The sequence below is a fragment of the Arthrobacter sp. NQ4 genome, assembly GCF_029077345.1.
In the GTDB taxonomy this organism is placed as follows: domain Bacteria; phylum Actinomycetota; class Actinomycetes; order Actinomycetales; family Micrococcaceae; genus Arthrobacter.
Window position 1 is genome coordinate 113,147 of sequence record NZ_JARETC010000004.1, and the last position, 57,092, is coordinate 170,238.

General features: G+C 67.1%; 50 protein-coding genes and 1 pseudogene (1 of these 51 cut by a window edge). 30 read left to right on the top strand and 21 right to left on the bottom strand.

Going from position 1 to position 57,092, the window contains the following annotated elements:
- The 8 genes from PUN51_RS09060 to PUN51_RS09095 form a co-directional block, all read right to left on the bottom strand.
- Nucleotides 1-169, bottom strand: partial view of an aldehyde dehydrogenase family protein gene (locus PUN51_RS09060; protein ID WP_275180644.1) — the beginning only. The gene continues 1,241 nt to the left of window position 1, outside the view; only the first 169 of its 1,410 coding nucleotides appear in the window; it begins with the start codon at nt 167-169; its stop codon lies beyond the left edge, outside the window.
- 228 nt (nt 170-397) lie between these two features.
- Complete coding sequence (locus PUN51_RS09065) at nt 398-1,906, bottom strand: NAD-dependent succinate-semialdehyde dehydrogenase (protein WP_275180646.1); 1,509 nt, start codon at nt 1,904-1,906, stop codon at nt 398-400.
- Between the two features lie 23 nt (nt 1,907-1,929).
- On the bottom strand, nt 1,930-2,733 hold the full coding sequence (locus PUN51_RS09070; RefSeq protein ID WP_275180648.1) for an HpcH/HpaI aldolase family protein: 804 nt from the start codon (nt 2,731-2,733) through the stop codon (nt 1,930-1,932).
- Nucleotides 2,718-3,503, bottom strand: coding sequence for a 2-oxo-hept-4-ene-1,7-dioate hydratase (hpaH, locus tag PUN51_RS09075; protein WP_275180650.1), 786 nt, complete (start codon nt 3,501-3,503; stop codon nt 2,718-2,720). The genes PUN51_RS09070 and hpaH overlap by 16 nt, the downstream gene beginning before the upstream one ends.
- Before the next feature lie 2 nt (nt 3,504-3,505).
- Entirely contained in the window at nt 3,506-4,585 is a 1,080-nt protein-coding gene (hpaD, locus tag PUN51_RS09080; RefSeq protein WP_275180651.1) for a 3,4-dihydroxyphenylacetate 2,3-dioxygenase, read from the bottom strand.
- Nucleotides 4,586-4,640: 55 nt separating this feature from the next.
- The gene (gene hpaE, locus PUN51_RS09085; RefSeq protein ID WP_224023423.1) at nt 4,641-6,152 is read right to left on the bottom strand and encodes a 5-carboxymethyl-2-hydroxymuconate semialdehyde dehydrogenase; all 1,512 of its coding nucleotides are present in this window, start codon (nt 6,150-6,152) and stop codon (nt 4,641-4,643) included.
- Between the two features lie 11 nt (nt 6,153-6,163).
- The gene (locus PUN51_RS09090) at nt 6,164-6,829 is read right to left on the bottom strand and encodes a GntR family transcriptional regulator (protein ID WP_275180652.1); all 666 of its coding nucleotides are present in this window, start codon (nt 6,827-6,829) and stop codon (nt 6,164-6,166) included.
- Entirely contained in the window at nt 6,822-8,288 is a 1,467-nt protein-coding gene (locus tag PUN51_RS09095) for a fumarylacetoacetate hydrolase family protein (RefSeq protein WP_275180817.1), read from the bottom strand. Before PUN51_RS09095 ends, PUN51_RS09090 begins: the two co-directional genes overlap by 8 nt.
- A 234-nt stretch (nt 8,289-8,522) precedes the next feature.
- On the opposite strand from PUN51_RS09095, the gene PUN51_RS09100 reads away from it, so the two are divergent.
- Nucleotides 8,523-10,445, top strand: a complete 1,923-nt coding sequence (locus PUN51_RS09100) for an FAD-binding monooxygenase (protein ID WP_275180653.1) — start codon at nt 8,523-8,525, stop codon at nt 10,443-10,445.
- Here PUN51_RS09100 and PUN51_RS09105 read toward each other — a convergent pair.
- The gene (locus tag PUN51_RS09105) at nt 10,418-11,272 is read right to left on the bottom strand and encodes a prephenate dehydratase (protein ID WP_275180654.1); all 855 of its coding nucleotides are present in this window, start codon (nt 11,270-11,272) and stop codon (nt 10,418-10,420) included. The genes PUN51_RS09100 and PUN51_RS09105 overlap by 28 nt on opposite strands.
- Before the next feature lie 100 nt (nt 11,273-11,372).
- Nucleotides 11,373-13,286 carry an amylosucrase gene (locus PUN51_RS09110; protein WP_275180818.1) on the bottom strand — a complete coding sequence of 638 codons (1,914 nt, stop codon included), beginning with the start codon at nt 13,284-13,286 and terminating at the stop codon, nt 11,373-11,375.
- Between the two features lie 135 nt (nt 13,287-13,421).
- On the opposite strand from PUN51_RS09110, the gene PUN51_RS09115 reads away from it, so the two are divergent.
- Nucleotides 13,422-14,474: a tartrate dehydrogenase gene (locus PUN51_RS09115; RefSeq protein WP_275180655.1), complete on the top strand. Its 1,053-nt coding sequence runs from the start codon at nt 13,422-13,424 to the stop codon at nt 14,472-14,474.
- A gap of 19 nt (nt 14,475-14,493) precedes the next feature.
- Here PUN51_RS09115 and PUN51_RS09120 read toward each other — a convergent pair whose 3' ends face one another.
- Entirely contained in the window at nt 14,494-15,162 is a 669-nt protein-coding gene (locus PUN51_RS09120; RefSeq protein ID WP_159630237.1) for a GntR family transcriptional regulator, read from the bottom strand.
- A gap of 125 nt (nt 15,163-15,287) precedes the next feature.
- Between PUN51_RS09120 and glyA the strand changes: the two genes are divergently transcribed.
- The 7 genes from glyA to purU are packed head-to-tail and all read left to right on the top strand — an operon-like array spanning nt 15,288 to nt 24,176.
- Nucleotides 15,288-16,628 carry a serine hydroxymethyltransferase gene (gene glyA, locus PUN51_RS09125; RefSeq protein WP_275180656.1) on the top strand — a complete coding sequence of 447 codons (1,341 nt, stop codon included), beginning with the start codon at nt 15,288-15,290 and terminating at the stop codon, nt 16,626-16,628.
- A complete protein-coding gene (locus PUN51_RS09130) occupies nt 16,625-17,845 on the top strand; it encodes a sarcosine oxidase subunit beta family protein (protein WP_159630241.1) in 1,221 nt (406 codons plus the stop codon). Before glyA ends, PUN51_RS09130 begins: the two co-directional genes overlap by 4 nt.
- 29 nt (nt 17,846-17,874) lie before the next feature.
- Complete coding sequence (locus PUN51_RS09135) at nt 17,875-18,279, top strand: sarcosine oxidase subunit delta (protein ID WP_224023396.1); 405 nt, start codon at nt 17,875-17,877, stop codon at nt 18,277-18,279.
- The gene (locus tag PUN51_RS09140; RefSeq protein WP_275180657.1) at nt 18,276-21,218 is read left to right on the top strand and encodes a 2Fe-2S iron-sulfur cluster-binding protein; all 2,943 of its coding nucleotides are present in this window, start codon (nt 18,276-18,278) and stop codon (nt 21,216-21,218) included. The genes PUN51_RS09135 and PUN51_RS09140 overlap by 4 nt, the downstream gene beginning before the upstream one ends.
- On the top strand, nt 21,211-21,861 hold the full coding sequence (locus tag PUN51_RS09145; RefSeq protein WP_275180658.1) for a sarcosine oxidase subunit gamma: 651 nt from the start codon (nt 21,211-21,213) through the stop codon (nt 21,859-21,861). Before PUN51_RS09140 ends, PUN51_RS09145 begins: the two co-directional genes overlap by 8 nt.
- A complete protein-coding gene (locus PUN51_RS09150) occupies nt 21,861-23,276 on the top strand; it encodes an L-serine ammonia-lyase (protein ID WP_275180659.1) in 1,416 nt (471 codons plus the stop codon). The genes PUN51_RS09145 and PUN51_RS09150 overlap by 1 nt, the downstream gene beginning before the upstream one ends.
- A gap of 3 nt (nt 23,277-23,279) precedes the next feature.
- Complete coding sequence (gene purU / locus PUN51_RS09155; RefSeq protein ID WP_275180660.1) at nt 23,280-24,176, top strand: formyltetrahydrofolate deformylase; 897 nt, start codon at nt 23,280-23,282, stop codon at nt 24,174-24,176.
- A 100-nt stretch (nt 24,177-24,276) separates the two neighbouring features.
- On the opposite strand, the gene PUN51_RS09160 is transcribed toward purU, so the two are convergent.
- Nucleotides 24,277-24,957, bottom strand: coding sequence for a GntR family transcriptional regulator (locus PUN51_RS09160; RefSeq protein WP_275180661.1), 681 nt, complete (start codon nt 24,955-24,957; stop codon nt 24,277-24,279).
- Between the two features lie 278 nt (nt 24,958-25,235).
- On the opposite strand from PUN51_RS09160, the gene PUN51_RS09165 reads away from it, so the two are divergent.
- The 5 genes from PUN51_RS09165 to PUN51_RS09185 all read left to right on the top strand — a co-directional run bounded on the left by PUN51_RS09165 (nt 25,236) and on the right by PUN51_RS09185 (nt 32,034).
- Nucleotides 25,236-26,594 (top strand): MFS transporter, encoded by a 1,359-nt coding sequence (locus PUN51_RS09165; RefSeq protein WP_275180662.1) that lies wholly within the window; start codon nt 25,236-25,238, stop codon nt 26,592-26,594.
- An 81-nt stretch (nt 26,595-26,675) separates the two neighbouring features.
- Nucleotides 26,676-28,061: a protoporphyrinogen/coproporphyrinogen oxidase gene (locus PUN51_RS09170; RefSeq protein WP_275180663.1), complete on the top strand. Its 1,386-nt coding sequence runs from the start codon at nt 26,676-26,678 to the stop codon at nt 28,059-28,061.
- A gap of 56 nt (nt 28,062-28,117) precedes the next feature.
- Nucleotides 28,118-29,011 carry a 4-hydroxy-tetrahydrodipicolinate synthase gene (gene dapA / locus PUN51_RS09175; RefSeq protein ID WP_275180664.1) on the top strand — a complete coding sequence of 298 codons (894 nt, stop codon included), beginning with the start codon at nt 28,118-28,120 and terminating at the stop codon, nt 29,009-29,011.
- 3 nt (nt 29,012-29,014) lie between these two features.
- Nucleotides 29,015-30,544 carry an alanine/glycine:cation symporter family protein gene (locus tag PUN51_RS09180; protein WP_275180665.1) on the top strand — a complete coding sequence of 510 codons (1,530 nt, stop codon included), beginning with the start codon at nt 29,015-29,017 and terminating at the stop codon, nt 30,542-30,544.
- The gene (locus tag PUN51_RS09185; RefSeq protein ID WP_275180666.1) at nt 30,541-32,034 is read left to right on the top strand and encodes an aldehyde dehydrogenase family protein; all 1,494 of its coding nucleotides are present in this window, start codon (nt 30,541-30,543) and stop codon (nt 32,032-32,034) included. The genes PUN51_RS09180 and PUN51_RS09185 overlap by 4 nt, the downstream gene beginning before the upstream one ends.
- Before the next feature lie 85 nt (nt 32,035-32,119).
- On the opposite strand, the gene PUN51_RS09190 is transcribed toward PUN51_RS09185, so the two are convergent.
- Complete coding sequence (locus PUN51_RS09190) at nt 32,120-32,713, bottom strand: TetR/AcrR family transcriptional regulator (protein WP_275180667.1); 594 nt, start codon at nt 32,711-32,713, stop codon at nt 32,120-32,122.
- A gap of 167 nt (nt 32,714-32,880) precedes the next feature.
- Between PUN51_RS09190 and PUN51_RS09195 the strand changes: the two genes are divergently transcribed.
- The 3 genes from PUN51_RS09195 (at nt 32,881) to PUN51_RS09205 (ending at nt 36,188) form a co-directional block, all read left to right on the top strand.
- Nucleotides 32,881-33,225, top strand: coding sequence for a cupin domain-containing protein (locus PUN51_RS09195; protein WP_159630254.1), 345 nt, complete (start codon nt 32,881-32,883; stop codon nt 33,223-33,225).
- Nucleotides 33,226-33,235: 10 nt separating this feature from the next.
- Nucleotides 33,236-34,609 carry a flavin monoamine oxidase family protein gene (locus PUN51_RS09200; RefSeq protein WP_275180668.1) on the top strand — a complete coding sequence of 458 codons (1,374 nt, stop codon included), beginning with the start codon at nt 33,236-33,238 and terminating at the stop codon, nt 34,607-34,609.
- Nucleotides 34,610-34,712: 103 nt separating this feature from the next.
- Nucleotides 34,713-36,188, top strand: coding sequence for an APC family permease (locus PUN51_RS09205; protein WP_275180669.1), 1,476 nt, complete (start codon nt 34,713-34,715; stop codon nt 36,186-36,188).
- Here PUN51_RS09205 and PUN51_RS09210 read toward each other — a convergent pair.
- A complete protein-coding gene (locus PUN51_RS09210) occupies nt 36,181-36,810 on the bottom strand; it encodes an AmiS/UreI family transporter (protein ID WP_275180670.1) in 630 nt (209 codons plus the stop codon). The two genes, PUN51_RS09205 and PUN51_RS09210, sit on opposite strands and share 8 nt — an antisense overlap.
- Nucleotides 36,811-37,011: 201 nt before the next feature.
- On the opposite strand from PUN51_RS09210, the gene gdhA reads away from it, so the two are divergent.
- Nucleotides 37,012-38,349 carry an NADP-specific glutamate dehydrogenase gene (gene gdhA / locus PUN51_RS09215; RefSeq protein WP_275180671.1) on the top strand — a complete coding sequence of 446 codons (1,338 nt, stop codon included), beginning with the start codon at nt 37,012-37,014 and terminating at the stop codon, nt 38,347-38,349.
- A 15-nt stretch (nt 38,350-38,364) separates the two neighbouring features.
- Here the strand turns inward: gdhA and PUN51_RS09220 are convergent, their stop codons facing one another.
- Complete coding sequence (locus PUN51_RS09220) at nt 38,365-39,333, bottom strand: helix-turn-helix domain-containing protein (RefSeq protein WP_224023365.1); 969 nt, start codon at nt 39,331-39,333, stop codon at nt 38,365-38,367.
- Nucleotides 39,334-39,495: 162 nt separating this feature from the next.
- On the opposite strand from PUN51_RS09220, the gene PUN51_RS09225 reads away from it, so the two are divergent.
- Together PUN51_RS09225 and PUN51_RS09230 are read left to right on the top strand one after the other, a co-directional pair.
- Nucleotides 39,496-40,170: a DUF1345 domain-containing protein gene (locus tag PUN51_RS09225; RefSeq protein ID WP_275180672.1), complete on the top strand. Its 675-nt coding sequence runs from the start codon at nt 39,496-39,498 to the stop codon at nt 40,168-40,170.
- A 19-nt stretch (nt 40,171-40,189) separates the two neighbouring features.
- Nucleotides 40,190-40,597: a DUF1003 domain-containing protein gene (locus PUN51_RS09230; RefSeq protein ID WP_275180673.1), complete on the top strand. Its 408-nt coding sequence runs from the start codon at nt 40,190-40,192 to the stop codon at nt 40,595-40,597.
- Nucleotides 40,598-40,651: 54 nt separating this feature from the next.
- Here the strand turns inward: PUN51_RS09230 and PUN51_RS09235 are convergent, their stop codons facing one another.
- Nucleotides 40,652-40,828, bottom strand: a complete 177-nt coding sequence (locus PUN51_RS09235; RefSeq protein ID WP_018770044.1) for a CsbD family protein — start codon at nt 40,826-40,828, stop codon at nt 40,652-40,654.
- Between the two features lie 85 nt (nt 40,829-40,913).
- The gene (locus tag PUN51_RS09240) at nt 40,914-41,519 is read right to left on the bottom strand and encodes a TetR/AcrR family transcriptional regulator (RefSeq protein WP_275180674.1); all 606 of its coding nucleotides are present in this window, start codon (nt 41,517-41,519) and stop codon (nt 40,914-40,916) included.
- 121 nt (nt 41,520-41,640) lie between these two features.
- On the opposite strand from PUN51_RS09240, the gene PUN51_RS09245 reads away from it, so the two are divergent.
- Nucleotides 41,641-43,581: a primary-amine oxidase gene (locus PUN51_RS09245; RefSeq protein WP_275180675.1), complete on the top strand. Its 1,941-nt coding sequence runs from the start codon at nt 41,641-41,643 to the stop codon at nt 43,579-43,581.
- A gap of 43 nt (nt 43,582-43,624) precedes the next feature.
- A pseudogene (locus PUN51_RS09250) lies at nt 43,625-44,020 on the top strand (hypothetical protein); the annotation flags it as partial.
- Nucleotides 44,021-44,043: 23 nt separating this feature from the next.
- Here PUN51_RS09250 and PUN51_RS09255 read toward each other — a convergent pair.
- The 4 genes from PUN51_RS09255 to PUN51_RS09270 all read right to left on the bottom strand — a co-directional run bounded on the left by PUN51_RS09255 (nt 44,044) and on the right by PUN51_RS09270 (nt 47,500).
- On the bottom strand, nt 44,044-45,030 hold the full coding sequence (locus tag PUN51_RS09255; protein WP_275180676.1) for an NAD-dependent epimerase/dehydratase family protein: 987 nt from the start codon (nt 45,028-45,030) through the stop codon (nt 44,044-44,046).
- Nucleotides 45,031-45,133: 103 nt separating this feature from the next.
- Entirely contained in the window at nt 45,134-45,508 is a 375-nt protein-coding gene (locus PUN51_RS09260; RefSeq protein WP_159630278.1) for a cupin domain-containing protein, read from the bottom strand.
- A 148-nt stretch (nt 45,509-45,656) separates the two neighbouring features.
- Entirely contained in the window at nt 45,657-46,415 is a 759-nt protein-coding gene (locus PUN51_RS09265; protein WP_201302381.1) for a ThuA domain-containing protein, read from the bottom strand.
- The gene (locus PUN51_RS09270; protein WP_275180819.1) at nt 46,415-47,500 is read right to left on the bottom strand and encodes a Gfo/Idh/MocA family protein; all 1,086 of its coding nucleotides are present in this window, start codon (nt 47,498-47,500) and stop codon (nt 46,415-46,417) included. The genes PUN51_RS09265 and PUN51_RS09270 overlap by 1 nt, the downstream gene beginning before the upstream one ends.
- Nucleotides 47,501-47,878: 378 nt before the next feature.
- Here PUN51_RS09270 and glnT point away from each other — a divergent pair, with 378 nt between their 5' ends.
- From glnT to PUN51_RS09310, 8 genes are all read left to right on the top strand, one after another.
- Nucleotides 47,879-49,282: a type III glutamate--ammonia ligase gene (gene glnT, locus PUN51_RS09275; RefSeq protein WP_275180677.1), complete on the top strand. Its 1,404-nt coding sequence runs from the start codon at nt 47,879-47,881 to the stop codon at nt 49,280-49,282.
- A gap of 26 nt (nt 49,283-49,308) precedes the next feature.
- Entirely contained in the window at nt 49,309-50,217 is a 909-nt protein-coding gene (locus PUN51_RS09280) for a glutamine amidotransferase (protein WP_275180678.1), read from the top strand.
- A complete protein-coding gene (locus PUN51_RS09285) occupies nt 50,205-50,933 on the top strand; it encodes a protein glxC (protein ID WP_275180679.1) in 729 nt (242 codons plus the stop codon). Before PUN51_RS09280 ends, PUN51_RS09285 begins: the two co-directional genes overlap by 13 nt.
- Nucleotides 50,934-50,942: 9 nt before the next feature.
- Complete coding sequence (locus PUN51_RS09290) at nt 50,943-52,319, top strand: FMN-binding glutamate synthase family protein (protein ID WP_275180680.1); 1,377 nt, start codon at nt 50,943-50,945, stop codon at nt 52,317-52,319.
- Nucleotides 52,319-53,482 carry an FAD-dependent oxidoreductase gene (locus PUN51_RS09295; RefSeq protein WP_275180681.1) on the top strand — a complete coding sequence of 388 codons (1,164 nt, stop codon included), beginning with the start codon at nt 52,319-52,321 and terminating at the stop codon, nt 53,480-53,482. Before PUN51_RS09290 ends, PUN51_RS09295 begins: the two co-directional genes overlap by 1 nt.
- 11 nt (nt 53,483-53,493) lie before the next feature.
- Nucleotides 53,494-54,780: an allantoate amidohydrolase gene (locus PUN51_RS09300; protein WP_275180682.1), complete on the top strand. Its 1,287-nt coding sequence runs from the start codon at nt 53,494-53,496 to the stop codon at nt 54,778-54,780.
- 49 nt (nt 54,781-54,829) lie between these two features.
- Nucleotides 54,830-55,441, top strand: a complete 612-nt coding sequence (locus PUN51_RS09305; RefSeq protein WP_159630290.1) for a helix-turn-helix domain-containing protein — start codon at nt 54,830-54,832, stop codon at nt 55,439-55,441.
- Nucleotides 55,442-55,669: 228 nt separating this feature from the next.
- A complete protein-coding gene (locus tag PUN51_RS09310) occupies nt 55,670-56,962 on the top strand; it encodes an ammonium transporter (RefSeq protein ID WP_275180683.1) in 1,293 nt (430 codons plus the stop codon).
- Nucleotides 56,963-57,092: the final 130 nt, after the last annotated feature.

Below are 57,092 nucleotides of genomic sequence, written 5' to 3' on the forward strand. Positions count from 1 at the left end.
CAGCCCAGGCGGGCTGGGCTGCGACGGCGGCGGACACGGCGCCTTCGAGGTAGTCGAGATCGTGGATGGGGGCTTCGCCCACGGCTGCACCGGTGGCAGGGTCAAAGATGGTCCGGCCGGTGCCGGCGGCGGGGGCAATGGACGCGAGAAGCGCATCATAGGTTTCCAAGGGATACTCCACTTCGAGTAGGCATGGACGCCAGCCGGTCGGCGTAGCGGGTTACTCCCAGTGTGGGCTGGACCCTGCTCCAGGCTCTTGTCTTTGTGCGCAGGACTGTTGTGCTGGAGCGAACGCCGGCGGGTGTGTGTCACGCTGGCCCACTTTTGAACGGTTAATGACTGCGGGACCCCGGGTTTCCGGGGTCCCGCAGTGATAACTGGGCCAGTTTGGGCGGTCTTATTGGGCCGCGTAGGGGTGGGCGATGCCGATGTATTGGGTGGTGGTGTATTCGGCGATGCCTTCGGAGCCGCCTTCGCGGCCGAGGCCTGATTGTTTGACGCCGCCGAAGGGTGCTGCGGCGTTGGAGATGACGCCGGCGTTGAACCCGACCATGCCGAACTCGATCTGTTCGGCGACGCGGAGGAGCCGGTTGAAGTCCTTGCTGTAGAGGTAGGAAGCCAGGCCGTACTCGGTGTTGTTGGCCAGTTCGATGGCTTCTTGCTCGGTTTTAAATGTGGTGATGGGGGCGACGGGGCCGAAGATTTCCTGGCCGAGGATCGCGGCGTCGTTGGGCACGTTGGCCAGGACGGTGGGCTGGTAGAAGTAGCCGGGCCCGTCCACGGGGGCGCCGCCGGTCACGGCCACGGCCCCGGCCTCCACGGCCGCTGATACCAGGGTGTGGACGTCGTCGCGGGCGCCGGCGTCGATCAGCGGCCCGACTTTACTGTCCGGGTCGGTGCCGCGGCCGGTGGTCAGGGCGCCCATGGCGGCGGCGAACTTGCGGGTGAACTCCTGCGCCACGGTTTCGTGGACCAGGAAGCGGTTCGCTGCGGTGCAGGCCTCGCCCATGTTCCGCATCTTCGCGGCCATGGCGCCGTCGACCGCGGCGTCGAGGTCGGCGTCCTCGAACACGATGAACGGGGCGTTCCCGCCGAGCTCCATCGAGGTCCGGAGCACGTTCTGGGCGGCGTCGGCCATGAGGCGTTTGCCGACCGGGGTGGAGCCGGTGAAGGAGACCTTCCGCAGCCGCGGGTCGGTCAACAGCGGCCCGGAGATCCCGGACGCAGAGGAGGACGAAACCACATTTAGCACTCCGGCGGGGAGGCCGGCGTCGAGCATGGTCTGGGCGAAGTACTGCGCCGTGAGCGGGGTGAGTTTGGCGGGTTTGAGGACCATGGTGCAGCCGGCGGCGACGGCGGGGGCGACCTTGCGGGTGGCCATCGCGAGCGGGAAGTTCCAGGGGGTGATGAGCAGGCAGGGTCCGACGGGTTTGCGTTGGACCAGGATTTTGTTCTTGCCTTCGGGGGTGGTGAGGTAGCGGCCGTAGTCGCGGACGGTTTCCTCGGCGAACCAGCGCAGGAACTCCGCCCCGTAGGTCACTTCGCCGCGGGCCTCGGCCAGGGGTTTGCCCATCTCCAGGGTCATCAGTAGCGCGAAGTCATCCGCCCGTTCGGTGACCAGGTCGAAGGCGCGGCGCAGGATCTCCGACCGCACCCGCGGCGCAGTCCGTGCCCACGACGCCTGGGCCGCGTCGGCCGCGTCCAAAGCCGCGACTGCATCGGCGCTGGTGGCGGAGGCGAGGGTGGCGAGCACCTCCCCGGTGGCCGGATCGTGCACGTCGAACGTGCCGCCGTCGGACGCCTCCACCCAATCACCATCGATCAAAAGACCAGTGGGCACGGAAGCCAGCAGGGCCGTTTCGCGCTCCGGCGTGAGGGCAGGGGGCAGCTCGGAAGTAACTGTCATGGGAAGTCCTTAGGAAGGGGAGGTCAGTAGCTGGCGGGGGTGCCGCCGCCAGCGGGTTTGATGTACTTTGCGGCGAGGGCTTCGGAGCCGCGGGCCAGGATGGCGACGTCGGCGCCCACCAGGATGAAGCCGGCGCCATGGTCGAGGTAGTGCTGGGCGGTGTCGGGGTTGAAGGCGTTCACGCCAGCGGGCTTCCCGGCCGCTGCGGCAGCCGACAGGCAGTGGTCGACGGCGGCGCGCACCTCGGGGTGTTCCTGCTGTCCCAGCAGGCCCATGGAGGCGGCGAGGTCTGACGGGCCGACGAAGACAGCGTCCACGCCGTCCACCTTGAGGATGTCCTCCACCGCCGCCACGGCGGCGGTGGATTCGATCTGGACGGTGACGCTGATGGTCTCGTTGGCCCGGGCCAGGTAGTCCGGGACCCGGTTCCAGCGTGCGGCGCGGGCCAGCGCGGACCCCACTCCGCGGACGCCGTGGGGCGGGTAGCGGGTGGCGGCCACCGCGGCTTCAGCCTCGGCCACCGAGTTGACCATGGGTATCAGCAGGTTCTGCACACCCAGGTCCAGGTATTGCTTGATCACCACGGTGTCGTTGACCGGGGGCCGGACCAGGGTGTGGACCGGGTAGCCGTGGACGGCCTGGAGCTGGGCCAGGATGGATTCGAGCCCGTTGGGGCTGTGCTCGGCGTCCACCAGGAGCCAGTCCAGGCCCGATCCCGCGCACAGTTCGGCGACCAGCGGGCTGCCGGAGCAGACCCACATCCCGGCCAGTGGGCGGTCCGCCTGGGCCAAAGCGGACCGGAAGGTGTCCTCTATTCGAAACGGCATGTCACGCTCCCCAGTGGGCCGTAGTCGGCGTGAACGGTATCGCCCTTGTAGACCCACAGGGGACGGGTGAAGGACCCGGCCAGGATGATGTCCCCGGCCTTCAGGGCGTCGCCGTGGGCGGCGATCTTGTTGGCCAGCCAGTGGACGCCGTTGGCAGGGTGGTCCAGGACCCCGGCGGCCACGCCGGTTTCCTCCACGGTCTGGTTCTTGTAGAGGATGGCGGAGACCCAGCGGAGGTCCACGGCGTCCGGCTTGACGGGGTTGCCGCCGATCACCATGGCACCCATCGCGGCGTTGTCCGAGATGGTGTCCACGATGGTCCGGCCCTCCATCTCGATCCTGGAGTCCAGGATTTCGAGGGCCGGAACCACGTAGTCGGTGGCCTTCAGGACATCGAAGATGGTGACGCCGGGGCCCTTCAGCCCGTCCTTCAGGACGAACGCCAGCTCCACCTCCACCCGCGGATGCGTGTACCGGTCCCACGCCACGGAACAGCCGGTGTCCAGCACCATGTCGTCGAAGATGGCGCCGTAGTCCGGCTCGGTGATGCCCGTGGCGGCCTGCATGGCCTTGGACGTGAGGCCGATCTTGCGCCCCACCAGGGTCCGGCCGGCGTCCTCGTTGCGGCGGCGCCACAGCTGCTGCACGGCGTAGGAGTCCTCTACCGTCATTTCCGGGTAGCGGGCCGTCAGGCGGGGAACAGGGGTGCGGGTCCGGCCGGCTTCCACCAGCTCGTCCGCGATGGCCTCAATCGTCTTTGGCTCCAGCATGGTTAGACCTGGACTCCCAGCTTGAAGCCCTCAGCGGCTTCACCCTCCGGCTTGCGGGTGTAGGAGAAGCCGTCGGCGCCCACGGTCACGGCCATCTCGGACTTCTCCTCGCGGACAATGACCGGCTGCGGGTTGCCGTCGAGGTCCAGGACCAGGGAGGCTTCGGTGTACCAGGACGGGACCACGGGGTTGCCCCACCAGTCGCGGCGCTGGTTGTCGTGGACGTCCCAGGTGATGGTGGGGTTGTCCGGGTCGCCGGTGTAGTAGTCCTGGGTGTAGATCTCGATGCGGTGTCCGTCCGGGTCCAGGATGTAGAGGTAGAAGGCGTTGGAGACGCCGTGTCGGCCGGGGCCGCGTTCGATCCGGTCGCTGATGCGCAGGGCACCCATCTTGTCGCAGATCTGGATGATGTTGTGCTTCTCGTGCGTGGCGAACGCGACGTGGTGCATGCGCGGGCCGTTGCCGCCGGTGAGGGCGGTGTCGTGGACGGTCTGCTTGCGGTGCATCCACGCGGCGTAGGTGACGCCGTCGGAATCCTTGATGTCCTCGGAGACGCGGAAGCCCAGGTCCTCCAGGTATTTGCGGCCCTTGGGGACGTCCGGGGTGACCTGGTTGAAGTGGTCAAGGCGGACCAGTTCGCCGGCGGAGTAGAGGTCGTAGCGCTGGGTGAGGCGTTCCACGTGCTCCACCTCGTAGAAGAACTCGTAGGGGAAGCCCAGCGGGTCCTCCACGCGGACGGAGTCGCCGATGCCCTTGGTGAAGCCTTCCTTGCGGCGCTCCACCCGGCAGCCGAGTTCCTTGTAGTAGGCCTCTGCGGCGTCCACCTCGGCGGGGGACTTCACCCGGTAGGCGAAAGCGGCGACGGCGGCCACCGGTCCCTTGCGCAGCACCAGGTTGTGGTGGATGAACTCCTCCAGGGAGCGCAGGTAGATGTTGTTTTCGTCTTCTTCGGTGACGTGCAGGCCCAGGACGTCCACGTAGAACTCGCGGGACTTGGCGAGGTCCGTGACCACGATTTCCATGTAGGCGCAGCGGACGATGTCCGGTGCCGGGACGGTGGGGGTGGGGACGAAGTTGGTCATTGGATTCTCTCTTCTTTGAAAGGGGGCGTGGAAAGTACGACGGCGGCCGGCTGGCTTAGGCGCCGAATTTGGGGGTGTGGACGGTGCCGAGCGTGATGTGCACGGCCTGCTGGTCGGTGTAGAAGTCGATGGAGCGGTAGCCGCCCTCGTGGCCCAGGCCCGAGGCCTTGACGCCGCCGAACGGGGTGCGCAGGTCGCGGACGTTGTGGCTGTTCAGCCACACCATGCCGGCCTCGACGTTCTGGGAGAAGTTGTGGGCCCGGGTGAGGTTCTGGGTCCAGATGTAGGCGGCCAGGCCGTACTTGGTGTTGTTCGCCAGGGCGAGGGCCTCGTCGTCGTTCTCGAACGGGGTGATGGCCACGACCGGTCCGAAGATCTCCTCCTGGAAGATCCGGGCGTCGGGTGCGACGTCGGCAAACACCGTGGGGGCGATGTAGTTGCCTTCGGGCAGGTGGCCGGGGCGGCCGCCGCCGGCCAGGAGCCGGCCTTCGGACTTGCCGATCTCCACGTAGGAGGCCACCTTCTCGTAGTGCTCGGGGTGGACCAGGGCGCCCACCTGGGTCTTGGGGTCGTGGGGATCGCCGACCACGATGTTCTTGGCCCGGGCGGCGTACTTTTCGCAGAATTCGTCGTAGATGGCGCGCTCCACCAGGATGCGGGAGCCGGCGGTGCAGCGCTCGCCGTTGAGGGAGAAGACGCCGAACAGGGCGGAATCGATGGCGGCGTCCAGGTCGGCGTCCGCGAACACGACGCAGGGGGACTTGCCGCCGAGTTCCATGGAGAGGCCCTTGAGGTTGGCGGCCGCGTTCCGGAAGATCGTCTGGCCGGTGGTGGTCTCGCCGGTGAAGGAGATCAACGGGACGTCCGGGTGCTTGACCAGGGCGTCGCCTGCTTCCTCGCCCAGGCCGTTGACCAGGTTGAAGACGCCATCGGGCAGGCCGGCGTCCTTGAAGATGGTGGCCCACAGCGACGCGGAAAGCGGCGTAAACTCGGCCGGCTTGAGGACCACGGTGTTGCCGGTGGCCAGCGCAGGGGCCAGCTTCCAGGACTCGAGCATGAAGGGGGTGTTCCACGGGGTGATCAGTCCGGCCACGCCGATCGGCTTGCGATTCACGTAGTTGATCTGCGAGCCCGGGACCTTCATGGCGTCATCAAACTGGGCCACGATCAGGTCAGCGAAGAAGCGGAAGTTCTCGGCGGCGCGGAGGGCCTGGCCCTTGGCCTGGGTGATCGGCAGTCCGGTATCGAACGTTTCCAGTTCGGCGAGGCGGGCTTCCTGGGCCTCGACGGCGTCGGCGATCCTGTTCAGGATGCGGGCGCGCTCGCGGGGCTTCATCTTCGGCCAGGGGCCGTTCACGAACGCGTCGCGGGCGGCGGCGACGGCGAGGTCAATGTCTTCCTTTTGGCCGGCCGCGGCGGTGGCGTAGTTCCGGTTGGACACCGGGTCCAGGACGTCGAAGGTCTTGCCGCCCACGGAATCGACGAACTGGCCGTTGATGTAGTGCTGGATGTGGGTGGGCAGGTCCTCAGGGACGTAGTGCTTGGCGGTTTCTACTGAGGTCGTCATCGTTGAAGTCCTTACTGGTGCTTTGCTTGGGCGAGATATGCGTCAAGGGTTGCCGAGCGGTGGAGCCGGGCGGCTTTTTCGATCTGCTCTGCGTCGGCTCCGGTTTCAATGAGCTTCAGCAGGTTTTCGTGTTCATCCACGGAATCGCGGGCGCGGCCCGGGACGAAGCGGAACGTGGAGGACCGGATGGCTGCGAGCCGGTTCCAGCCGCGGTGCACCAGGTCCAGGATGTGCGGGTTGGGGCAGTGCTCGAACAGGACGCTGTGGAAGTCCTGGTTGAGCTGCGTGAACCGGACGGGGTCGAAGTGGTCCAGACATTCGCGCATCTCTTCGTTCACGGCGCGGGCCCTGGCCACGGCTGCGGGATCGATCAGCGGGGCGGACAGCGCGGTGGCGGCACCTTCCACGATGCTGAGGGTCTGCATGGTGTAGAGGTATTCGGTGGGGTCGATGCCGGCCACGGTGGCGCCCACGTTGCGTTCGAACGTCACCAGGCCTTCGGCTTCCAGCCGGCGGATGGCTTCGCGGACGGGGACCACACTGAACCCCAGGTCCTTGGCGATGGAGCCCAGGACCAGCCGGTAGCCGGGGGTATAGGTGCCTTCGACAATCCGGGCCTTGACGGACTGGTATGCCTGCTCGGACTTGCTGCCGGCAACCATGGTGGCCTCAGTCATTGTGGTTTCCTGCTTCCCACTCCTGGTACCGGGCCTGCCATTCGGCGTTCATGGGGTAGAGGCCGTCCACGCTGTTGCCCTGCTTGACCATCTCGAAGATGAAGGTTTCTTCCTTCTCCTGCTGGATGCAGTCCGCCACCAGTTCTTCGGCGATGGCCGGCGGGATCACCAGGATGCCGTCGGAATCGGCCACGATGATGTCGCCGGGCTGCACGGTGGCGCCCCCGCAGGCGATGGTGATGTCCGTGTCCCACGGGATGTGGCGGCGGCCCAGCACAGCCGGATGCGGATTGGCGAAGTAGGTGGGCATCTCCAGGTCCGCCACGGCGGAGTAGTCCCGGACGCCACCGTCGGTGATGATGGCAGCGGCGCCGCGGACCTGGGCGCGGAGGGCCAGGATGTCGCCCACGGTGCCGGTTCCCTTTTCGCCGCGGGCTTCCATGACCAGGATTTCACCTTCGTTCACGGAGTCGATGGCCTTCTTTTGGGCGTTGAAGCCGCCGCCGTGGGTCTTGAACAGGTCCTCGCGGTTGGGGACGTAGCGCAGGGTGCGGGCCAGTCCCACCACGCGGCGGTCCGGGCGGGTGGCCTGCAGTCCGTCGATGCTGACGTTGTTAAGGCCCCGCTTGCGCAGCTGGGAGGACAGGGTGGCGGTGGCGACGGACTCCAGCTTGGCTTTCAGCTCCGGAGTGAGGACAGGCGCGACGGCGGCAAGCCCCGCGGCTTCACGGGAACCGTAGGCTTCCTCCCGCTGCAGGTCATCGACCTTGGGCCGGGCACCAAAGTCCGCGAACGCCGTCGTGCCTTCCTCGACGGTGGTGACGAGGCGCCCAGTGGAGAACGCACCGTCCGCGGTGTCCACCTCCACTTCCAGGACGTCGCCCGGCTTGGCGACCGAGGCGCCGGCCGGCGTGCCGGTGAGGATGATGTCACCTTCCTCGAGCGTGAGGAGCTGGGAGAGGTCCGCCACCAGCCGGGCGAACGGGAAGAGCAGGTCCCCGGTGGTGTCGTCCTGGACCAGGTCCCCGTTGTGCCAGGTGCGGATCCGCAGTTTGGCGGGGTCGACGGCGTCTGCCGGGATCAGTGCCGGTCCCACGGGGGTGAACCCGTCGCCGCCCTTGGACCGGAGGTTGGAGCCCTTGTCCGCGTAGCGGAGGTCGTACACGCCGAGGTCGTTGCTGGCGGTAACGGCCGCGACGTGGTTCCAGGCGTCCTCGATGGAAACACGGCGGGCGGCCTTGCCGATCACCAGGGCGATCTCGCCCTCGTAGCCGAGCAGTTCGCAGCCGGCGGGCCGCTCAACGGGGCTTCCGCCCAGGGCCAGCGAGCTGGAAGGCTTGAGGAAGTAGGACGGCTGGGCCGGGGTGCGGCCGCGCTGGGCGGCCCGGCTGGGGTAGTTAATGTGCACTGCGATCACCTTGCGTGCTGCCGCCAGGGTGTCGCCGTTGACCTGCTCCAAAGCCTTCTCCTCATCAGGTACGAAATCGTATACGATCACTATCACCCATCAGGCGCCGCCGGTCAACCCCCCGATTTTCCAGGCTTTTGACAAGCTGACCGATGGCACTTGTAGCCCGGATCACATGGGGCGTACAGTGGAAGCCGGATTTATAGTTTCGATTATCGAATTACGTGTTCCGATATAGAACACACTCAATCCCGATAGTCATCCACAACGAAGTGAGGAAAGCCCGTGCAGTTCCACCACCACGGATACGTATCCGGTGACCCGCGAATCCAGCCGGCGGCCGGCGTCGGCCTTAACCGCTCCGAGGAACTTCCCGACGAAGTGGACGTCCTCATCGTGGGCACCGGACCTGCCGGCATGCTCGCCGCGGCCCAGCTGTCCATGTTCCCCAACGTGACCACCCGGATCATCGAACGCCGCCCCGGCAGGCTCGCCATCGGGCAGGCCGACGGCATCCAGGCGCGCAGCGTGGAGACGTTCCAGGCCTTCGGTTTCGCGGAGCGGATCATCGCCGAGGCGTACCGCATCACCGAGATGGCGTTCTGGAAGCCGGATCCCGCCAACCACGCGAACATCATCCGGACTGCCCGGGCCGTGGATGACGAGATGGGCATCAGCGAGTTCCCCCACCTGATCGTCAACCAGGCCCGCGTGCTGGACTACTTCGCGGAATTTGCCGCGAACTCGCCCACACGCCTCAAGCCTGACTACGGCTACGACTTCGAGGGCCTGACGGTGGCCGGCGAGGGCGACTACCCCGTCACCGTGACCCTCCGCCACACCGCCGGACCCAACGAAGGCCAGGAGCGGATTGTCCGCGCCAAGTATGTGGTGGGCGCGGATGGTGCGCGCAGCAAGGTGCGCCAGGCCATCGGCTGCACCCTTGCCGGCGAACAGGCCAACCACGCCTGGGGCGTCATGGACACGCTGGCCGTCACCGACTTCCCGGACATCCGGACCAAGTGCGCCATCCAGGGTGCCGAGGGCAGCATCCTGCTGATCCCGCGCGAGGGCGGCCACCTGTTCCGCATGTACGTGGACCTGGGCGAAGTGGATCCGAACAGCCAGCACTCGGTCCGCAACACCACCATCGAGGAGATCATCGCCAAGGCCAACGCGATCCTGCACCCCTACACGCTGGACGTCCGGAACGTCGCGTGGCACAGCGTCTACGAGGTGGGCCACCGGCTCACGGACAGGTTCGACGACGTCCTGCCGGCCGAGCGCGGCACCCGCACCCCGCGGGTGTTCATCACCGGGGACGCCTGCCACACCCACAGCGCCAAGGCCGGCCAGGGGATGAACGTGTCCATGCAGGACGGCTTCAACATCGCCTGGAAGCTGGGGCATGTCCTGGAGGGCCGCAGCCCGGAGAGCCTGCTGAGCACCTACTCCGAGGAACGCCAGGTGGTGGCGAAGAATCTGATCGACTTCGACAAGGAATGGTCCACCATGATGGCCAAGAAGCCGGAGGAGTTCGAACACCCTTCCGACCTTGAGGACTTCTACGTGCAGACCGCGGAATTCCCTGCCGGCTTCATGACGCAGTACACGCCGTCCCTGATCATTGGGAGCACCGACCACCAGGACCTGGCCGCCGGATTCCCCGTTGGCAAGCGCTTCAAGTCTGCACCCGTGGTCCGGGTGGGGGACACCAACCCCCTCCATCTGGGCCACCACGCCACCGCCGACGGCCGCTGGCGGATCTACGTCTTCGCGGACCCAGCCCTGCCGGGCACCAACTCGGCAACGGACATGCTCGCCGAGTGGTTCGCGAACTCGCCGGAGTCCCCGCTGGCTGCCACCCCTGCCAGCGCCGACCCGGACGCGTGGTTCGACCTGAAGGTCATCTACCAGCAGCCGCACACCGCCGTCGACATCAATGCCGTGCCCGCCGTCTTCAAGCCGCTGGTAGGCCCGTTCAAGCTGACCGACTACGAGAAGGTGTACGCCACGGATCCCAAGGCGGACATTTTCGACCTCCGCGGCCTGGACCGCAGCGGCGTTGTGGTGGTGGTCCGCCCGGACCAGTACGTGGCCAATGTCCTGCCGCTGACGGCAACCGCGGAGCTGGGCGCGTTTTTCACGCCGCTGCTGAAGGCCGCCCCCGCGGCACCGCGTCAGGCGGTTGCGGCCGCGGCCCGGTAGTCGGCCGCGGCGTACACGCCGAGGATCCGCACCTCGGTGGTGAAGAAGTCCAGTTCCTCGAGGGCCAGCTTCAGCGGCAGGTCCTCGGGGTGGCCTTCGACGTCAGCCATGAACATGGTGGCCGCGAACTCGTTGCCCACCATGTAGCTTTCCAGCCGGGTCATGTTCACGCCGTTGGTGGCGAAGCCGCCCAGTGCCTTGTACAGGGCGGACGGGACGTTGCGCACCCGGAACACAAAGCTGGTGACTGCCGGTCCGGGAAGTTCGTCCCGGGCCGGCAGTGCCTTTTCGCGCGCCAGGACCACGAAGCGGGTGGTGTTGGAGGGGTCGTCCTCCACCCGGGAGGCCAGGACCTTCAGGCCGTAGATGTCGGCGGCCAGCGGGGGAGCGAGGGAGAGCTTGCGGGGATCGTTCCATTCCGCCACCTCCCTGGCCGAACCGGCAGTGTCGCCGGCGATGACGGGCTTGAGGCCGTGCTCGCGGATCAGCTTCCGGCACTGGCCCAGCGCGTGGATGTGGCTGTGGACCTCCGTGGCGCCTTCAATGGTGCTGCCCGGGATGCCCAGCAGGTCGAAATGGATGGGCAGGAAGTACTCGCCCACGATCTGCAGGTTGGACTGCGGCAGCAGGATGTGGATGTCCGCCACCCGGCCGGCGATCGAGTTCTCGATGGGGATCATGGCCAGCTCCGCCTCGCCGCTGGTCACCAGCTCAAAGGCATCCTCAAAACTGGCGCACGGCACGCTTTCCATGTCCGGGAACATCTGCTGACACGCGATATTGGAGTTGGCGCCGGGCTCACCCTGGTACGCAATCTTGGAGGCCATGATCCGTATGGTTTCACGCCCCGCCCCCGCCCGCCCAACTGAGTAGCGCCAAGTGTCGCTTTGGGGCGCGAAAACGACACTTCGCGCTACCCAGTTGGGGCTAGAGGGGCGTGACGCGCAGCCAGAGGTATTGCCGGGGGAGGAGGGTGACGCCGTCGTCCAGTTGCATGGCTGCTTCGGAGAGAAGGTCGACGGCGGCAGGGGAGAAGCCGCCGAACGTTTCAGCCGGGAGGGTCTGGGCGGAGTCGCTGAAGTTGGCCAGGGCCAGGATGGTGGGATCGTCCTCCGTCGCGCCCGGCCGCTGGTAGCCGAGCACTGCGCGGTTGTTGGTGCCGAAATCGATCAGCGTGGTCCCCGCCAGTCCGGGGGTGCTGGTCCGGACCTCGATCATCCGCTTCAGCCCGGCGTACACAGCTCCTTCCGGCGTGGCCGGGTCCAGGCGGCGGGCGTACTGCTCCGCGGGGAAATGCGGCCGGTGCACCCAGCGGCTGTCCTCCTCGTGGCCGGGCTCGGACGCGTACCCATAGTCGTTGACCTGCCCCACCTCGTCGCCCAGGTACAGCAGCGGGACGCCGCCAGTGCTGAAGGGCACCGAATGGGCCAGGAGGATCCGTTCCACCGCCTCAGCCGGGTCCACCTCCATGCCGCACAGGGACGCCGTCGTGCCTGAAATCCGGCAGTCGCCGGTCTTGGGGTTGTCCTGGAACGGGACGCCGCGGGCAAAGCTGCCCGGGAAACGGTTGACGTAGAAGGAGTTCAGGAAGCGGCGGTGGTCGAAGCCGTTGATGCCCAGTTCGGCGGCGTCCTCATCGGCGAAGGTCCAGCCGATGTCGTCATGGCTGCGGACGTAGTTCACCCACGCCGTGCCCTGCGGGATGTTGTGCCGCCGGTGCAGCGCCTGGGCCAGGAGCGAGACATCCCTGGTGGCCAGCGATTCCCAGATTAGGGCCATCTGCAGCGGGTTGTAGGAAAGCTGGCATTCCTTGCGGTCGATGTAGAGCGCTACCTCGTCCGGGTGCACGATGGCCTCGGATTTGAACAGCAGCGCCGGCGCCGCCAGCCGGCACACCGCGTTGAACGCGCGGAGCAGCGTGTGCGCCTGCGGCAGGTTCTCGCAGGGGGTACCCAGCTGCTTCCAGATGAACGCCACCGCGTCCATGCGCAGGATGTCCACGCCCTGGTTGGCAAGGAACAGCATCTCGGCCGCCATGGCCCGGAAGACGTCGGGATTGGAGTAGTTCAGGTCCCATTGGTAGGTGTGGAACGTGGCCCAGACCCACCGGCCGTCCGCCATCTGGATGAAGGACCCGGGGTGGTTCTCGGGAAAGATCTCCCGCACGTCCGCCTCGAAGGCGTCCGGGAGCGTCCGGTCCGGGAAGATCCAGTAGTAGCCGCTGTATTCCGGGTCCCCGGCGGCTGCCTTCCGGGCCCAGTCGTGCTCGTCCGAGGTGTGGTTGAAGATGAAGTCCACCACCAGGCTGATGCCGTTGTCCCTCAGTTCCGCTGCCAGGGAGCGCAGCTGCTCCATGGTGCCCAGCCTTGGGTTGACCTCACGGTAGCTTGAGACCGCATACCCGCCATCCGAATGTGGTTCCGGCGCCAGGAACAAAGGCATGAGGTGCAGGTAGGTGAGGCCCAGTTCCTTGAAGTACGGAATGCGGGCGCGGACCCCTTCGAGGCTTTCGGCGTAGCGGTCCACATAGCAGACGCCGCCCAGCATCCGGTTGGACTGGAACCAGTCCGGGTCCGCCTCCCGTTCGGCGTCCAGGGTTTTCAGTTCCTGCGGGCGTTCCTGCCAGGAGGCTGCGCTCTGCACCACGAGCGCGGAGAGCTGCTCCAGCCAGTCCGTCCGGTCACCGTACAGGGAATGGAAGAGGCTGCGGAGGGTGGGAAAGTGCCGGGCCATCCTCCGGTCGAAGTCCGGGTCGGGGCGCAGCCCCCGGCTGCGCTCAGCCGCCAGCACTGCCAGGACATGCCGCCGGGCCTCTTCGTCCTCGTTGACGAATTCCTGCATGGCCACCTGCCCCTTCAGAACGTCGCGCCGGAACGTCCGGCGCGCTTGTACGGAAGTATTCCACGTCACACCCGGATACCCGGCCGCTGCCTCTAAGCTTTACGCACCGCACAAACCACGAATGATTGGACAGCCATGACCCGCACCTACACCATCGATTCGATTCCCGGTGATGGCATCGGCGTGGACGTCACCGAGGTAGCCATGGGGTGCGTGGATGCTGTGGCCGGGCTGCATGGCTTCACCGTCAACTGGCGTGTCCGTGACTGGAACAGCGACCTCTACGTCAAAACCGGCCGGATGATGCCCGTTGACGGCATTGAGCAGCTCGGCAGCGGCGACGGGATCTACCTGGGAGCGGTGGGCACCCCCGACGTCCCCGACGACGTGACGTTGTGGGGACTGCTGATTCCCATCCGCCGGGAGTTTGACCAGTACGTCAACCTTCGCCCCATGAAGCTGCTGCCCGGGGTCAAGGGAGCGATGCCGGGCCTCGAGGACCTGGACATCGTGGTGGTCCGGGAAAACGTTGAAGGCGAGTACTCGCAGATCGGCGGCCGCTTCGGTGCGGGGACGGACGCTGAATTCGCCGTCCAGGAGAGCGTCTTCACCAAAGCCGGCATCAGCAGGGTGGCCCGCTACGCGGCAGAGGCCGCAACGAAACGCGGCGGCATCCTGGTCTCGGCCACCAAATCCAACGGCATCATCCACACCATGCCGTTCTGGGACGAAGTGGTGGCACGGACAGTGGAACAGTTCCCCGGCGTCATGGTGGACAAGGTGCTCATCGATGCGCTCGCGGCCCGGCTGGTCATGAAGCCCACCAGCGTCCGCACCATCGTCGCATCCAACCTGTTCGGGGATATCCTGTCCGACCTCGTGGCCGGAGTGGCCGGTTCCATCGGCATCGCCCCGAGTGCCAACCTGAACCCCGAGCGCCGGCACCCCTCGATGTTCGAGCCAGTCCACGGTTCCGCCCCGGACATCGCCGGCAAGGGCATCGCCAACCCGGTCGGCGCGCTCTGGGCTGCGGCCATGATGCTGGACCATCTGGGCGAGGCGGCGGCCGCGCAGTCCCTCACCGGGGCTTTCGAATCGGCGCTGGCAGACGGCATCACCACACCGGACCTGGGAGGCTCGGCCACCACGATGGAATTCGCGCAGGAGGTACGGGCCCGGCTGCGGTAGCTGCGGTTGTACACGACGGCTAGAGCACGTTCCGGATGGCCTGCTCGAAACTGGTGACGTGCTCCAGGGCGAGCTTGCCCGCCCGGTCCGCGTCGCCGTCGGCCACTGCCTCCAGCAGCTCAACGTGTTCGGCAATGTGGGACGCGACGGACGGTACCTTTTCCAGCACCATGCACCAGATGCGCGTGGCCAGGTTGTCGTAGCGGATCAGGACGTCCTCGAGGTGCGCGTTGGCGGCGGCCCGGTAGATCAGCCGGTGGACCTTGATGTCGTACCGCATGAGGTCGTAGGGATCGTCGTCGTCGCCCATGGTGGAGATCGCGGCCGCGGTTTCCCGGATTTCCGCCCGCAGCGCCGGCGTTGCCAGCTTCGCGGCCCGGCGTGCGGCCAAGGGTTCCAAGGATTCGCGCAGCTCCGAAACGTCAGCGAGTTCGGTGATGTCGACGATGGTGGCGAACGTTCCGCGGCGGGGATAGGACACCACCAGGTGGTCGCTTTCCAGCCGCTTGAGGGCTTCCCGGACCGGCGTCCGGCCGATCCCGAGCTCGGCGGCCAGTTTGCCGTCGTTGATTGCCTCGCCCGGCCGGATGTCCAGCATGATGAGCCGGTCGCGGAGGTGCCGGTAGGCCTGTTCGGAGAGTGAGAGGTCCCCGTCGCCGGCCAGGTGGTTCTCTAATGTGACGCTCATTTCGAGCCTTCCCAGGAGTGCTATTGACGTCCAAGTGATCTGGAACATACTATTACGACAGTTCTAATATATCAGTTACAGATCAGTTATAGGTCAGTAACTCCGAAGGGCTCAGAAGGAGAACAATGCAGGACGTACTGAACGCCTCGCTCGCCACGGTCGACGCCGACGTCGCCGCCGCTGTGGCACAGGAACTGCACCGCCAGCAGTCCACCTTGGAAATGATTGCGTCGGAGAATTTCGCTCCGTCCTCCGTCATGGAGGCCCAGGGCTCGGTGCTCACCAACAAGTACGCCGAGGGATACCCGGGCAAGCGCTACTACGGTGGCTGCGAGCACGTGGACGTCATCGAGCAGCTGGCCATCGACCGCGTGAAGGCACTCTTCGGCGCCGAGTTCGCCAACGTGCAGCCGCACTCCGGTGCCCAGGCCAACGCCGCCGCCATGTTCGCCCTGCTGAACCCGGGCGACACCATCTTGGGGCTCTCCCTGGCGCACGGCGGACACCTCACGCACGGCATGAAGATCAACTTCTCCGGCAAGCTCTACAACGTGGTTCCCTACCACGTCCGCGAGGAAGACCTCCGGATCGATATGGCCGAGGTGGAAGCCCTGGCCCTGGAGCACAAGCCCAAGCTGATCGTGGCCGGCTGGTCCGCCTACTCCCGCCAGCTGGACTTCGCCGAATTCCGCCGCATCGCCGACCTCGTGGGCGCCTACCTCATGGTGGACATGGCGCACTTCGCCGGACTCGTCGCCGCCGGCCTGCACCCCAACCCCGTCCCGTACGCGGACGTGGTCACCACCACCACGCACAAGACCCTGGGCGGTCCGCGAGGCGGCGTCATCCTGGCCAAGGAGGAATACGCCAAGAAGATCAACAGCGCTGTGTTCCCGGGCCAGCAGGGTGGTCCGCTGGAGCACGTTGTGGCCGCCAAGGCCGTGGCGTTCAAGCTCGCTGCCGCCCCCGAATTCAAGGAACGCCAGGAACGGGTGCTGCAGGGCGCCAAGCTGCTGGCCGAGCGACTCCTCAAGGACGACGTCGCAGCCGCGGGCATTTCCGTAGTCAACGGCGGCACCGACGTCCACCTGGTCCTGGTTGACCTCCGCAACTCCGAACTCGACGGCCAGCAGGGTGAGGACGCACTCCACCAGATCGGCATCACGGTCAACCGCAACGCGGTCCCCTTCGACCCCCGCCCGCCGATGGTCTCCTCCGGCCTCCGGATCGGCACCCCCGCCCTGGCCGCCCGCGGCTTCGGCGCCGCCGAGTTCACCGAGGTTGCGGACATCATCGCCACGGCCCTGATTGCCTCCGCCGGCACCGGCACCCTCCCCGGGGACACCGCCGTCGAACTCCGGGAACGCGTAACGGCCCTGGCCGGCAAGTTCCCCCTCTACCCGCACCTCTCCACCGATGCCAACCTGGCCGGCATCGAGGCAGACCTGATTGGAGCCGCCCAGTGAGCACCCAGCACCTTCCGGAGCACCCGGACTTCCTCTGGCGGAACCCGGAACCCAAGTCCTCCTACGACGCCGTGATCGTCGGCGGCGGCGGGCACGGCCTGGCCACCGCATACTTCCTGGCCAAGAACCACGGGATGACCAACATTGCAGTCCTCGAAAAGGGCTGGCTCGCCGGTGGCAACATGGCCCGCAACACCACCATCATCCGCTCCAACTACCTCTGGGACGAGAGCGCGGCCATCTATGAGCAGGCCCTCAAGCTCTGGGAAATCCTGCCCGAGGAACTCGAGTACGACTTCCTGTTCAGCCAGCGCGGAGTGATGAACCTGGCCCACACCCTGGGCGATGTGCGCGAAAGCATGCGCCGCGTCGGTGCCAACAAGCTCAACGGCGTGGACGCCGAATGGCTGGACCCGCAGCAGGTCAAGGAACTCTGCCCCATCCTGAACATCCGCGACAACATCCGCTACCCCGTCATGGGCGCCACCTATCAGCCCCGCGCCGGCATCGCCAAGCACGACCACGTGGCCTGGGCCTTCGCCCGCAAGTGCGACGAAATGGGCGTTGACATCATCCAGAACTGCGAGGTGACCGGCTTCCTGAAGGACGGCGACCGCGTGGTGGGCGTCAAGACCAACCGCGGCACCATCAACACGGAGAAGGTGGGGCTCTGCGCCGCAGGCCACAGCTCCGTCCTGGCCGAAATGGCCGGATTCCAGCTTCCCATCCAGTCCCACCCCCTGCAGGCCCTGGTCTCCGAACTGCACGAGCCCGTCCACCCCACAGTAGTTATGTCCAACCACGTGCACGTCTACGTCTCCCAGGCGCACAAGGGCGAACTGGTCATGGGCGCCGGCGTGGACTCCTACAACGGCTACGGCCAGCGCGGTTCCTTCCACGTGATCGAGCAGCAGATGGCGGCCGCCGTCGAACTCTTCCCCATCTTCGCCAGGGCCCACGTGCTCCGCACCTGGGGCGGCATCGTGGACACCACCCTGGACGCCTCGCCGATCGTGGGCACCACTCCCGTGGAGAACATGTTCGTGAACTGCGGCTGGGGAACCGGCGGATTCAAGGGCACCCCTGCTGCCGGCATGACCTTCGCGCACACCATCGCCACCGGCGCCCCGCACAAGCTGAATGCGCCGTTCTCGCTGGAACGCTTCGAAACCGGCGCCCTCATCGACGAACACGGCGCCGCCGCCGTGGCCCACTAGCCGCCGCCACCAGAAAAGGACTAACGCACATGCTGCTGATCCCATGCCCCAACTGCGGCCCGCGGGACGAAACCGAATTCCACTACGGGGGACAGGCCCACGTCCCGTACCCCGAGAACCCCAACGAGCTGAGCGACACGGAGTGGTCCCGCTACCTCTTCTACCGCGAGAACCCCAAGGGCATCTTCGCCGAGCGCTGGGTCCACAGCACCGGCTGCCGCCAGTGGTTCAACATGCTCCGCGACACCGTGAGCTACGACATCAAGGCCATCTACCCGATGGGGGCGAAGCGGCCTGACCGCTCCCCGGACGGCGCGCCCGAAACCGGGACCGCCAGCACCGGCCCTGACAGCACCACCACGGGAAGTGCCGCACCCAGCACCTCCACCACGAGCATCCTCAGCACCACCGCCCCGGAAGGAGCGACCAAGTGACTTCCCAGAACGCCCGCCTGGCTACCGGCGGCCGCATCGACCGCACCATCTCCTGGCGCTTCACCGTGGACGGCGAGGAGTTCACCGGCCACCCCGGTGACACCCTGGCCTCCGCGCTGCTGGCCAACGGCCGCATCGCCGCCGGCAACTCCCTCTACGAGGACCGCCCCCGCGGCATCATGTCCGCCGGGGTGGAGGAGGCCAACGCCCTGGTCCGCGTGGAAGCCCGCTTCCCCGGCCACGTGGCCGAATCCATGCTCCCCGCCACCACCGTTTCCCTGGTGGACGGACTCCAGGCCACCCTGCTCAACGGCCTGGGCAAGCTGGACCCGGAGGACGACCGCGCCGAATACGACAAGAAGTACGTCCACACCGACGTCCTGGTGATCGGTGGCGGCCCCGCCGGGCTCGCCGCAGCCCGCGAGGCTGTCCGCACCGGCGCCAGGGTCATGCTCCTCGATGACCAGCCCGAACTCGGCGGCTCGCTGCTCTCCGGTTCCACCGCTCCCGGCCTTGCCGAGACCATCGAAGGAAAGCCCGCCCTGGAATGGGTGGCCGACGTTGAAGCCGAGCTGGTATCCGGCGCCGAGTCCACGGTCCTGAACCGCACCACCGCGTTCGGCGCCTACGACGCCAACTACGTCATCGCCGTCCAGAACCGAACCGACCACCTCACCAGCCCCGCAGCCGCAGGGGTGTCCCGCCAGCGGATTTGGCACATCCGTGCCAGCCAGGTGGTCGTCGCCCCGGGCGCCCACGAACGCCCCCTGGTGTTCGAGAACAACGACCGCCCCGGCATCATGCTCGCCTCCGCCGTGCGCAGCTACCTGAACCGCTACGGCGTGGCCGCCGGCAAGCGCGTGGTCATCAGCACCACCAATGACAGCGCCTACGCCGTCGCCGCCGACCTCGCCGCCGCAGGCGTCAAGGTCGCCGCCGTGGTGGACGCCCGTCCGGCCCTGACCGCAGCGGCGACTGCCGCCGTCGAATCCGGGATCCGGGTGCTGATCGGCAGCGCGGTGGCCAACACCTCCGCCGGTGCCGACGGCCGGCTGGACGGCGTGACCGTCCGCAGCATTAACGACGACGGCGAGCTCACCTCCGGCGTCGAGCAGATCGCGGCAGACCTGCTGGCTGTGTCCGGCGGCTGGAGCCCGCTGGTCCACCTGCACTCCCAGCGCCAGGGCAAGCTGCGCTGGGACGAGGAGCTGGCAGCCTTCGTGCCCAGCACCGAGGTACCCGACCAGCAGACCATTGGCGCCGGTCGCGGCTCGTTCGCCACCGAAGACTGCGTCGCGGAGGGCATCTTCGCTGGCGCCAGGGCGGCCATCGCCACAGGCTTCGAATCCGCCGTCGAACCCTCCGTGTTCGGCGACCCGAAGGCCTCCGCCCCCACCCGCCAGCTGTGGCTGGTGCCGGGCGAGAACGGCACCCCGGATGACTGGCACCACCACTTCGTGGACTTCCAGCGCGACCAGTCCGTGGCGGACGTCCTCCGCTCCACTGGTGCCGGCATGCGCTCGGTGGAACACATCAAGCGGTACACCTCCATCAGCACGGCCAACGACCAGGGCAAGACTTCCGGCGTCAACGCCATCGGCGTCATCGCCGCGGCCCTGCGCACCGCCGGCGAAGCCTCCCGCGGCATCGGAGACATCGGCACCACCACCTACCGCGCCCCCTTCACCCCGGTGGCTTTCGCGGCCCTGGCCGGACGCCAGCGCGGGGAACTGTTCGACCCCGCCCGCGTTACGTCCATCCACCCCTGGCACGTAGCCAAGGGCGCGCTGTTCGAAGACGTTGGACAGTGGAAGCGGCCCTGGTACTACCCGCAGGCCGGGGAGGACATGGACGCTGCCGTGCTGCGCGAATGCGCCGCTGTCCGCGAATCCGTGGGCTTCATGGACGCCACCACCCTGGGCAAGATCGAAATCCGCGGTAAGGACGCGGGGGAGTTCCTGAACCGGATGTACACCAACGCGTTCAAGAAGCTCGCCCCGGGCTCGGCACGCTACGGCGTCATGTGCACCCCGGACGGCATGATCTTCGACGACGGCGTGACCCTCCGCGTCGACGACGACACCTACTTCATGACTACCACCACCGGCGGTGCCGCCAAGGTACTGGACTGGCTGGAGGAATGGCTGCAGACCGAGTGGCCGGAACTGGACGTGCATTGCACCTCCGTCACCGAACAGTGGAGCACCATCGCCGTCGTCGGGCCCAAGTCCCGTGAGGTCATCGCCAAGGTGGCGCCCGAACTGGCGGCCAACGGCGGCCTGGACGCGGAAGCCTTCCCGTTCATGACCTTCCGCGAAACCACCCTCGCCTCCGGCGTACGCGCCCGGATCTGCCGGATTTCGTTCTCCGGTGAACTTGCCTACGAGATCAACGTCCCGGCCTGGTACGGGCTGAACACCTGGGAATCCGTGGCCGCCGCCGGTGCCGATTTCAACATCACCCCCTACGGCACCGAAACCATGCACGTGCTGCGTGCCGAAAAGGGCTACCCGATCGTCGGGCAGGACACGGACGGCACCGTCACCCCGCAGGACGCGGGCATGGAGTGGATCGTCTCCAAGGCCAAGGACTTCATCGGCAAGCGTTCCTACACCCGGTCCGACGCCCAGCGTGAGGACCGCAAGCACCTGGTCAGCGTCCTTCCCGTGGACGGCACGCTGCGCCTGCCGGAAGGCACCCAGCTGGTGGAGAAGGGACGCTCCACCAACCCCGCCTACGGCCCCGTGCCGATGGAAGGGTTCGTTACCTCCAGCTACCACAGCGCAGCGCTGGGCCGGTCGTTCGGCCTGGCCCTGATCAAGAACGGACGCAACCGCATCGGCGAAACGCTGGTGGCAGCCGCCGGCGACCAGCTGGTGGACGTGGTTGTCGCAGAAACAGTGCTTTTTGACTCTGAAGGGACCCGTAAAGATGGCTGAAACAGCAGCATCCCCGACCTCCGCAAAAACCAACGCCGAGAAGAACCTCGCCGCCCGCGTCAGCCCGGCGCGCCAGCTGGCGGAAGACTTCGCGGCCGGCTCACTGGCCGGCACCGTTGAAATCTCCGAGGTGCCCTTCCTGACCATGGTGGGCCTCCGGGCCCTCGCAGGATCCGCCGCGGCGGAGCGCCTGGCCGGTGTCACCGGCGGCCTCCCCGCCGGCTCCGGTGCCGTGGCGGGAAACGGCGACGTGTCCGTCCTGTGGCTCGGCCCCGCCGAGTACCTGGTGGTTGCACCCACCGAGGCGCACGAATCCCTGGGCGGGGACCTCATCCCCGCGCTCCGGGACGCGCTGGGCGGCGACGCGGGCCAGGTGGTGGACCTGTCCGCCAACCGGACCACGTTCGAACTGACGGGCCCCCGGGCCCGCGCCGTCCTGGAAAAGGGCTGCTCGCTGGACCTGCACCCGCGGGTCTTCAAGGCCGGCACCGCCTTCTCCACGGAAATCGCGAACATCCCCGCCATCCTGTGGAAGACCGGTGACGAGTCCTTCCGGATCTTCCCCCGCGCTTCCTTCGCCGAGTTCCTGGGCCGGTGGCTGCTGGACGCCATGCGGGAGTACGCCTCGCCAGAGGTCCCCTGATGGCGCTCAGCGTCCTTGACCTCTTTTCCGTCGGCATCGGGCCCTCGTCGTCACACACGGTGGGCCCGATGCGGGCGGCCAAGCTGTTCGCGGACGGACTGAAAGGCGACGGCCAGCTGGCCGCCACCGCCCGCGTCCAGACCGAACTGTTCGGCTCCCTCGGCGCCACCGGCCGCGGCCACGGCTCGGACAAGGCAGTGGTCCTGGGGCTGAAGGGCCTGGACCCGGAAACCGTGGACACCACCACCGCCGACGACCAGGTGGCAGCCGCCGCGCTGGACGCCGAACTCCACATCGCCGGGGCGCACCGGGTGGACTTCAACTGGGAAGAGGACGTGGTGCTCCACCGGCGCAAGTCCCTTCCCGCGCACCCCAACGGCATGACCTTCCGGGCCCTGGACCACACAGGTGCCGTCCTGAGCGAGCGGAGCTTCTACTCGATCGGCGGCGGCTTCGTGGTGGACGGCGATGCCGAAGGCGGGGACAAGGTGGTGCCGGATGACACCGTGCTGCCCTACCCCTTCTCCACGGCCGACGAACTCCTGCAGATCTGCAGCCGCGAAGGCATGTCCATCTCCGACGTCATGCTGGCCAACGAACTCACCTGGCGCAGCGAAGCGGAACTCCGCGAGCAGCTGCTCGGGCTGTGGGCCGTCATGCGCGAATGCGTGGAGAACGGGTGCAACGCCGAAGGCATCCTGCCCGGCGGCCTGAACGTCACCCGGCGGGCGCCCGCCCTGTTCCGCACCCTGACGGCCTCGGCCGCCACCGCCGAAGCCGCGGCAGCGTCGCCGTCGCCCGTCCAGGCACCGGCGGACCCGCTGCTCGCGATGGAATGGGTGAACCTCTTCGCGCTGGCCGTGAATGAGGAGAACGCCGCCGGCGGGCGGATCGTCACCGCCCCCACCAACGGGGCCGCGGGCATCGTGCCGGCCGTCCTGCACTACTACGTGAAGTTTGTTCCGGGAGCCGACGACGACGGTGTGGTCCGCTTCCTGCTGGCGGCGGCCGCCGTCGGAATCCTGTTCAAAACCAACGCCTCCATCTCCGGCGCCGAAGTGGGCTGCCAGGGCGAGGTGGGCTCCGCCTGCTCGATGGCTGCGGCCGGGCTCTGCGAAGTGCTTGGCGGAACGCCGGCGCAGGTGGAAAACGCCGCCGAGGTAGGGATCGAGCACAACCTGGGCCTGACCTGCGATCCCGTGGGCGGGCTGGTGCAGATCCCTTGCATCGAGCGGAATGCGATCGCCAGCGTGAAGGCGATCAACGCGGCCCGGCTGGCCCTGCACGGGGACGGCAGCCACAAGGTCTCGCTGGACAAGGCGATCAAGACCATGCGCGACACCGGAGCCGACATGAAAACCAAGTACAAGGAAACCTCCCGAGGAGGCCTCGCCGTGAATGTGATCGAGTGCTGAGCCATGACTGTTACTGAAACCCATATCCCCGCATCAAAAGCGCCCACCACCGTGGAACACGTCCTGACCCTGGACTGTCCCGAGGGGCCCGGCATTGTGCATGCCGTGTCCGGGTTCCTGCTGGAGCACGGCTGCGACATCATTGACAACAAGCAGTTCGGTGAGCGCTCCGAAGGCCACTTCTTCATGCGCGTGCACTTCGTCTCCGACGGCGATGAGTCCACGCTTGACGTCTTGCGGTCTTCGTTCGCCCCGGTGGCGGAAAAGTTCGGCATGCGCTGGCAGCTGGAACGCCAGGGCTCCAAGCGCAAGGTCCTGATCATGGTGTCCAAGTTCGGGCACTGCCTCAACGACCTGCTGTTCCGGGCCCGGATCGGAGAACTGCCGGTGGAAATCGTTGCGGTGGTATCCAACCACCGGGACCACGAGGCACTGGTGCAGTGGCACGGCATCCCGTTCCACCACATCCCGGTTACGGCCGACACCAAACCCGCAGCGGAAGCCGCGCTGATGGCACTCGTGGACGGGCTCGACGTCGAACTGGTGGTGCTGGCCCGCTACATGCAGGTGCTCAGCGACGACCTGACCCGCAAGCTGGACGGCCGGGCCATCAACATCCACCACTCGTTCCTGCCCAGCTTCAAGGGTGCCAAGCCGTACCACCAGGCCTACGCCCGCGGCGTCAAGACCGTGGGCGCCACCGCGCACTACGTCAACGCAGAACTGGACGAGGGCCCCATCATCTCCCAGCAGGTGGTGGACGTGGACCACACGTACGGGCCCGAGGACCTGGTGGCCGCCGGCCGCGACACCGAATGCAAGGCCCTCTCCAACGCGGTGAAGTGGCACTGCGAAGGCCGGGTCATCCTGCAGGGCAACCGCACTGTGGTGCTCCGCTAGCGGTTCTCAACTAAACACTGTCACCGCGGCTGGCTGCCCCTAGGGCGGCCGGCCGCGCTTTTTTGCTTGCCTGATCCTTGCGCCGTTCGCGGGCCAGGCACTAGGCGCTGCCCTGCTCGGCGAGGCGGGCCTTGATCCGCTCGCTGGCATCGCGGAGGGATGCGTCGTTGACGGCTGCGGCAGCCGCCGGGTCCCCGTTCCGTGCAGCGGCCACCAGGTCCTGCTGGTACCGCCACAGGGAATCGTCGTCACCGGCGTCCAGGGAGCCCTGTGCGCCGACGATCTTGTAGGCGCGGCACTGCTGCCACAGGGCCCTGATCGTTTGCAGCAGCACCGGGTTGCCGCCCGCCTGGTAAAGGATGGCCAGCATCTCCTCGTCATGGTCAAGGAGGGCGATGACCTGCCGCTCGTCGATGGCTTTGCGCATCAGCTCGTACTCGGACTGCATTCTCCCGCAGTCCTCCGGGGTGATCCTCTCGCTGCCCAGCCGCGCAGCTTCGGTCTCCAGAAGCCGGCGCACGTCATAGACGTGGATCAATTCCTCGAGGCTGAGGCTCTTGACCACGGCACCCTTGTGCGGCTCACGCTCCGCCAGGCCGGTTTCCTCCAGGCGGCGGATGGCCTCGCGGACCGGCATGACGCTTGTCCCCACCTGCTCGGCGAGGTCGCGCACCTTAAGTCGGGATCCGGCGGGCAGCTCACCGCTGAGGATCGCAGCATGGATCATCGCGTAGACCTGGTCGGTCAGCAGGGTGGGCTCGGCGCGCTTGGATATGACCACCTGTCCAATATACGGCCGGGAGAACCGCGCCTCGTGGCGGCGCCATGGCGTGAGGGCACAAAGAAACTTTGAAATATGTCTTGTGTGATCTGTGATCACATCTTATGGTGGTTTATGTCACATCGACCAAGCGCATCCCTTGCAGCCTCCTCTGGGGGAGGGGCTGCAAGCCTCCGGATAACCGGCCAGCTGCCAACGGCGGCGGCACCCGCACCGGCCCACCAACACATCTCCTCCTGGCCCACCTGCTGAAGTGGCCGCTTCCGAAAGGAAAACCCATGTCCCACGTAGTTGATGACGCACCGCTGTCCGGCTTCCATAAAAGGCTGGCCCTGTTCTCTTCGGGCGGCCCGTTCCTTGACGGGTACATCCTGAGCATCATCGGTGTTGCAATGGTCCAGATCACTCCGCAGTTCAACCTGAGCGCGTCGGAACAGGGCATGGTGGGCGCGGCCGCCCTGGGTGGCATCTTCTTCGGCGCTTTCCTGGGCGGCTGGCTCACTGACAAGTTCGGCCGCCACCTGCTCTTCACCGTCGACCTGATCGCCCTTGTGGTCTGCTCGGTCCTCCAGGCCTTCGTCAATGACGCCTTTTGGCTGATCGTCCTGCGCCTCCTGATCGGCTTCGCCGTCGGCGCCGACTACCCCATCGCCACCTCCCTGCTGGCCGAGTTCACCCCCAGCCGCTGGCGCGGCCCGCTCCTGGGCGCCTTCGTCACCATGTGGTTCGTCGGTGCGGCCGTCGCCTACATCGTGGGACAGTTCCTGCTGACCTTCGACGGCGGCTGGCGCTGGATGCTTGCCAGCGCCGCCCTTCCCGGGCTGCTGATCGTCCTGATGCGCATCGGTACCCCCGAGTCCCCCCGCTGGCTGGTCAAGATGGGCCGGCATGACGAGGCGAATGAAGTCCTCGCCAAGGTCTACGGCCCGCACGTCACCCTCGCGGACCTGCCGGAGGAGAGCGGCACGCATGTCAGCGTCGGGCAGCTGATCCGCTCCGGCTACGGCAAGCGGATGGCATTCATTACCATCTTCTGGACCTGTTCCATCGTCCCGCTGTTTGCCGTCTACGCCTTCGGGCCGGCCATCCTCGAAGCCCTGAACCTCGGCGGCGAGCTGGCCAACATCGGCTCCGCAGCCATCACCGTCATGTTCCTCGTTGGCTGCCTCATCGCCGTGGCGCTGGTTAACAGGATGGGACGGCGGCCTCTGATCATCCACAGTTTTCTCTGGGGCGGCCTTGCCCTCCTGGCCCTGGGAATCTTCCCCACCGCTGACAGCTGGATCATCCTGGCCCTGTTCGCCGCCTACGCAGTCCTCATCGGCGGCACCCAAATCATGCAGTGGGTGTACCCGAACGAACTCTTTCCCACCGAAGTCCGCGGGTCCGCTGTGGGCCTGGCCTCCTCGCTCAGCCGCATCGGTGCAGCTGTAGGCACCTACCTCGTCCCGCTCGCCCTGGCCACCCTGGGCATCGGCACCACCATGATCATCGCCGGCGTCATCACCCTCCTGGGCCTCGTCGTTTCGCTCGCCTGGGCACCGGAAACCCGGGGCAAGACGCTCGGTGAGGCGGCGATGCTCGACGGCGGCCAGGCCAGTGCGGCGTCAACGTTCCGGAAGCCGGCCATCAGCTAAGCAGCAAAACAACTTCCCGGAAGCAGCCGCTGGCGGCTCCCGGCGACCAACCACACCCAACAACAGCAAGGAATGGCAATCATGAAAGACGCAGTAATCGTTGGCGGCGGCCTGGCCGGACTCTCGGCGGCTTGGCGGCTCCGGCACTGGGACACAGTGGTCCTGGAATCCGGGGACCGCGTGGGCGGCCGCATCCGCTCCGAACGCCGGGGTGACTACTGGCTGAACTGGGGCGGCCACGTTTTTGCCGGCGCTGGATCCTCCACCGACGCGCTGCTGAACGAAGTCGGCGTGATGGCGGTCCAGATCCCCGGGTCCCTGCAGGGCCTGTCCATGAACGGCAAGTTCATCAAGAAGGGGCACATCGCCACCTACCCGTTCCGCATCCCGATGTCCCTCACTTCCCGTGTGGACACCATGCGGGCCGGCCTGAAGGTCGTCAGTGGAGTGGCCAAGTACACCGGAGTGGTGCGAAAGCGGGCAGGGGAGTCCGGTGCCATGCGGCAGCAGCGCATCTACGATTTCGAGAACAACACCTCTTTCCAGGACTTCATCGGCAATCTCTCTGAAGATGCGGCAGCCCTGTTCAAGACCACCGTCACCCGTTCTGCCGGCGACATGGACCAGATCTCCGCCGGTGCCGGCATCGGCTACTTCAGCCTGGTCCTGGGCTTTGGCCAAGGGCTGAGCCGGGGCATCGTTGGCGGCCCGTCCACGCTGACGGAATCCATTGCGGCCGCCATGGGGGACAGCATCGAGCTCGGCGCCGTGGTCCACGAAGTAGTCCACAAAAAGGAATCCGTCGTGGTCCGGTACCGCCAGGACGGCGTCGACCGCGAAGTTGAGGCACGCACCGTTGTCCTCGCCACCACCGCCGATGTCTCGCACAAGGTCGGCGTGGACCTCCCGGATGACCTGCGCGGTGCACTCGGCCAGATCAAGTACGGCCCCCACGTCAGCACAGCGTTCCTGACCAACGAAACCACGGCCCGGCCCTGGGACGACATCTACGCCATCGCGGCGCCGAAGCGCTCCTTCGCGATCGCCCTGAACCAGGCGAGCATCGTCCGCGGCACCGAATCCGTCCGCAAGCCCGGCGGCAGCTTCATGACGTTCTCCCCGGCCAGCCTGGGCAAGGCGCTGCTGGAGAAGAGCGAAGAGGACGTCATTAAGACCCACTTGACCGACCTTGACCAGGTCCTGGGCCACGGCTTCGCCGACAGCGTCGTCGAGGCCAAGGTGGACCGCTGGAAGAATGCGTCCCCCTACTGCTTCCCCGGCCGCGCCAAAATCCAGTCCACGCTGATGCGCGGAGCCGACCGCGTCTTCCTGGCCGGCGACTACCTCGGAACCCTCTACACCGAAAGCTCCATCACCACCGGCTTCTCCGCAGCCCAGGAAGCCGCCAGCGTCCTTGCCACCCACAGCCAGGCACGGCCCCAGGCCGGCCTGTCCATCGTCGCCTGACCATCCGCCGTTTCATCAGTCCACTGATCACACGCACGTAAGTAAGGAAACACTCCATGTCCAACAACCTCCGCGGTGTCCTCACCGCGCTCTCCACCCCCTTCAAGCAGGACGAAACCCTCGACGTCGAGACGTTGAAGCTGATCGTCGACCGCTCCATCGACGGCGGCGTGGACGGCGTCGTCGCCGCCGGCTCCACCGGCGAAGTAGGCGCCCTGTCCTCGGAAGAGCGCCTGCTGCTTATCGAGACCGTCATCAACCAGGCCAACGGCCGCGTGCCGGTAATCGCCAACACCGGTGCCACCTCCACTGCCGAGGCCATCCGCCTGTCCCGGGCCGCCGAGAAGCTGGGTGCCGACGTGCTCATGCTGGTCACCCCGTACTACGAGCCGCTGACCCTGGAGGAAACGGTCACTTACATCAAGGACGTGGCCCGGTCCGTCACCATTCCGGTGATGCTCTACAACATCCCGGCTGTCACCGGTGTGAACCTGGATCCGGCCACCGTCCGGGCACTGGCCGAGGAGGTGGACAACATCCGCTACATCAAGGACTCCAGCGCCAACTGGGAACAAGCACTTCAGCTGATCCACCACCACTCGGACGTCATCGGCACCTTCATCGGCTGGGACGTCTACCTCTACAGCGCCCTCGTCGAAGGCGCAGCCGGTGTCATGGCAGGCACGGCCAACGTGGTCCCGGCTGAAATCGTCGATGTCAGCCGCCGCATCGCCGAAGGCGACCTGCAGGGCGCACTGGAGCAGTGGAAGAAGGTCTACCCCGTGATTGACGCGCTCCTCTCGGTGCCGTTCATCCCCGCCATCAAGGCAGGCCTGACCCTGCAGGGCGTGCCCGCCGGATCCCCGCGCCGTCCCACGGCAGACCTCGGTGCCGGGGACCTAGGACGCGTGAAGAAAGCCCTGTCCGCCCTGTACCAGACTGTCGGATAAGCCATGGGTACCGATTTCGGAGCCTTCCTGTCCGCCGTTTCCGACGCCATCTGGGCGCCCATGGCCTACGTGGTCCTGGGCCTCGGCGTCGCCTACTCCATCGCCACCAAAGGCATCCAGTTCCGCCGCATCCCGGACATGCTCCGCCAGTTGCGGGACAGTGAAGGCGGGGAGGGCGGCCTTTCCTCCTTCCAGGCCCTGGTCCTTGCACTGGCCAGCCGCGTAGGCGTCGGAAGCATCGCGGGCGTTGCCACGGCCGTCGGCGCCGGTGGCCCCGGTGCCCTCGTCTGGATGGCCATCACCGGCCTGGTGGGCTGCACCGTCGGCTACGCCGAAGCAGCCCTGTCCCAAACCTTCAAACGCCAGGTCCAGGACGAGGACCGCCGCAGTGCCAACGAGGACATCGGCGGCATGCCGTACTACATCAAGTACGGCCTGAAGCTGCCCAAAGTGGGCGCACTCGTGGCAGTGCTGGGGGTCATCGGTTACGGCTTTGTCTTCCCGGGCCTGCAGGTCAACACCATTGCCGCAAGCGCCAAGCTGGCGTTCGGCCTGGACAGCTGGATTCCCGCCGTGCTGGTCACCGTCCTGATCGCCCTGGTCATCTTCGGCGGCACCACCCGCCTGGTGAAGGTGACCCAGGCCCTGGTGCCGGTCCTGGCCATCGGCTACCTGGTCCTTGCGCTGGCAGTGATCGGCATCAACATTGGCAGTGTCCCTGCCGCCGTTGCCCTGATCTTCCAGTCCGCCATCGGTGTCCACCCCATCATGGGCGGCATCGCGGGAGCCGCAATTGCCTGGGGCGTGCGCCGGGCTGTCTTCGCCTCATCCAACGGCCTGGGTGAGGCCACCTTCGCCGCAGCTGCGGCGCGCACCTCCCATCCGGGCAAGCAGGGCCTGGTGCAAACGTTCAGCATCTACATCGACGTGCTGCTGATCTGCATGGCCACCGGCCTGATGATGGTGGTTTCCGGCAAGTACAACGTCGCGGACGGTTCCGGCGGTATCCTGGTCAACAACATCCCGGGCGTTCCCGTTGGTGCCAACTGGGTGCAGGAAGCCATCGACACGCTGCTTCCGGGCTGGGGAGCGGGATTCGTTTCCGTTGCCGTACTCCTCTTCGGTTTTACCTGCCTGCTGGCCTACTTCTACGTGGCCAACTCCAACCTCCTCTACCTGCTGGACGGCAGGCCAGGGCATCTGTGGAAGAACGTCCTGAAGATCGGCACCATGGCCATCGTCTTCGTCGGCTCCATCGTGAACGCCCAGGTGGTCTGGGCGGCCGGCGACATCGGCCTGGGCCTGATCGCCTGGGTCAACCTCATCTGCCTGGCCTTCCTCTTCCCGCTGGTCCGCAAGATCTACAAGGACTACGAACGCCAACGGAAGCTGGGCCTCGACCCCACCTTTAATCCGAAGGCACTGGGCATCGACGGTGCCGACTTCTGGGAGCAGCCGGTTACCGTCGAGCACCACCACCATCAACTCCACCACGCCAACCAGTCCACCGAGAGGACCCCGGACAAGCCATGACCACCACTGACACTGCACTGTTCACCGTCCGCAGGGCGGCCAACCCGCCCGCGCCGTCCCTTCCCCCGTTTGGCCAGTTCATCGGCGGCGCGTTTGTTCCGTCCACGTCGGAGGCAACGGTCGACGTCGTGAACCCGGCGACCGGGGCGGTCCTCACCCGGGTGTCCGCCGGATCCGTCGAAGACGTCGACGCCGCCGTCGCCGCAGCTGTGGCGGCCAAGGCAGCGTGGGCAGCGAAGACGCCGAAGGACCGTGCCGGAGTCCTACTCCGGATCGCGGACATTATCGAAGCCAACCGGGACCTGTTCGAAACCCTGGAATCCGCCAACACCGGCAAGCCCGCCGCGGTGGCGGAGGACGACATCACCAGCGCCATCGACACCTTCCGGTTCTCCGCCGGCGCCGCCCGCGCCTTCAGCACCATCGGTGCTGACGATTACGCGGAGAACCACACCTCGGTGATCCACCGCGAACCGGTGGGCGTGGTGGGCGTCATCACCCCCTGGAACTACCCACTGCTCATGGCTGCCTGGAAGATCGCCCCGGTCCTGGGCGCCGGCAACACCCTGGTCCTCAAGCCGTCCGAACAGACCCCGCTGACCACGCTCAAGCTGGCCGAACTCATCGCCGGTGAGGTTCCCGCCGGCGTCGTGAACATCGTGACCGGCCCCGGACGCGTGGTGGGCAACCGGCTCTCCGAACACCCCGACGTTGACCTGGTGGCCATCACCGGAAGCGTGGGCAGCGGCCAGAAAGTGGCCGCCGGTGCAGCCGCGTCGGTCAAGAGGGTGCACCTGGAGCTTGGCGGCAAGGCGCCCGTCGTGGTGTTTGACGACGCCGACCTGGAGGCCGCTGCCAAGGGGGTCCGCAGTGCCGGGTTCTGGAACGGCGGCCAGGAGTGCGGCGCGGCATGCCGGGTCCTGGTGCACGAATCGGTGGCGAAGAAATTCACCGGCCTGCTGGTGCGGGAGGTCAGCGAAATCTCCGTCGGCACCCCCGGCGCGGGGACCGACGTCGAGATCGGCTCCATGATCTCCGGCGCGCACTACGAGCGTGTCCTCGCCGCGCTGGACGACGTCCGCAAGGACGGCCTGACCATCGCGGTGGGCGGCAACGCCATCGAGGGGCCGGGCTTCTTCATCGAACCGACCGTGGTCACGGACGTTCCGCCCGGCGCCGCGATCGCCAGCACGGAAATCTTTGGGCCGGTGGTGTCCGTGGAGACCTTCAGCACGGATGAGGAAGCCGTTGCCCGGGCCAACGAAACCATTTACGGACTGGCGGCCTCTGTCTGGACCAGGGACTCTGCCCGCTCGCTGACCGTTCCCCGGAAGCTGGATTTCGGCACGGTCTGGGTGAACTCGCACCTGGTCATCGCCACCGAAATGCCGTGGGGCGGATTCAAGGGCTCCGGTTACGGCCGCGACCTGTCCAGCTACGCCCTGGAGGACTTCTCCCGCACCAAGCACGTGATGTACAACCGCGGCTGACGCGCTTCATTTTCAGGGACTTCTGCCGTGGCGCTGTTCGCGTCACGGCAGAAGTGCGTTAAGCAGCAATGCTCCAGCGGCAGCTTTAACTGCCCGCGATGCCACCCCGCCGCAGGAGAATCGCCTGGTGCACCTCCTCCAGGGCGGCAGCGATCTCCTCCCGCCCCACGCCCGCCAGGTACTGCAGCACCAGTCCATCCAGCGCGGCGAACAGCGAGCGGGCCACCACGCGGACGTCACCCTGGAAGCCGAAAGCCTCAAGCCCCTCCGACAGCGCACCAACATAGCTTTCATACAGCGCGGCCACCGGTCCCGCCAGCTCCGGGCGGCGCCGGGCCTCGAGGATCATCTCGTACTGGAACACCTGCAGCCCCGGATCTTCAAGCAGCAGCTCCAGCAGCGCCTCCGTGAAAGTCCCGCCGTTTTCGGCTGCTTCCCGCAGCCGTGACGCGCCGATGGACTGCTCCGAGGACCACAGGAGCGCTGCCTCGATCAGGGCGTCCCGGGTCCCGAAATGGTGGGCGACCAGGCTGTTGTTGACGCCCGCCGCCTCGGCCACCGCACGGTACGTGAGTCCGCGCAGGCCCTTCTGCGCCACCACATCCACCGCCGCCCGAAGCAGGGCTTCGCGGCCCTTGCCATATTTGGGCGTGGCGGTGCGGGCGGCGGAAGCGGTCATAGCCCGATTCTAGCCATCCGCCGCCAGGCAAAAAGCAGCCCTTGACTTAAAACTAAGCAATTGCTTAGATTGCTTCCACGCGGTGATGCCCGTCACAGGACCGCCGCCATTTCACACATCCCGCGGCGTGACCGTTCCCCTGCCGCGCCTTCCCCTCTGGAGTACCCATGACCACCACCCCGTCCTTCACCGCGTCCGCTTCCCTTGACCCCGGCAGGAATGAGCCCTTCGAACTCGGCAAAGTACAGTGGGTGCGCCGCTTCGGCGAAGGTGACAGGCCTGCGCTGGCCTGCGGCTACTGGCACGTCAATCCCACAGAAGCCCCCGAACCCTTCAATCTCGTCATGGAAGCCGATGAGACCATCCACATCATCGAAGGCCACCTCCGGATCGAGGTGGAGGGCGGCGTCAGCTATGACCTCACCGCCGGCGGCGCCGCCTCCTTCAATAAGGGCGCCCGCACCAGGTGGGCTGTGCTGGCCCCCACCGTCGAATTCTTCGTCTACTCCTAGGGGTCCGGGGATGGCACAGCACAACAGCGCCGTGGAGCAGGACCTGGACGTCGTCATCGTGGGTGCCGGGTTTGCCGGCCTCACCGCCGCCCGCGAACTCACCCGTCGTGGGCTGGCGGTCCGCCTCGTTGAAGCGCGGGACCGCATCGGCGGCCGGACCTGGCTGGACCACCGGCTGGGCCGCGACCTGGAGATCGGCGGCACGTGGGTCCACTGGACCCAGCCGTACATTTGGGCGGAGTTGAAGCGGTACGGCATCGGAACCGTCGCCAGCCCTGAGCCGCAGCGGGCTTTCTGGTGGGCCGACGGCGGCCGCCGGGAAGGCGACCCCGGAGCCTTGCTTGACGTGATCGGCCGGCACAACGGCGAATTCACCAAAGAGTCCCGGACCTACTTCCCCGAACCGTTCAGGCCGTTGGCGACGGATGCCTTCAAGGGCATCGACCAGATCTCCGTGCAGGACCGGATCCGGGAACAGTTTCCCGCCGGCGACGCCCGGGACATCCTCGAATCCTTCTGGACCTTGAACTTCAACGGCCCCCTGGAGGACGCGGCACTGACCCAGGCCCTCCGCTGGGTGGCCCTGACCAACGGTGACTGGGCCGTCAACTTCGAAGCCTGCGCCACGTACAAGATCCAGGGCGGAACCGCCGCGCTCGCCGAGGCCATCCTTGAGGACTCCCGTGCCGCCGTCGACTACGGCTTAACTGTCGCAGGCATGACGGACGACGGCGGGAGCGTCACCCTGCGGAGCGCGGACGGCCGGACCATCAGCGCCAGGGCCGCCATTGTCACGGTCCCCCTTCCCGTCCTGGGAACCATCGACTTCCAGCCGCCGCTGCCGCCGGCCAAGACGGAAGCCGCGAAGCGCGGACAGGTGTCCAAGGGCGTCAAGGTGTGGATCCGGCTGCGGGGTGAGCACGCGCCGTTCGTGGCGTTGGGCAAGGCGGACTGGCCGTTGAACTTCTTCCAGGTGGAGTACACGCTCGACGGCGACACGATCGTCGTCGGCTTCGGCCCCGACGCAAGACGAATCGATGCGTCAGACGCAGCGGCAGTCCAGGAGCAGCTGGCCCGGCTGGTGCCCGGCGTTGACGTGCTGGACGTGGCCACCCATGACTGGGTGGCGGACCCGCTGGCGGGAGAGACCTGGCCGATGCACCGGACGGGTTTCCTGGGCGACCACCTGGCCGCGATGCAGTCCGGGCACGGCAACGTCCTTTTTGCCGGCTCCGATATTGCCAACGGCTGGGGCGGCTTCATCGACGGTGCCATTGAGAGCGGCATGGAAGCGGCGCAGGCCGCCGCGTCGCTGCTTGGCCCCCGCTCCGCCGCCCGCCCGGCCGCCCAGGAACCAGTGCCGCAAAATCCTGCACTGCGCTGACAAACAACAACTCGTCGCTGGTGGACAAAGGGGTTCGGTGCCCCGCTGCCAAGCTGGATTCCACAGCAATTTTCCCGAACTCATGACCGTTAAGAAGGATCAAATGAGTATTTCGAATTCCGAGCCCCGGACCACTGACGCTCCGGCCAAGGAGCATTCAACGGCACTGCGCGCCGGCAGCGTCGGCGTCCTGGGCATCCTCTTCTTCGTCCTGTCGGCACAGGCACCCCTCACCGGGATCGTGGGCGCCTCGCCGCTGGCCGCAGCGCTCGGCAACGGTGCCGGCGCACCCGGCGCCTACCTGATCGTGGGCATCGTCATCGTGATCTTCGCCGTCGGATTTGTGGCGATGAGCCGCAAAATCCAGGCCAACGGCGCTTTCTACGCCTACGTCACTGCAGCGTTCGGCAGGAAAACCGGCGCCGGCGCCGCCTGGCTGGCCCTCCTGGCCTACAACACCGTCCAGGCCGCAATGTACGGGCTCTATGGTGCGGCGTTCTCGGGCCTGCTCGCCTCGATTGGGCTGGAGGTTCCGTGGTGGCTGCTCGCCCTGGCCACCATGGCCGGCGTCCAGGTGCTGGGCTCCCTGAACATCGAACTCGGTGCGCGCGTGCTGGCCCTGCTGGTGGGCCTCGAGGTGGCCATCCTGCTGCTGTTCGGCTTCACCGTCCTGCTCCACGGCGGCGGCCCGGAAGGCATCAGCGTGGCCGCGTCCTTCTCGCCCGAGACCATTGGGGCCGGAGCGCCGGGCGTAGCCATCATGTTCGCCGTGGCTTCCATGTTCGGTTTCGAATCCACGGCCATCTATTCGGCCGAGGCCAAGGACCCGCACCGCACGGTGGCCCGGGCCACCTACCTGTCCGTCGGTGTCATCTCCGTCTTCTTCTCCTTCATCTCCTGGATGCTGGTCAGCTACTACGGCCCGTCCCAGGTCATGGACGCGGCCGGGGCAGCCCTCGAATCCGGCGACGCCACGTCCTTCGTGCTCGGTCCCATGGTGGAGCTGTTCGGACCATGGGCGGGCGTGGTGGCAGGCATCCTGCTGGTCACCTCGCTGCTCGCCGGCATCATCGCCTTCCACAACGGCATCAACCGCTACCTGCACTCGCTGGCCCTGCGTGGTTCCATGCCCGCCGTGCTGGCCCGGACCAACCGGCACCGTGCCCCTGCCTTTGCCGCCTGGATCCAGACCGCCACCGCCGTCGTCCTGGTGCTTCCCTTCGCCATCCTGGCCCTGGACCCGGTCCTGACCCTCTTCTCCTGGTTCAGCGGCCTGGCCGTGGCGGCACTGCTGGTGCTCTACATGCTGTGCTCGGTGGCGGTGGTCAGCTTCTTCCGCCGCGAACGTGCGGGGGCGCAGCTGTGGCAGACCCGGATCGCCCCCGTCCTGGCAACGGTGCTGCTCGCCTGGGTCCTGTTCCTGGTGGTCAGCAATTTCACGGCCCTGATCGGCGGCAGCGCGGAAACAGCCATCGCCCTTCTCGCCGCGGTCCCCGTGGTCTTCGTGGCAGGGGTGCTGGTGGAAACCGCCATCGAGCGCCGGCACCACGCCGCCACCCTGGGACACGCGCTTACCTAGCGCTCACGGCTTCCCCTTCACTGGCCCGGCGCGGACTGGCAGGTCCGCGCCGGGCCAGCACGCGTGCCGCAATAAACAGTCCGGCCAGGAAGGCGGCTGCCAGCCATGCCGCCCAGTCGCTGCGGGGCCACGCGCCGGACAGGCCCAGGAACGCCGGAAAGGTTGCCGTGACCTGGCTGGCCAGGACCAGGGCCCAGCCGGTGAACGGCTCCAACCGCACCGCGCCGAATGCGGCCGAGGCGAACAACAGCCCCCACAGCACTGACCAGCACACCCAGAGCACCGCGAGCAGCGGATCCGTCCCGATCCACGCGCCCGCCAGCAGCAAGCCGAAAAACGCCACCATGCCGCAGAACCAGCCCAGGCCCTTCGAACCCAGGGCCAACAAAACATCCAGCCCGGCATAGGCGTACGTCAGCCCGAACAGGAACATGCCGGCGGCCGTCAGGAGGTGTTCAGTGCCGGTACTGCCGGTGGAAAGATGGACGACGCCGAGCACCAGCTGGGTGCCGCCGAGCAGCAGGCTGAAGGTGGCGGCGTCGCGGCGGGGGAGGCGCCCCAGCGTCGCCAGCCCATTGACCAGCAGCGCGGCACCGGAGAGAAGCAGGCAAATGAAGGGCATCAGCGCGTCTCCGGTGTGAAGGATAGACGTGCCAAATCTCTCGCAATGTGGAATATTTGTGTCACATTACGGAGATTAGCCGAAGCTGACCTACCCGCCTACTGCTCCCCGGTCGTAATCCGATAAGTTGAAGAGTAAACCTATGGGGCGACGTTGCTTTTGCGCTGTCCCTCCTTTCGGCTCAGAGGTAAGGAACAGTTCATGGACGCACGGCTCGAAGCCATCAAGGACACCGTCCTCGCGCGGAATCCCGGTGAAGCGGAGTTCCACCAGGCAGTGGTGGAGGTTTTCGAAAGCCTTGGCCCGGTCCACGACAGGCACCCGGAATTCCTCGAGGCAGCCATCCTGGAACGCCTTTGCGAGCCCGAACGCCAGATCATCTTCCGCGTGCCGTGGACGGACGACTCCGGACGCGTCCAGATCAACCGCGGCTTCCGGGTGGAGTTCAACTCCGCGCTGGGCCCGTACAAGGGCGGACTGCGCTTCCACCCGTCCGTCTACCTGGGCATCGTCAAATTCCTCGGCTTCGAGCAGATCTTCAAGAATGCCCTGACCGGCATGCCCATCGGCGGCGGCAAGGGCGGTTCCGACTTCGATCCCCGCGGCCGCAGCGATGCCGAAGTCATGCGGTTCTGCCAGTCCTTCATGACCGAGCTCTACCGCCACATCGGCGAATACACGGACGTCCCGGCCGGCGACATCGGCGTGGGCGGCCGCGAGATCGGCTACCTCTTCGGCCAGTACAAGCGCATCACCAACCGCTACGAATCCGGCGTGCTCACCGGCAAGGGCATCTCCTGGGGCGGCTCCCTCGTCCGGCCCGAGGCCACCGGATTCGGCACCGTCATCTTCACCCAGGAAATGCTGAAAACCAGGGGCACGTCCTTTGACGGCCAGCGCGTGGTGGTGTCGGGCTCCGGCAACGTGGCCATCAACGCCATCGCCAAAGCCCAGTCCCTCGGTGCCGCGGTGGTGGCCTGCTCCGACTCGTCAGGCTACGTGGTGGACGAGGCAGGCATCGACGTCGCGCTCCTCCGTGAGGTGAAGGAAGTGCAGCGCGGCCGCCTGAAGGATTACGCCGAACGCCGGGGCGGCGTTACCTACGTGGACGGCGGTTTGGTGTGGGACGTCGACGCCACGGTGGCACTTCCCTGCGCCACGCAGAACGAGCTCGACGGCGCCGCTGCCGCCCGCCTGATCCGCAACGGCCTGGTTGCCGTCGGAGAGGGCGCCAACATGCCCTCCACGCGTGACGCTGTTGCGGTGTTCCAGGAGGCGGGCGTCCTCTTCGGGCCGGGCAAGGCCGCCAACGCCGGCGGCGTGGCAACCTCGGCCCTGGAAATGCAGCAGAACGCCAGTCGTGATTCGTGGTCCTTCGAGCACACGGAGGAGCGGCTCACGGAGATCATGGTTGGCATCCACGACCGCTGCGCCGCCACCGCCGAGGAGTACGGCGAACCCGGCAACTACGTGCTCGGCGCCAACATCGGCGGGTTCGTCAAGGTGGCCGATGCCATGCTGGCCCAGGGGCTGATCTAGGAAACGCAGCCGGGTTCAGCCCCGGCGCCATTCGGTGGGTGAAACACCAAAGGCATCCCGGAACGTGCGGCTGAAATGGGCGGCATCCAGGAACCCCCAGCGGGCAGCCACCGTGCCAACGGATTGCCCGGCGTGCAGCGGGTCGCGGAGGTCGCGGCGTGCGCCTTCGAGCCGCTGCGTCCGGATCCAGCTGGCTACGGTGGTCCCCGACTCGTGGAAGACGTTGTGCAGGTGCCGGGTGGAGATGAAGTGCGCGGCGGCGATGCTTGCCGGTGACAGCAGGGGATCGGCCAGGTTGGCCTCGATGTACTCGCGGACCGAGACCGCCAGCAGTGCCTGCGGCTTCATGCGGTCCGGCGTGATGTCCATTTCCGCGTGCAGCATGGTGGACACCAGATCCAGGGCGTTGGTGGCGAGGCGCGATCCGCTGGGGCCGTTCAGGACGTCCAGGTTCGCCGACAGTTCGCGAATGAACTGGCCCACGATTCCGCTGAGGCCACCGCTGCCCATGCGCACCGCGGCGAGCTGCCCGACGTAGTCCACGGGCAGGGAGAGGGCGTCGCAGGGAAACATCAGGACCATGATCCTGGTGCTGTCCTCGAAGGCAAGGGTGTAGGGCCGGTTGGTGTCATAGATTGCCAGGTCGCCGGGCTGCAGGACGGCTTCGCGGTTGTCCTGGATCAGCAGGCCCGTGCCTTCCAGCTGCAGGTTCAGCTTGAAATAGCGCTCATGGGCCTGGGCGATCAGCGCGGGGGTGCGGTGGACCTCGTGGGAGGTGGCGGTCACTTCCACGATGGACATCCGGTCCAGCACCCGGGAGCGCATGCGGCCCTGGAAGCCCTCCACGTCCGCCGTCCGCGCGGTGAGGGGCACGAAGGATTCGGCCACCAGGTGTTTCCAGTGGTCGAACGACGTGGCAACGCTGGAGTTGAGGTCCTGGCGTGGGGTCCGGGCTGTTGCCCCGGTTGCTGCAGCTGCTGGCATGATGTTCCTCGCGACGGATGGCCACTTCACGTTCCCCCGGGTTGTGTCCTGCGACACGGTCCCTTCAGGTTAGCGGCGCACCGGTCTTTTTTCAACGGTTGGCGAAAATAAGAAGAACTGCCTTTCCAGCCGCAGCCCAGCCTCGCGTGCCATGATCGGGCCATGAAGTCCATGACGGCTACCGGCGACCACCACCGCAACTTCAATTCCCGTGCCCACCATTCCCGGCTCCGCCTGCTGGTGATGCTCGCCGTCGGCCTGGTGGCGGCGCTTGCGGTTGGCACGTTTGGCACCTGGACGTATGCCCCGGCCCTCGGCTGGGCCGCCGCCTCGGCCACCTACCTCATCTGGGTCTGGAGCGTGATCGGACGCCTGGGCCCTGCAGCCACCGCTGCGCATGCGCGGCGGGAGGATCCGGGCAGGGTCTTCTCGGACGCGCTGGTCCTGGGCGCCACCGTGGCCAGCTTTGCGGGCGTCGCCCTGATTTTGCTCGATGCCTCCAGTGAGCAGGGCGGAGCCAAGGACGCCACCGTGGCCATGGCGCTGGGCAGCATTGCCCTGTCATGGTTCCTGGTCCACACCCTGTTCACCCTCCGCTATGCAGCCATCTACTACCGCGACGGAACGGGAGTGGATTTCAATGAGGAAAGCCAGCCCAAATACTCGGATTTTGCCTACCTGGCCTTCACTGTGGGCATGACATTCCAGGTATCGGACACCGACCTGAAGACCACGGCCATCCGTTCCACGGTCCTGCGCCAGGCGCTGCTGTCCTACCTGCTGGGTGCCATCGTCCTGGCCACCACCATCAACCTGGTGTCGGGGCTGATCCACTAAGCGGGCCTATTCTGGGCCCATGGCTGAGATAAGAGTTAACTGGCACCGGCGGCACAAAGAAGGCCTCAGTACGGGCGACAAAGCTGCTGACGCCCTTCGGAACGGCATGGGCAGCTGGCCTTTTGTGGGGATGTTCCTGGGTTTCATGGGGCTGTGGGCCCTGGTGAATTCCTATGTCCTCGCCACCAACGCTTGGGACCCTTACCCCTACATCCTGCTGAACCTTTTCCTGTCCATGCTGGCCGGACTGCAGGGCGCCATCCTGCTCATTGCAGCCAAGCGCCAGGACGCCATTGCCTCGGCCATGGCGCAGCATGATTACGAAACTGACGTCCGGGCCGCGGCGCAGATCGAGATGCTCATGAACATGAACGCCGAGCAGTTGAAGCTGCTGCAGGAACTGCGGGACATGCGGGACCGGCCCTGAAAACGCCAATGGGTGCAACTCCGGCTGGAGTTGCACCCATTATGCGAGCGTTGTCTAGTCCTTCTTGAAGGCATCCTTGACGTGCTCGCCGGCCTGCTTGAGGTCCGACTTTGCCTGGTCCGTCTGGCCTTCAGCCTTCAGGCTCTCGTCGCCCGTGGCGTTTCCGGCAGCTTCCTTGCCCTTGCCGCCGAGCTTCTCTGCAGCGTTGCCGATCTTGTCATCCAAACCCATGGAGATGCTCCTTACAGTTCGTGCTCGCTCCGGCATCCGCCAGAACCTGACCCCTCAATAGTAAGCATACTTTCGAGTTTGGCGCTCATTTCCGGCCGGGAATTTTGCCCAGGAGGGAAAGATAGCCCTCCAGCTGGGCCGCGTGCCCAAAGTCCGTCTGGCCAGCAGGTGCAAGGGCCGCCTCGATCTGGGCCCCCAGCAGCATGTTCAGCAGCTGCCCGGCAAGGACGGAATCGTCGACGGCGGCACGGACGTCGCCGCTGTCCCTCGCCTCTGCCAGGAAGCGGCGGATTGCCAGCAGCCATTCATTCATCGACTGCTGGTGGATCGCCGCCTTCCGGGGGTCATTGATGGCCCTTTGCCAGAACGGGACCACGATGCGCGCCTCATTGACGCGCTCGTCGTCGAGGGGGAGAACCTCAAGGCAAAAGGCCCGCAATGCGTCCAGGCCTGTCCGCCCGGCCGTGACCTCTGCGATGCGCAGGTTGGTCCTGTTGAACACATGGCTGAAGGCGAATTCGAGCAGGGTGTCCTTGGTGGGGAAGTAGGGTTTCAGGGCGCCGTTGGCGAAGCCTGCCTCCGTGGCGATCTCGCGCATGGTGGCGCTCTCAAGGCCCTGCCGGGCGATGATCCGCCAGGTGGCATCCACGAGTTCCAGGCGGCGCTCATCATGGTCAACTATCTTCGGCACCGCGGCCACTCCCCGGAAATATTTCGCTCAGACTCTTGTGAGCCATGTTACGGACGTTTATTCTCTACAACTATAGAAAATAAACCAGTGGCCGGCGACGGCCCGGACAAAGGCTCTTCCCATGACTCTTGCACCAACCGAAACCGCATCGGCCTTCCGCCTGGCAGCGGCGGAGGAAATCCTTGACGTCCGCGCCATCCTGCAGTCTGAAGGCCACCTGGAACCGCAGCACCGCATCGCCTACCTTGGCCTGCTGGATCCGGCCCGGGGAACGGAACCACAGGCTGTGGACCGCCGTTTCCGGGTCTTCATCCACGACGTCTCAGGGGCTGCGCCGCGGGACGTCGTGGTCTCCATTACCCAGCAAAAGGTGCTCTCCGCCGTCGAACTCGACACCGCGGTGACCGGCGAACTGCCGGTCCTGGAGGAGGAATTCGACGTGGTGGGATCGCTCCTGGCCGCCGATGACCGCTGGCTGAAGGCGCTCGCCGACAGGGGCCTCGAGGTCGAAAAGGTCCGCGTTGCGCCGCTCTCGGCCGGAGTTTTCGAATACGGTGAGGAGAAAGGCCGCCGCATCCTCCGCGGCCTGGCGTTCGTGCAGGAATTCCCGGAGGACAGCGCCTGGGCGCACCCGGTGGACGGGCTGGTGGCCTATGTGGATGTGGTCAGCAAGGAAGTCACCCAGGTCATCGACCTCGGCGTGATGCCCATCCCGGCAGAGCACGGCAACTACACCGATCCGGAACTGACCGGGCCTGTCCGCGACACCCAGAAGCCCATCAGCATCACCCAGCCGGAAGGGCCCAGCTTCACCGTCACCGGCGGCAACCATGTGGAATGGGAGAAGTGGAGCGTGGACGTCGGCTTCGATGTCCGGGAAGGGGTGGTCCTGCACAACCTCGCCTTCCAGGACGGCGGCCGGAAGCGGCAGATCATCAACCGTGCGTCCATTGCCGAAATGGTGGTGCCCTACGGCGACCCCTCGCCCATCCGGTCCTGGCAGAACTACTTCGACACCGGCGAATACCTGGTGGGCCAGTACGCCAACTCGCTGGAACTTGGCTGCGACTGCCTGGGCGAGATCACCTACCTCAGCCCGGTCATCAGCGACGCGTTCGGCAACCCGCGGGAAATCCGCAACGGCATCTGCATGCACGAGGAGGACTGGAGCATCCTCTCCAAGCACTCCGACCTCTGGAGCGGCGTCACCTACACCCGCCGCAACCGCCGCCTGGTGATCTCCTTCTTCACCACGATCGGCAACTACGACTACGGCTTCTACTGGTACCTCTACCTGGACGGCACCATCGAATTCGAGGCCAAAGCCACCGGCATCGTCTTCACCTCCGCATTCCCGGAATGCGGTTCGGACAACATCTCCCAGCTGGCGCCCGGCCTGGGCGCACCCTTCCACCAGCACCTCTTCAGCGCCCGGCTGGACATGGCCATCGACGGGTTCACCAACCGGGTGGAGGAAGAGGACGTGGTCCGCCAGGCGATGGGGCCGGGCAACGAACGCGGCAACGCCTTCTCCCGCAAGCGCACCGTCCTGGCCCGCGAATCCGACGGCGTCCGGGAGGCCGACGCCCGCGCCGGCCGGACCTGGATCATCTCCAACCCGGAATCCCGCAACCGGCTGGGGGAGTCCGTGGGCTATAAACTGCACTCCCACAACCAGCCCACGCTGCTCGCGGACCCGGACTCCTCCATCGCCCGCCGCGCCGCCTTTGCCACCAAGGACCTGTGGGTCACCCGGTACGCCGAGGACGAGAAGTACCCCACGGGCGACTTCGTGAACCAGCACGCCGGCGGCGCGGGCCTGCCGGCCTACGTCTCGCAGGACCGGGACATCGACGGCCAGGACATCGTCGTCTGGCACACCTTCGGCCTGACCCACTTCCCCCGGGTGGAGGACTGGCCCATCATGCCCGTGGACACCGTCGGCTTCAAGCTCCGTCCCGAGGGCTTCTTCGACCGCAGCCCCGTCCTGGACGTTCCTGCCAACCCGAACCAGCAGGCGTCCTCCTGCCACACCGAGGGCGGCAGCGGTGGCTGCCACTAGCCTCGTCCCCGCCACGGCAGGGCGTCCGACGGCGGCGGGGCGGCTGCGTGCCAACGGTCCCGTCCTGCATCCCCGCGTCGTCGCCGTGGCCACCGCCGGTTCCTGCGTTGCCCACGTGGGACTGGCGGCGTCGGGACACCACGGCGCATGGCTCAACGTCCTGATGCTGGCACTCGCCGCCGTCTGCGTTCCCTGCACGGTCCATATCTGGCGGCACAGCCGGGTGGCCGCACTGCACCAGGTCACCGCTGCGGCCGTGGCGATGGCCGCCCTGCACGCCGTCCTGCTGCTGGCCGCCGGTGGTGCCGGGCACGCCCATGGCGGCCAGCCGTCGTCGTCCGCTGTTGGTGGTTCGGTCAGCACGGACCTGCTGCTGGTTGTTGCCCTGGAACTGGGGACGGCGCTCCTCGCCGCAACACTGGTGGCCCGGCTGCGGCGCCTGCGCCGGCAGGGTTTCGGGGCTCAGCCGGCCGGGACGCCGAGCGGGCGGGCGACGTGCAGCTTTTCGTGGTCAACGAGCCACTGGATGGATTCGAAGATGGCCTGCTCCGGTTCGTACCGCGGCGCGTAGCCGAGCACGGAGGCCGCCTTTTCGATGCTGAAGCACTGGCTGCGGTAAAGGTGGTTCCAGCTCGCATCCGCGTGCTCGCGGGAGGTGTTCTCCCGGAAGCGGTCCCAGGGAACCGTCTCCAGTACAGCCGCGTGCCCGAACCAGGCGGCGGCGATGTCCGCATAACCGCGGACCGTCAGCGCCGTGGGGGCAACGATATTGAAGTCCTCACCGGTGGCTGCCTCCCGCCGGGCCATCGCCTTCTCGAACGCCTGAGCCACGTCATCGGCGTGCACATGGTGCATCAGCTCCGTGCCGCTGCCGGGAATCCGGAGGGGCTGGCCTGCAGAGATCGTCTGCCAGACGGCGGGATCAAGGTTTCCCAGCGGACCAACCGGCTGCCACCCCGGCCCGACAATGTGGCCGGGGTGCAGTGACGTGGTGGCCAGCCCGCCGCTGGCGGTTTCCTCCTGCAGCATCAGGGCAATCCTGTTTTTCTGGACGCCGTATTCGCCAAAAGGCGGTGCGGCTGAATCCGATCCCTCCCTGATGGGCAGCTTCAGGCTCTGCCCGTACCGCCAGACGGAGCCGCAGTGCAGCAGGTGCCCCACCTCGCCCCGCAGCCGTTGCACCAGCGCTGCCGCCGATTCGAGGGTGAAGCAGACCAGGTCCACCACGACGTCCGGCTTGAGGGCGGCCACCCGGTCAGGGAAGGTTCCGTCCTGGTCCTCTGCCTGCCGGTCCGCGGTGACGTGCTGCACCTGCTGCCACTCCGGTGCCTCTGTGTACGGCTTGCTGGTGCCGCGGCTGATGTTGGTGACCTCGTGGCCGGCTTGGACCAGCCGGGGGACCAGGAACGAACCGATGTGGCCGCTGCCGCCGATGACGGTGACTTTCATTGCTCTCCGATCGTTGCGTTCCCTCCACGGTAGGGCCGCGGCAGCAGGAAAGGGAGGCCCTGCCGGACCTCCCTTTCCTGGCGATAGGGGTGGAACCCAAGGGTCAGGCAGGCTTGGCGTACTCTGCCGCGCTCATGACCTCGTAGCCAACAAACGTCTCATCGCCCTCCACCCAGGCGTCGTGGCCGGCCGGGATGGAGTAGGCGTCACCGGACTGGATGGTCATGCCGGTTCCGTTGTCCAGCTGGACGGTCAGGGTGCCGGAGGTGCAAAAACCAAGGTGATTGTTCTGGCAGCTGTCCGTATGGACAACCGTCTTGACGGTTTCTGACCAGCGCCAGCCGGGCTCAAACGTGAACCGGCCCAGGGTGGCGCCACCAATGTTCACCACGTCTACTTGCGTCTTGGGCGGACGGCGCTTTTCGTCCGGTTGGTCAAATGATTTGGACTCCAGGTCCTTCACCGTTACTGCGGGCATTGCTGGCTCCTTCGTAAGGAGTGGTTATTGAGTTCGTCCGGGGCTGTGCGCGGCCGGGATCGGGGCCGGCAGGGCGGGATGTGCCCCGTCCAGAGCCTGCCGGTCCCATGGATCAACGCTCTCAATCTGCTCCTGCGCGCAGCCCGTGTCAATGACGGTTTTCCGCCTGGAACCACTCCCGCCCGGGGTTGGTCACCGAGGGGGCGGAACGGTCAATCCCGGGCTGTGCAGCCCACCGCACCCCGTTGGCCAGGACCCGCTGGACCTGCGGATGGTGGTACACCGGGTACTCCTGGTCGCCGGGGCTGAAGTAGAAGATGCGGCCCTTGCCGCGGGTGAAGGTCACGCCGGAGCGGAACACCTCGCCGCCGGCAAAGGAGCTGATGAAGATCAGGTCGTCCGGGTCCGGGATGTCGAACAATTCGCCGTACATCTCCTGCTCCGGAATGACGATGGGGCTCTCCACGCCCTCCGCGATGGGATGGGAGGGCTTGACGGTCCACACCAGCTCCCGCTGGCCGTCATTCCGCCAGGCCAGCGAACAGCTGGTGCCGAGCAGTTTGGTGAAGATCTTCGCGAAGTGCCCCGAGTGGAGCACGATCAGCCCCATACCGCCCAGCACATGCCGGTGGACGCGTTCGACGACGGCGTCCCCCACCCCGGCGTGCGCGATGTGGCCCCACCACAACAAGACGTCCGTCTCCGCGAGCACCTCCTCGGCAAGGCCGTGGTCGGGATCCGTGGCCAGGACCGCCGTCGTGATGTCCGCCTCCGGAAGGTGGGAGCGCAGGCCCGCGGCGATGGCTCCGTGGATGCCGTCCGGGTAGATCTCCCCGATGTGGGACGGCTCGTTGTTGGCTTCGTGGACGCCTTCGTTCCACACCAGGATCCGGAGTTTGCCGTCCATCAGAGCCGAACCTCCCTCTGCTCGCGTGCGGACTGGTAGCACGCGTCGATGACCTGGGCGCGGTACAGCGCCAGGGATCCGTCATGGTTGGCCCATACGTGCCCGCCGCCCCGCACGGCGGTGACGAAATCCTCCACCACAGCATCGTGCGCGCGGCCCGGCAGGACCGGGGGCAGGTAGTCCGCGGACCCGCCGTCCTTGTCCGTGAACACCCGCAGCCGGCCCACCGGCGGGAACGGCGCCCCGTGCACCCTGAGCTCGGCGCCGCCGTCGGTCCCGTACACCGTGAAGTCCAGCTGGTCATCGGTTTCCCGGTAGGCTGCCCAGCTGGCCTCCACCAGCAGGGTCGCGCCGCCCTCCAGCCGGAGGAACGCCGTCGCGAAGTCCTCCACTTCGAAGGCGTGGCTGGTGGCGTGGGCGGAGAACCGGCTGCCGCCGCCCCGGCCCTGCGGCCCCAGTTCGGCATGGGTGGCCGCGGAGACCGCCACCACCTTGGGCTCGCCGAGGAGGTACAGGGCGAAGTCGAGCACATGGACGCCGATGTCCGCCAAGGGCCCGCCGCCGGCGAGCTCCGGGTTGGTGAACCAGCTGCCCAGCGTGGGAATGCCCGCGCGCCGCAGCCATGACGCCTTCGCGTAGTAGGGCCTGCCCAGGCCGCCGTGGTCGATGACCTCCTTGAGCGCCTTGATGTCGCCGCGCCGGCGGTGGTTGAAGGCGACGTCCAGGACGCGGCCGGCCTTGCGGGCCGCGTCCACCATGGCCTGGCCTTCCGCGGCGTTGCGGGCGATGGGCTTTTCGCTCAGGACGTGGATACCCCGTTCCAGGGCGGCGATGGAGATCGGGGCGTGCAGGAAGGTGGGTACTGCCACGCTGACTGCGTCCAGGCCGCCGTGGTCCAGCATGTCCTGCCAGTCGGCGAAGGCGTTCGGAATGGCGTATTCGGCCTGCAGGGAGTCCCGGAGGTCCTGCTCCATCCCTGCCACCGAGACGATCCTTACTCCGTCCAGCGCCGAGTAGGCCTTGAGGTGCTGCTGGCCGGCCCAGCCGATGCCCACCACACCCACCTGTAAATCCGTCGGCGGCATGGGGGAGGGATGCGTGCTGTTCAAGGGCTGGCTCCTTCGGGGGTGGCTTGCTGCCCGGTTCCCCTCAGCCTAGTACCGCAGCCTGCCCCGGAGCTGGTGCCGGGGCCCCGTCTGGCCCCGGCCGCTTTCGCCCTGGAGGTGTACGACGGCGTCACGCAGCGCCCGCTTTTGGCGCGCCCGGGTGCCGTGTTCCCCGCAAACCCGGGCCGCCGCCGTCGTGCCCTGGCCAAAAGCGTGCCCTGCGTGACGGGCGCCGACGGGCTGGCCCGTCGAAACATGCATTTAACCTTCCGGTCCGACGCGCGAAATACGGGTTTGGATACTCTGGTGCAACAAGGTTTACTGATAGCTAACGCCAACCCTGACAGGAATGTTTCGATGACCAGTGTCGCAACCCCTGCTGTAACCCCCGCCGCCGGCCTCGCCGGCCAGGCTCCGCCAGCCCTGGCGGAACGCATTTCCCTGGCGGACATTGCCCGCGCCCATGACGTCCGCTTCCTCCTGGCCACGTTCGTGGACATGACCGGCAAGCCCTGCGCCAAGCTCGTCCCGGTGGAAGCCGCTGACGAACTCGAAGCAGGCGCCATGGGTTTCGCCGGCTACGCGGCCGGCCTCATCGGCCAGAAACCCCAGGACGGGGACCTCATCGCCGTCCCGGACCTTGCCTCCTTCACCCCCGTCCCCTTCATCAAGGAAGGGCTGGCCATCATCCACTGCGACCCGCATGTCGACGGCAAGCCCTGGCCCTACGCCCCGCGCGTCATCCTCAAGAACGCCCTGGCCCGCCTGGCTGACCGGGGCATGCAGGCCAAGGTGGGCGCCGAGGTGGAGTACTTCCTGGTGAACAGGAACGACGACGGGACGCTGAGCACCGCCGACGCCCGCGACGATTCGCCCCGCCCCTGCTACGACGCCCGCGGCGTGACCCGGATGTACGAGCACCTCACGTCCATCAGCGACGCGATGAACTCGCTCGGCTGGGGTAACTACGCCAACGACCACGAGGACGCCGCCGGGCAGTTCGAGCAGAACTTCACCTACGCCGATGCCCTCACCACCGCCGACCGGGTGGTCTCCCTCCGCTACATCCTGAACATCCTGGCCGAGCAGCGCGGCATGACCGCCACGTTCATGCCCAAGCCGTTCACGGACCGCACCGGCACCGGGCTGCACTTCCACCTCTCGCTGTGGTCGGGTGCGGAGGCGCTGTTCCCGGGGGACGACGGAAACGCGGACGACGGCGGACGCGGCCTGGGACTGTCCGGCCTCGCGTATTCCTTCATCGCCGGAATCCTGGACCACGCCCCCGCGCTGCAGGCCTTCCTCGCCCCCACGGTCAACTCCTACAAGCGCACCGGCGCCACCACCAGTTCCTCCGGCGCCACCTGGTCCCCGCGGAAGGCATCCTACGGCGGCAACGACCGGACCCACATGATCCGCGTGCCGGACAACAAAAGGATCGAACTCCGCTCCGGCGACGGTTCCGCCAACCCGTACCTCGCCGTCGCCACCGCCATCGCCGCGGGGCTGGACGGTGTGGAGAAGTCCCTCGACCCGGGCACGCCGTCCGGGCCGGGGGAGTCCAAGGCGGACGCCCATTCGCTGCCCGCCACCCTGCTCCACGCCGTGGAAGCGCTCCGGAGGGACCCCGTGATCCTGGCCGGCCTGAGCGGAGATCCGGAGATCGGAACCTACTACGCAAACGCCAAGGAAGAGGAGTTCCTCAGCTGGCACAACCAGGTCAGCGACTGGGAAATCCGCACCTACCTCACCTCGATCTAATCCCTACCCTGTAAAGGAATCCCACCATGTGCGGAATCGCCGCGCTGCAGCTGCGCAATCCCTCGCTGCACCCCCGGATGGGCAGCCTGCTGTCCTCGATGCTCTGCCAGATCGTGGACCGCGGACCCGACTCCGCCGGCCTCGCCGTCTACAACACCCCTGGCCTGGTGTCGCCACGCATGTCCACCCTGAGCCTGCTCGGCAGGGACCAGGGAATGACGACGGCGGCCATCACCTCAGGTGTCGGGGCGCTCCTGCCGTCTGACGCGGCAGTGGCCGTGCAGGTGGTGGGCGACACCACCCTGGTGAGCGCCGCCGTCGGGACGGACCTCCTGGTGAAGGCCGTCACCGAAACCCTGCCCGCCGCCACCGTCATCGGCCGCGGCGAACACGTGGCCGTGATGAAGAGCGTGGGCCACCCCATGGAGATCGCCGCGGAACACGGGCTGGAGGCGATGGCCGGCAGCCAGGGCCTGTCCCACACCCGGATGGCCACCGAATCGGCCGTCACCGCCGGCGGCTCGCACCCCTTCTCCGTGGCCGACGACCTCTGCCTGGTGCACAACGGGTCCTTCTCCAACCACGCCACCGTACGGCGCGATCTCAAGCGCGAAGGCGTGGTGTTCGATTCCGAGAACGACACCGAGGTGGGCGCACGCTACGTCGCCTCCCGGCTGCAGCAGGGGGACACCCTCGAGGAAGCCCTGGTGAACCTGGGCAAGGTCCTGGACGGCTTCTACACCCTGGTGGTCACCACTGCGGACAGCATGGCCGTGGTCCGCGACCCCATCGCCTGCAAGCCCGCCATCATCGCCGAAACCGGCGACTACGTGGCCATGGCCTCCGAATACCGCGCCCTGGCAGCACTGCCCGGCATCGACAACGCCCGCATCTTTGAACCGGAACCCGGAAAGGTCTACACGTGGTCACTCTGACAGCCCCCGAAACCCTGGAAACTGCAGCTCCTGCTGAGGCACACGCCGTCGTCGATCTTTCCGGCGGCCCGGTCCGCGACCTTAACCAGGCACTCCACAATGCGGCCGACGGCCAGTCCTGGACTGTGACCAACCCCGGCGGCAAGCACAGCCTCGCCGTCGGCATTAACGCCGACGTCACCGTAACCATCGAAGGCCACGCCGGCTACTACGCCGCCGGGATGCACCAAAAGGGAACCGTGACCGTCACCGGCAACGCCGGCGTCGGACTGGCCGAGAACATCATGTCCGGCACCGTCCACGTCAAGGGCGACGCCTCCCAGTCCGCCGCCGCCACCGGCCACGGCGGCCTGGTGGTCATCGACGGCAACGCCGGCGCCCGCTGCGGGATCTCCATGAAAGGCGTGGACATCGTGGTGGGCGGCAACATCGGCCACATGTCCGCCTTCATGGCCCAAGCCGGACGGCTGGTGGTCTGCGGCGACGCGGGGGATGCACTGGGCGACTCCATCTACGAGGCCCGGATCTACGTCAAGGGCACCGTGGCCTCCCTCGGCGCCGACTGCATCGAAAAGCCGCTGCGCGAGGAGCACCTGGCCGAGCTCGCGGAACTCCTCGACGCCGCGGGCCGCACGGACAACCCGGCCGACTTCAAGCGCTACGGCTCCGCCCGGAACCTCTACCACTTCCACGTCGACAACTCGACTGCCTACTAGGAGGCCACCATGACCATCACCTCCCTTCCGGTTCCCGCCCAGGCACCCGCCGCAGCACCAGCAAACATTGCCGAACTGGGCCTCCGCGAGTCCGCCACCTTCGACCGCGCCACCATCGCCGACATCCAGCGCGCCGCCGCCACCGGCGTCTACGACATCCGCGGCTGGGGAGCCAAGCGCAAGGTCCCGCACTTCGACGACTTGCTCTTCCTTGGCGCCTCCATGTCCCGCTACCCGCTGGAGGGCTACCGCGAAAAGTGCGATACCGACGTCGTCCTCGGAGACCGGTACGCCAGCCGCCCGCTGCACCTGGCCACCCCGGTGACCATCGCCGGCATGAGCTTCGGCGCCCTGTCCGCCAACGCCAAGGAAGCGCTGGGCCGCGGCGCGTCCGAGGTAGGCACCTCCACCACCACGGGCGACGGCGGCATGACCCCTGAGGAGCGCGGCCAGTCCAAGCACCTCGTCTACCAGTACCTGCCCTCCCGCTACGGCATGAACCCGGACGACCTCCGCAAGGCCGACGCCATCGAGATCGTCCTCGGCCAGGGCGCCAAGCCCGGCGGCGGCGGCATGCTGCTGGGCCAGAAAATCACCGAACGCGTGGCCGGGATGCGCACCCTGCCGGTGGGCATCGACCAGCGCTCCGCCAGCCGCCACCCGGACTGGACCGGCCCGGACGACCTGGAGATCAAGATCGGCGAACTCCGCGAAATCACCGACTGGAAGACCCCCATCTATGTCAAGATCGGTGCCTCCCGGCCGTACTACGACACCGCGCTCGCCGTGAAGTCCGGTGCCGACGTGGTGGTGCTCGATGGCATGCAGGGCGGCACCGCGGCCACGCAGCAGGTGTTCATTGAAAACGTCGGCATCCCCACCCTCGCCGCCATCCCGCAGGCCGTCCAGGCACTGCAGGAACTCGGCATGCACCGCAAGGTCCAGCTCATCGTCTCCGGCGGCATCCGGACCGGTGCCGACGTCGCCAAGGCCATGGCCCTGGGCGCGGACGCCGTCGCCATCGGCACCGCGGCGCTGATCGCACTGGGCGACAACGACCCCCGCTACGCCGCCGAATACTCCGCCCTGGGCTCGGCCGCCGGGTTCTACGACGACTTCCAGGACGGCCGCGACCCCGCCGGCATCACCACCCAGGACCCGGAGCTCTCCTCCCGCCTGGACCCGGTGGCCGCCGGACGCCGGCTGGCCAACTACCTCCGCGTCCTCACCATGGAAGCCCAGACCATCGCCCGGGCCTGCGGAAAATCGCACCTGCACAACCTGGAACCTGAGGACCTCGTGGCGCTGACTATCGAGGCCTCCGCCATGGCCCGCGTGCCGCTGGCCGGCACCAGCTGGATCCCCGGCGTCCAGGGAAGCTTCTGATGGCTGGACCTTCTTCCGACGCGTCGGATTATGTGGTGGTGGGCGCCGGCCTGGCCGGCGCCGCCACCGCGTGGCAGCTCGCAGCCCGCGGCCACCAGGTCACCCTGCTGGAACGCGACGTGCCCGCCGCCCACGACGGCAGCTCCCACGGCTCCGCCCGGATCTTCCGCTACGCCTACCCGGACCCGTTCTACACACGGGCGGTGCTCGACTCCAAAGCGCTCTGGGACGGGCTCGCAACGGAAGCCGGCGCTGAGCTGATCACGCCGTTCGGCGCGGTGGACTACGGTCCAAAGCGCAATCCGGCCCTCCTCGCTGAGGTGCTTGCGGCCGCCGGCATCGACCACGAGCTGGTGTCCGCCGCCGAAGCCCGGGGCCGCTGGCCGCAGATCGCGTTCGACACCAAGGTCCTCTGGCACCCCGGCGCCGGCGTGATCGACGCTGAAACGTCAGTCAACGCCATGGTGGCGCTCGCGGTCCGGTACGGTGCAAAAGTCCTGACCGGCTGGAGCCTGGACCGGGTGGAACGGCTGGGCGGCGGCTACCGGCTGCACTCCTCCACAGGGGAAACGCTCGACGCCGGCAACATGGTGATCAGCGCGGGCGGCTGGCTGCCACGGCTGCTGGAGTCCCTCCCGCTGCCGGCGGGCTTCCTGGCCGGCCTGCCCGACTTCACCGTCCGGCAGGAACAGGCCTTCCACTTCCGGTACCGGGAAGATTCCGGCTTTTCCGCCACCAACTGGCCCACCTTCATCCACAAGGCCGGCGACATCCAAACCTACGGGCTCCCCGGCGGCCGGGACGCCGGCTTCGCGGGCCAGAAGGTGGCCGAATACAACGGCGGCCCGGGCATCCCGTCGGCCGCCGAGCAGACCGGAGTGGTGGACCCGGCCAACCGCGCCCGCGTGGTGGACTATGTCCGCCGCTGCCTGCCGGGACTGGATCCCGAGCCGTACGCCGAAACCACCTGCCTCTTCACGAACACGCCCACCGAGGACTTCCTGATCGACCGGGCGGACAACCTCACCGTCGTCTCGCCCTGCTCAGGCCATGGGGCCAAATTCGCGCCGCTGATCGGACAGTGGGCCGCGGACCTGGCCACCGGAACCGGTGCCGTGCCTGACCGGTTCCGCAGCACCGCCTCACCGGCACTGACCACGTAGAACGGATTCCCGTGACCCTTCCCCAGACAGCACCCGCGCCGCACGCGGTACCCGCCGAAACTGCCGGCGCACCTACTGTCGCAGGCCTCCTCAAGGAAATCTCCGACGTCGGACGCGACAGTGCCCGCGGCGGCTACTCACGCCCGGTGTTCTCCACCGCCGAATCGGACCTCCGCGCCTGGTTCATTGAGCAGGCCGGCCGGCGCGGGCTGGATGTCCATACCGACGCCAACGGGATCATGTGGGCCTGGTGGGACACTGCGACGGGCGTGCGGAAGGACGCCGTGGCCACCGGCAGCCACCTCGATTCCGTCCCCGGCGGCGGCGAGTACGACGGCCCGCTGGGGGTCGCCTCGGCGCTGGTCGCCGTCGACCTCCTCAAAGCCCGGAACTTCCGGCCGCGGCGGCCCCTGGCGCTCGCCGTCTTTCCGGAGGAGGAAGGCTCCCGGTTCGGCGTGGCCTGCCTTGGCTCGCGGCTCCTCACCGGCGGCCTGGACCCGGACAAGGCCCGCAACCTCCGCGACCCGGACGGCAACACCTACGCGGACGTCGCCGCCGCGAACGGACAGGACCCGCGGTTCATCGGCCCCGACTACAAGGCCCTGCAGCAGTTGGGGATGTTCGTGGAGTTGCATGTGGAGCAGGGGCGGGGGCTCATCGACCTGGACCGGCCGGTGGCGGTCGGCTCGTCGATCCTGGGCCACGGCCGCTGGAAGCTCAGCATCACGGGCGAAGGAAACCACGCCGGCACCACGCTCATGAAGGACCGGAAGGACCCCATGATCGCGGCGGCCAAGGTGGTGGTGTCCATCCGGGACACGGCGCGCAAGTACAAGGATGCCCGCGCCACGGTGGGCCGGGTCCAGCCCGTCCCCGGCGGTACCAACGTGATCGCCTCGCGGGTGGACCTGTGGATCGACGTCCGCCACCCCGAAGACTCAGTGACTGCGGCGCTGGTGGAGGCCATCGGGCTGAACGCCCAGGTCATCGCCGCGGAGGAAGGCTGCGAGGCGACCCTCACCACGGAATCGCTCAGTCCCACCGTGCATTTCGACGGCGGCCTGCGGGACCGGCTGCAGGAACTGCTGCCCGGTGCGCCGGTGCTGGACACCGGGGCAGGCCACGACGCCGGCGTGCTGGCCGCACACCTGCCTACCGCCATGCTGTTCGTCCGGAACCCCACCGGCATTTCGCATTCGCCGGACGAACTCGTGGAGGACCGGGACGCCGAAGCCGGGGCGCAGGCCCTGGCGGACTCCCTTGCCGGGCTGCTGGGCGGGGCGCGCGTCCTTGGCTAGGGCCGCCGTCGTACGCCGGCTGTCCCGCGGCCCGCCTAAGATGGCAACCATGACCGAACAGGCCGGGGACCGCGGAGCAGACCATGACGGCGACCAGGTGGCCGGCCGGCTGGAGCAGGTCATCGCGGCCCAGGTGCGACACTACCGCACCACGCAGGGCCTGTCCTCCGCCGAACTGGCAGCCCGGACCGGCATGTCCAAGGCCATGATCTCGCGGGTGGAAACCGCCACCACGTCCTGCTCGCTCACCACCCTGCAGCGGCTGGCCGACGGACTGAACGTTCCCGTCACCGCACTGTTCCGCGGCGCGGACACGGATCGGGACGCCACCTTCACCAAGAGCGGCCAGGGGAGCCTGACAGTCCGCAGCGGCACCCAGCACGGCCACGAATACCGCGTGCTGGGCACCCTCAAAGGCCGTACCGATGCGCTGGAACCCACCCTGGTGACCCTCACGGACGCCAGCGACGTTTTCCCGCTGTTCCAGCACCCGGGCACGGAGTTCATCTACATGCTCTCCGGGAAAATGGTGTACGGGCACGGCTCCTATGAGTACGCCATGGAGCCGGGGGACTCCCTGCTGCTCGACGGGGAAGGCCCGCACGGCCCCCTGGAACTGTTGGACCTGCCCATCCGGTTCCTGGCCATTTCCGCCAAGTAGTTGCCCCCGGTACTGCTGCGCGCCGCGTGACAGCTGAAACTCACGTGCAATTGGCTGAAACCACCATTTAACACAGCCGAAACCTACCCAAAAATAGCCGCCATACATTGGTATCAGACGGCAAAAGCCGCCCCTCCGCCGGCCGCGGTTTCTCCACCCGCGTCCCACTTGTCGGAACGGCTCTGACGGCAACTTACCGTTCTTTTCGCATCTTGAAAGGGGTTTCCCATGGACTCGGGAAATGTCGCTTGGATTTTGGCCAGCTCGGCGCTGGTATGCATGATGATTCCCGCCCTGGCCCTGTTTTACGGGGGCATGGTGGGGTCCCGCCGGATCCTGAACATGATGATGATGTGCTTCGGCGGCGCCAGCCTGGTGGCCGTGCTCTGGGCACTGTTCGGTTACTCGATGGCCTTCGGAAACTCCGTGGGCGGACTGGGACTCATCGGTGACGTCACCGAGTTCCCGGGCATGGGGCAGCTGCTGGCCAAGGACGATTCCGCGTCCATCCCGGTCATCCTGTTCGCAGCGTTCCAGCTGTTCTTCGCCTGCGTCACCACCGCACTCGTTGCCGGTGCCGCCGCAGGCCGGATGAAGTTTGGCGCCTGGATGCTGTTCGCCGGCATCTGGGCCACGGTGGTCTACTTCCCCATCGCGCACTGGGTGTTCGCGTTCGACTCCGCTGACGGCAGCACCGTTGGCGGCTGGATCGCCAACGGCATCAAGGCCATCGACTTCGCCGGCGGCACCGCGGTCCACATGAACGCCGGCGCCGCAGCACTGGCACTGGCACTGGTCCTGGGCAAGAGCTCCGGCTGGCCCAAGGTGGAACACGCCAGGCCGCACAGCCGGCCACTGGTGCTGGTGGGCGCGGGCCTGCTGTGGGTTGGCTGGTTCGGCTTCAACGCCGGCTCCGCCCTCTCCGCCGGCCAGTCGGCGTCGGTGGTTTTCCTGAACACCGCCGTGGCCGCCTCCACCGGGCTGCTTGCCTGGGCCCTCGTTGAGCGGGTCCGGCACGGTGCGGCCACCAGCATGGGCGCCGCCTCAGGCCTCATCGCCGCGCTGGTAGCCATCACTCCCGCCTGTGGCGCCGTCAGCCCGCTCGGCGCACTGGCCATCGGCGCCATCGCCGGGGCCGTCTGCTCGCTGGCCATCGAATGGAAGTTCCGCCTGGGCTTCGACGATTCCCTCGACGTCGTCGGCGTCCACCTGGTGGGCGGCATCCTGGGCACGCTGCTGATCGGTCTCTTCGCCACGGACAAGGCCCCGAACGGCGTCAGCGGCCTCTTCTACGGCGGCGGCTTCGAACTGCTGGGCGTCCAGGCCCTCGCCACCGTCACGGTGCTGGCCTACTCCTTCGGCGTCACCTGGATCCTGGCGAAGATCCTGGACAAGACCATGGGCGGCCTGCGCATCAAGCCCGAGGACGAACTGCGCGGCATCGACCTCGCGGCCCACTCGGAGCTGGCCTACCTGATGGATGAAGATCCCGTGGAGCTGGGGTCGCCGCAGCGGGTCTAGCTCCGGCAGATCCACTTCCCGCGGCCCCGGCACACGCCGGGCCCGCCCCGAATGCACGAGTCAGGGCCAAACCTTGGACCGGTGCCGGCAGCCGCCGGCTTATAGTTCCAGGGTTTGGCCCTTCGTGGTG

Excerpts from the sequence above, each read along its gene's own strand:
- PUN51_RS09145 (WP_275180658.1), top strand. The coding sequence starts at position 21,211 with ATGGCTGAAACAGCAGCATCCCCGACCTCCGCAAAAACCAACGCCGAG.
- dapA (WP_275180664.1), top strand. The coding sequence starts at position 28,118 with ATGTCCAACAACCTCCGCGGTGTCCTCACCGCGCTCTCCACCCCCTTC.
- PUN51_RS09230 (WP_275180673.1), top strand. The coding sequence starts at position 40,190 with ATGGCTGAGATAAGAGTTAACTGGCACCGGCGGCACAAAGAAGGCCTC.
- PUN51_RS09210 (WP_275180670.1), bottom strand. The coding sequence starts at position 36,810 with ATGCCCTTCATTTGCCTGCTTCTCTCCGGTGCCGCGCTGCTGGTCAAT.
- PUN51_RS09065 (WP_275180646.1), bottom strand. The coding sequence starts at position 1,906 with ATGACAGTTACTTCCGAGCTGCCCCCTGCCCTCACGCCGGAGCGCGAA.
- PUN51_RS09120 (WP_159630237.1), bottom strand. The coding sequence starts at position 15,162 with ATGAGCGTCACATTAGAGAACCACCTGGCCGGCGACGGGGACCTCTCA.
- PUN51_RS09255 (WP_275180676.1), bottom strand. The coding sequence starts at position 45,030 with ATGAAAGTCACCGTCATCGGCGGCAGCGGCCACATCGGTTCGTTCCTG.
- glnT (WP_275180677.1), top strand. The coding sequence starts at position 47,879 with ATGACCAGTGTCGCAACCCCTGCTGTAACCCCCGCCGCCGGCCTCGCC.
- PUN51_RS09150 (WP_275180659.1), top strand. The coding sequence starts at position 21,861 with ATGGCGCTCAGCGTCCTTGACCTCTTTTCCGTCGGCATCGGGCCCTCG.
- PUN51_RS09310 (WP_275180683.1), top strand. The coding sequence starts at position 55,670 with ATGGACTCGGGAAATGTCGCTTGGATTTTGGCCAGCTCGGCGCTGGTA.
- PUN51_RS09245 (WP_275180675.1), top strand. The coding sequence starts at position 41,641 with ATGACTCTTGCACCAACCGAAACCGCATCGGCCTTCCGCCTGGCAGCG.
- PUN51_RS09165 (WP_275180662.1), top strand. The coding sequence starts at position 25,236 with ATGTCCCACGTAGTTGATGACGCACCGCTGTCCGGCTTCCATAAAAGG.
- PUN51_RS09200 (WP_275180668.1), top strand. The coding sequence starts at position 33,236 with ATGGCACAGCACAACAGCGCCGTGGAGCAGGACCTGGACGTCGTCATC.
- hpaE (WP_224023423.1), bottom strand. The coding sequence starts at position 6,152 with ATGACGACCTCAGTAGAAACCGCCAAGCACTACGTCCCTGAGGACCTG.
- PUN51_RS09115 (WP_275180655.1), top strand. The coding sequence starts at position 13,422 with ATGACCCGCACCTACACCATCGATTCGATTCCCGGTGATGGCATCGGC.
- PUN51_RS09295 (WP_275180681.1), top strand. The coding sequence starts at position 52,319 with ATGGCTGGACCTTCTTCCGACGCGTCGGATTATGTGGTGGTGGGCGCC.
- PUN51_RS09205 (WP_275180669.1), top strand. The coding sequence starts at position 34,713 with ATGAGTATTTCGAATTCCGAGCCCCGGACCACTGACGCTCCGGCCAAG.
- purU (WP_275180660.1), top strand. The coding sequence starts at position 23,280 with ATGACTGTTACTGAAACCCATATCCCCGCATCAAAAGCGCCCACCACC.
- PUN51_RS09180 (WP_275180665.1), top strand. The coding sequence starts at position 29,015 with ATGGGTACCGATTTCGGAGCCTTCCTGTCCGCCGTTTCCGACGCCATC.
- PUN51_RS09290 (WP_275180680.1), top strand. The coding sequence starts at position 50,943 with ATGACCATCACCTCCCTTCCGGTTCCCGCCCAGGCACCCGCCGCAGCA.
- gdhA (WP_275180671.1), top strand. The coding sequence starts at position 37,012 with ATGGACGCACGGCTCGAAGCCATCAAGGACACCGTCCTCGCGCGGAAT.
- PUN51_RS09170 (WP_275180663.1), top strand. The coding sequence starts at position 26,676 with ATGAAAGACGCAGTAATCGTTGGCGGCGGCCTGGCCGGACTCTCGGCG.
- PUN51_RS09260 (WP_159630278.1), bottom strand. The coding sequence starts at position 45,508 with ATGCCCGCAGTAACGGTGAAGGACCTGGAGTCCAAATCATTTGACCAA.
- PUN51_RS09220 (WP_224023365.1), bottom strand. The coding sequence starts at position 39,333 with ATGCCAGCAGCTGCAGCAACCGGGGCAACAGCCCGGACCCCACGCCAG.
- PUN51_RS09070 (WP_275180648.1), bottom strand. The coding sequence starts at position 2,733 with ATGCCGTTTCGAATAGAGGACACCTTCCGGTCCGCTTTGGCCCAGGCG.
- PUN51_RS09235 (WP_018770044.1), bottom strand. The coding sequence starts at position 40,828 with ATGGGTTTGGATGACAAGATCGGCAACGCTGCAGAGAAGCTCGGCGGC.
- PUN51_RS09280 (WP_275180678.1), top strand. The coding sequence starts at position 49,309 with ATGTGCGGAATCGCCGCGCTGCAGCTGCGCAATCCCTCGCTGCACCCC.
- PUN51_RS09265 (WP_201302381.1), bottom strand. The coding sequence starts at position 46,415 with ATGGACGGCAAACTCCGGATCCTGGTGTGGAACGAAGGCGTCCACGAA.
- glyA (WP_275180656.1), top strand. The coding sequence starts at position 15,288 with ATGCAGGACGTACTGAACGCCTCGCTCGCCACGGTCGACGCCGACGTC.
- hpaH (WP_275180650.1), bottom strand. The coding sequence starts at position 3,503 with ATGCTGGAGCCAAAGACGATTGAGGCCATCGCGGACGAGCTGGTGGAA.
- PUN51_RS09135 (WP_224023396.1), top strand. The coding sequence starts at position 17,875 with ATGCTGCTGATCCCATGCCCCAACTGCGGCCCGCGGGACGAAACCGAA.
- PUN51_RS09090 (WP_275180652.1), bottom strand. The coding sequence starts at position 6,829 with ATGACTGAGGCCACCATGGTTGCCGGCAGCAAGTCCGAGCAGGCATAC.
- PUN51_RS09195 (WP_159630254.1), top strand. The coding sequence starts at position 32,881 with ATGACCACCACCCCGTCCTTCACCGCGTCCGCTTCCCTTGACCCCGGC.
- hpaD (WP_275180651.1), bottom strand. The coding sequence starts at position 4,585 with ATGACCAACTTCGTCCCCACCCCCACCGTCCCGGCACCGGACATCGTC.
- PUN51_RS09185 (WP_275180666.1), top strand. The coding sequence starts at position 30,541 with ATGACCACCACTGACACTGCACTGTTCACCGTCCGCAGGGCGGCCAAC.
- PUN51_RS09105 (WP_275180654.1), bottom strand. The coding sequence starts at position 11,272 with ATGGCCTCCAAGATTGCGTACCAGGGTGAGCCCGGCGCCAACTCCAAT.
- PUN51_RS09110 (WP_275180818.1), bottom strand. The coding sequence starts at position 13,286 with ATGCAGGAATTCGTCAACGAGGACGAAGAGGCCCGGCGGCATGTCCTG.
- PUN51_RS09190 (WP_275180667.1), bottom strand. The coding sequence starts at position 32,713 with ATGACCGCTTCCGCCGCCCGCACCGCCACGCCCAAATATGGCAAGGGC.
- PUN51_RS09305 (WP_159630290.1), top strand. The coding sequence starts at position 54,830 with ATGACCGAACAGGCCGGGGACCGCGGAGCAGACCATGACGGCGACCAG.
- PUN51_RS09225 (WP_275180672.1), top strand. The coding sequence starts at position 39,496 with ATGAAGTCCATGACGGCTACCGGCGACCACCACCGCAACTTCAATTCC.
- PUN51_RS09270 (WP_275180819.1), bottom strand. The coding sequence starts at position 47,500 with ATGCCGCCGACGGATTTACAGGTGGGTGTGGTGGGCATCGGCTGGGCC.